Annotated in this window: 49 protein-coding genes, 1 tRNA gene and 1 pseudogene; 30 read left to right on the top strand and 21 right to left on the bottom strand. The window is 56.0% G+C overall.

The features are described from left to right. Positions 1-96 precede the first annotated feature (96 nt). The 9 genes from BMZ24_RS17450 to BMZ24_RS17410 all read left to right on the top strand — a co-directional run bounded on the left by BMZ24_RS17450 (position 97) and on the right by BMZ24_RS17410 (position 8,971). Positions 97-1,167, top strand: a complete 1,071-nt coding sequence (locus tag BMZ24_RS17450; protein WP_161949220.1) for an MBL fold metallo-hydrolase — start codon at positions 97-99, stop codon at positions 1,165-1,167. A gap of 172 nt (positions 1,168-1,339) precedes the next feature. Continuing rightward, positions 1,340-2,512, top strand: a complete 1,173-nt coding sequence (locus BMZ24_RS17445) for an ABC transporter substrate-binding protein (RefSeq protein WP_092194055.1) — start codon at positions 1,340-1,342, stop codon at positions 2,510-2,512. A gap of 45 nt (positions 2,513-2,557) precedes the next feature. Next, positions 2,558-3,508, top strand: coding sequence for a branched-chain amino acid ABC transporter permease (locus tag BMZ24_RS17440; RefSeq protein WP_092194053.1), 951 nt, complete (start codon positions 2,558-2,560; stop codon positions 3,506-3,508). A gap of 1 nt (position 3,509) precedes the next feature. Next, positions 3,510-4,400, top strand: coding sequence for a branched-chain amino acid ABC transporter permease (locus BMZ24_RS17435; protein WP_161949219.1), 891 nt, complete (start codon positions 3,510-3,512; stop codon positions 4,398-4,400). Next, a complete protein-coding gene (locus BMZ24_RS17430) occupies positions 4,400-5,176 on the top strand; it encodes an ABC transporter ATP-binding protein (RefSeq protein ID WP_092194051.1) in 777 nt (258 codons plus the stop codon). The genes BMZ24_RS17435 and BMZ24_RS17430 overlap by 1 nt, the downstream gene beginning before the upstream one ends. Further along, positions 5,163-5,873 (top strand): ABC transporter ATP-binding protein, encoded by a 711-nt coding sequence (locus BMZ24_RS17425; protein ID WP_092194049.1) that lies wholly within the window; start codon positions 5,163-5,165, stop codon positions 5,871-5,873. Before BMZ24_RS17430 ends, BMZ24_RS17425 begins: the two co-directional genes overlap by 14 nt. Positions 5,874-6,079: 206 nt before the next feature. Next, the gene (locus tag BMZ24_RS17420; RefSeq protein WP_092194047.1) at positions 6,080-6,814 is read left to right on the top strand and encodes a (Fe-S)-binding protein; all 735 of its coding nucleotides are present in this window, start codon (positions 6,080-6,082) and stop codon (positions 6,812-6,814) included. Between the two features lies 1 nt (position 6,815). Continuing rightward, the gene (locus tag BMZ24_RS17415) at positions 6,816-8,261 is read left to right on the top strand and encodes a LutB/LldF family L-lactate oxidation iron-sulfur protein (RefSeq protein ID WP_092194045.1); all 1,446 of its coding nucleotides are present in this window, start codon (positions 6,816-6,818) and stop codon (positions 8,259-8,261) included. Beyond that, the gene (locus BMZ24_RS17410; protein ID WP_092194043.1) at positions 8,258-8,971 is read left to right on the top strand and encodes a LutC/YkgG family protein; all 714 of its coding nucleotides are present in this window, start codon (positions 8,258-8,260) and stop codon (positions 8,969-8,971) included. Before BMZ24_RS17415 ends, BMZ24_RS17410 begins: the two co-directional genes overlap by 4 nt. A 307-nt stretch (positions 8,972-9,278) precedes the next feature. Here the strand turns inward: BMZ24_RS17410 and BMZ24_RS17405 are convergent, their stop codons facing one another. After that, positions 9,279-9,839 carry a hypothetical protein gene (locus BMZ24_RS17405; protein ID WP_092194041.1) on the bottom strand — a complete coding sequence of 187 codons (561 nt, stop codon included), beginning with the start codon at positions 9,837-9,839 and terminating at the stop codon, positions 9,279-9,281. Between the two features lie 322 nt (positions 9,840-10,161). On the opposite strand from BMZ24_RS17405, the gene BMZ24_RS17400 reads away from it, so the two are divergent. Then, complete coding sequence (locus tag BMZ24_RS17400) at positions 10,162-10,587, top strand: acyl-CoA thioesterase (protein ID WP_092194039.1); 426 nt, start codon at positions 10,162-10,164, stop codon at positions 10,585-10,587. A 51-nt stretch (positions 10,588-10,638) separates the two neighbouring features. On the opposite strand, the gene BMZ24_RS17395 is transcribed toward BMZ24_RS17400, so the two are convergent. After that, complete coding sequence (locus BMZ24_RS17395; protein ID WP_092194038.1) at positions 10,639-13,773, bottom strand: MASE3 domain-containing protein; 3,135 nt, start codon at positions 13,771-13,773, stop codon at positions 10,639-10,641. A 219-nt stretch (positions 13,774-13,992) separates the two neighbouring features. Here BMZ24_RS17395 and BMZ24_RS17390 point away from each other — a divergent pair, with 219 nt between their 5' ends. Then, on the top strand, positions 13,993-15,609 hold the full coding sequence (locus BMZ24_RS17390; RefSeq protein WP_161949218.1) for a bifunctional aminoglycoside phosphotransferase/ATP-binding protein: 1,617 nt from the start codon (positions 13,993-13,995) through the stop codon (positions 15,607-15,609). Positions 15,610-15,650: 41 nt separating this feature from the next. Here the strand turns inward: BMZ24_RS17390 and BMZ24_RS17385 are convergent, their stop codons facing one another. The 3 genes from BMZ24_RS17385 to pspA form a co-directional block, all read right to left on the bottom strand. After that, on the bottom strand, positions 15,651-16,091 hold the full coding sequence (locus BMZ24_RS17385) for a PspC domain-containing protein (RefSeq protein ID WP_092194034.1): 441 nt from the start codon (positions 16,089-16,091) through the stop codon (positions 15,651-15,653). Further along, positions 16,088-16,318 carry an envelope stress response membrane protein PspB gene (locus BMZ24_RS17380; protein ID WP_092194033.1) on the bottom strand — a complete coding sequence of 77 codons (231 nt, stop codon included), beginning with the start codon at positions 16,316-16,318 and terminating at the stop codon, positions 16,088-16,090. The genes BMZ24_RS17385 and BMZ24_RS17380 overlap by 4 nt, the downstream gene beginning before the upstream one ends. Before the next feature lie 74 nt (positions 16,319-16,392). Continuing rightward, positions 16,393-17,052 carry a phage shock protein PspA gene (pspA, locus tag BMZ24_RS17375; RefSeq protein ID WP_092194032.1) on the bottom strand — a complete coding sequence of 220 codons (660 nt, stop codon included), beginning with the start codon at positions 17,050-17,052 and terminating at the stop codon, positions 16,393-16,395. Positions 17,053-17,259: 207 nt separating this feature from the next. Here pspA and pspF point away from each other — a divergent pair, with 207 nt between their 5' ends. Then, a complete protein-coding gene (gene pspF, locus BMZ24_RS17370) occupies positions 17,260-18,261 on the top strand; it encodes a phage shock protein operon transcriptional activator (RefSeq protein WP_244150405.1) in 1,002 nt (333 codons plus the stop codon). Positions 18,262-18,353: 92 nt separating this feature from the next. On the opposite strand, the gene ylqF is transcribed toward pspF, so the two are convergent. The 6 genes from ylqF to BMZ24_RS17340 all read right to left on the bottom strand — a co-directional run bounded on the left by ylqF (position 18,354) and on the right by BMZ24_RS17340 (position 24,543). After that, positions 18,354-19,193 carry a ribosome biogenesis GTPase YlqF gene (gene ylqF / locus BMZ24_RS17365; RefSeq protein ID WP_092194030.1) on the bottom strand — a complete coding sequence of 280 codons (840 nt, stop codon included), beginning with the start codon at positions 19,191-19,193 and terminating at the stop codon, positions 18,354-18,356. Then, positions 19,194-21,275, bottom strand: a complete 2,082-nt coding sequence (locus tag BMZ24_RS17360; protein WP_092194029.1) for a M3 family metallopeptidase — start codon at positions 21,273-21,275, stop codon at positions 19,194-19,196. Positions 21,276-21,532: 257 nt separating this feature from the next. After that, the gene (locus BMZ24_RS17355; protein WP_092194028.1) at positions 21,533-22,195 is read right to left on the bottom strand and encodes a hypothetical protein; all 663 of its coding nucleotides are present in this window, start codon (positions 22,193-22,195) and stop codon (positions 21,533-21,535) included. Between the two features lie 66 nt (positions 22,196-22,261). Then, entirely contained in the window at positions 22,262-23,275 is a 1,014-nt protein-coding gene (locus BMZ24_RS17350) for a tryptophan--tRNA ligase (protein ID WP_092194027.1), read from the bottom strand. A gap of 9 nt (positions 23,276-23,284) precedes the next feature. Beyond that, positions 23,285-23,935 (bottom strand): site-2 protease family protein, encoded by a 651-nt coding sequence (locus BMZ24_RS17345; RefSeq protein WP_092194026.1) that lies wholly within the window; start codon positions 23,933-23,935, stop codon positions 23,285-23,287. A 41-nt stretch (positions 23,936-23,976) separates the two neighbouring features. Then, a complete protein-coding gene (locus BMZ24_RS17340; RefSeq protein WP_092194025.1) occupies positions 23,977-24,543 on the bottom strand; it encodes a UbiX family flavin prenyltransferase in 567 nt (188 codons plus the stop codon). 95 nt (positions 24,544-24,638) lie between these two features. Here BMZ24_RS17340 and BMZ24_RS17335 point away from each other — a divergent pair. The 3 genes and pseudogenes from BMZ24_RS17335 to BMZ24_RS17325 all read left to right on the top strand — a co-directional run bounded on the left by BMZ24_RS17335 (position 24,639) and on the right by BMZ24_RS17325 (position 26,050). Continuing rightward, a tRNA-Arg gene (locus BMZ24_RS17335) sits at positions 24,639-24,715 on the top strand. An 876-nt stretch (positions 24,716-25,591) separates the two neighbouring features. After that, a pseudogene (locus BMZ24_RS20540) lies at positions 25,592-25,660 on the top strand (DUF4113 domain-containing protein); the annotation flags it as partial. Between the two features lie 45 nt (positions 25,661-25,705). Next, the gene (locus BMZ24_RS17325; RefSeq protein WP_092194024.1) at positions 25,706-26,050 is read left to right on the top strand and encodes a thermonuclease family protein; all 345 of its coding nucleotides are present in this window, start codon (positions 25,706-25,708) and stop codon (positions 26,048-26,050) included. A gap of 468 nt (positions 26,051-26,518) precedes the next feature. Here the strand turns inward: BMZ24_RS17325 and BMZ24_RS20535 are convergent, their stop codons facing one another. From BMZ24_RS20535 to BMZ24_RS17310, 3 genes are all read right to left on the bottom strand, one after another. After that, a complete protein-coding gene (locus tag BMZ24_RS20535) occupies positions 26,519-26,782 on the bottom strand; it encodes an SOS response-associated peptidase family protein (protein WP_092194023.1) in 264 nt (87 codons plus the stop codon). Continuing rightward, positions 26,782-27,075 carry an SOS response-associated peptidase family protein gene (locus BMZ24_RS20530; RefSeq protein WP_092194022.1) on the bottom strand — a complete coding sequence of 98 codons (294 nt, stop codon included), beginning with the start codon at positions 27,073-27,075 and terminating at the stop codon, positions 26,782-26,784. The genes BMZ24_RS20535 and BMZ24_RS20530 overlap by 1 nt, the downstream gene beginning before the upstream one ends. A 126-nt stretch (positions 27,076-27,201) precedes the next feature. Next, the gene (locus tag BMZ24_RS17310; RefSeq protein ID WP_092194021.1) at positions 27,202-27,603 is read right to left on the bottom strand and encodes a Ros/MucR family transcriptional regulator; all 402 of its coding nucleotides are present in this window, start codon (positions 27,601-27,603) and stop codon (positions 27,202-27,204) included. 1,067 nt (positions 27,604-28,670) lie between these two features. On the opposite strand from BMZ24_RS17310, the gene BMZ24_RS17305 reads away from it, so the two are divergent. From BMZ24_RS17305 to BMZ24_RS17280, 7 genes are all read left to right on the top strand, one after another. Next, positions 28,671-29,063: a plasmid mobilization protein gene (locus tag BMZ24_RS17305; RefSeq protein WP_092194020.1), complete on the top strand. Its 393-nt coding sequence runs from the start codon at positions 28,671-28,673 to the stop codon at positions 29,061-29,063. 7 nt (positions 29,064-29,070) lie between these two features. Continuing rightward, positions 29,071-30,558 (top strand): relaxase/mobilization nuclease domain-containing protein, encoded by a 1,488-nt coding sequence (locus BMZ24_RS19575; RefSeq protein WP_143077950.1) that lies wholly within the window; start codon positions 29,071-29,073, stop codon positions 30,556-30,558. A 47-nt stretch (positions 30,559-30,605) separates the two neighbouring features. After that, entirely contained in the window at positions 30,606-30,800 is a 195-nt protein-coding gene (locus BMZ24_RS17300; RefSeq protein ID WP_092194019.1) for a helix-turn-helix domain-containing protein, read from the top strand. A gap of 179 nt (positions 30,801-30,979) precedes the next feature. Beyond that, positions 30,980-32,287 (top strand): hypothetical protein, encoded by a 1,308-nt coding sequence (locus BMZ24_RS17295; RefSeq protein ID WP_092194018.1) that lies wholly within the window; start codon positions 30,980-30,982, stop codon positions 32,285-32,287. After that, the gene (locus BMZ24_RS17290) at positions 32,280-33,023 is read left to right on the top strand and encodes a condensin complex protein MksE (protein ID WP_092194017.1); all 744 of its coding nucleotides are present in this window, start codon (positions 32,280-32,282) and stop codon (positions 33,021-33,023) included. The genes BMZ24_RS17295 and BMZ24_RS17290 overlap by 8 nt, the downstream gene beginning before the upstream one ends. Beyond that, the gene (locus BMZ24_RS17285) at positions 33,020-36,643 is read left to right on the top strand and encodes an ATP-binding protein (protein ID WP_092194016.1); all 3,624 of its coding nucleotides are present in this window, start codon (positions 33,020-33,022) and stop codon (positions 36,641-36,643) included. The genes BMZ24_RS17290 and BMZ24_RS17285 overlap by 4 nt, the downstream gene beginning before the upstream one ends. Beyond that, positions 36,640-37,632: a Wadjet anti-phage system protein JetD domain-containing protein gene (locus BMZ24_RS17280; protein ID WP_143077949.1), complete on the top strand. Its 993-nt coding sequence runs from the start codon at positions 36,640-36,642 to the stop codon at positions 37,630-37,632. Before BMZ24_RS17285 ends, BMZ24_RS17280 begins: the two co-directional genes overlap by 4 nt. A 68-nt stretch (positions 37,633-37,700) precedes the next feature. Here BMZ24_RS17280 and BMZ24_RS17275 read toward each other — a convergent pair whose 3' ends face one another. After that, positions 37,701-38,933 (bottom strand): hypothetical protein, encoded by a 1,233-nt coding sequence (locus BMZ24_RS17275; protein WP_092194014.1) that lies wholly within the window; start codon positions 38,931-38,933, stop codon positions 37,701-37,703. Between the two features lie 191 nt (positions 38,934-39,124). On the opposite strand from BMZ24_RS17275, the gene BMZ24_RS17270 reads away from it, so the two are divergent. Further along, on the top strand, positions 39,125-39,511 hold the full coding sequence (locus tag BMZ24_RS17270; protein WP_092194013.1) for a helix-turn-helix domain-containing protein: 387 nt from the start codon (positions 39,125-39,127) through the stop codon (positions 39,509-39,511). A 488-nt stretch (positions 39,512-39,999) separates the two neighbouring features. On the opposite strand, the gene BMZ24_RS17265 is transcribed toward BMZ24_RS17270, so the two are convergent. Then, positions 40,000-40,974, bottom strand: a complete 975-nt coding sequence (locus tag BMZ24_RS17265) for a helix-turn-helix transcriptional regulator (protein WP_161949217.1) — start codon at positions 40,972-40,974, stop codon at positions 40,000-40,002. A 219-nt stretch (positions 40,975-41,193) separates the two neighbouring features. Here BMZ24_RS17265 and BMZ24_RS17260 point away from each other — a divergent pair, with 219 nt between their 5' ends. From BMZ24_RS17260 to BMZ24_RS17250, 3 genes are read left to right on the top strand one after another with little or no spacing between them, the layout of a single operon-like run. Beyond that, positions 41,194-43,836: a PD-(D/E)XK nuclease family protein gene (locus tag BMZ24_RS17260; protein ID WP_092194011.1), complete on the top strand. Its 2,643-nt coding sequence runs from the start codon at positions 41,194-41,196 to the stop codon at positions 43,834-43,836. After that, entirely contained in the window at positions 43,833-46,982 is a 3,150-nt protein-coding gene (locus BMZ24_RS17255; RefSeq protein WP_161949216.1) for a UvrD-helicase domain-containing protein, read from the top strand. Before BMZ24_RS17260 ends, BMZ24_RS17255 begins: the two co-directional genes overlap by 4 nt. Before the next feature lie 27 nt (positions 46,983-47,009). Continuing rightward, complete coding sequence (locus BMZ24_RS17250; RefSeq protein ID WP_092194009.1) at positions 47,010-47,246, top strand: hypothetical protein; 237 nt, start codon at positions 47,010-47,012, stop codon at positions 47,244-47,246. Between the two features lie 148 nt (positions 47,247-47,394). On the opposite strand, the gene BMZ24_RS17245 is transcribed toward BMZ24_RS17250, so the two are convergent. The 5 genes from BMZ24_RS17245 to BMZ24_RS17225 all read right to left on the bottom strand — a co-directional run bounded on the left by BMZ24_RS17245 (position 47,395) and on the right by BMZ24_RS17225 (position 51,995). Next, the gene (locus BMZ24_RS17245; protein WP_092194008.1) at positions 47,395-47,937 is read right to left on the bottom strand and encodes a YqiA/YcfP family alpha/beta fold hydrolase; all 543 of its coding nucleotides are present in this window, start codon (positions 47,935-47,937) and stop codon (positions 47,395-47,397) included. Between the two features lie 24 nt (positions 47,938-47,961). Next, positions 47,962-48,705 (bottom strand): LEM-3-like GIY-YIG domain-containing protein, encoded by a 744-nt coding sequence (locus BMZ24_RS17240; RefSeq protein WP_092194007.1) that lies wholly within the window; start codon positions 48,703-48,705, stop codon positions 47,962-47,964. Positions 48,706-48,819: 114 nt separating this feature from the next. Continuing rightward, a complete protein-coding gene (locus BMZ24_RS17235; RefSeq protein WP_092194006.1) occupies positions 48,820-49,950 on the bottom strand; it encodes an ADP-ribosylglycohydrolase family protein in 1,131 nt (376 codons plus the stop codon). Positions 49,951-50,502: 552 nt separating this feature from the next. After that, positions 50,503-51,405 (bottom strand): nucleotidyl transferase AbiEii/AbiGii toxin family protein, encoded by a 903-nt coding sequence (locus tag BMZ24_RS17230; protein ID WP_092194005.1) that lies wholly within the window; start codon positions 51,403-51,405, stop codon positions 50,503-50,505. Then, positions 51,402-51,995: a type IV toxin-antitoxin system AbiEi family antitoxin domain-containing protein gene (locus tag BMZ24_RS17225; protein ID WP_092194004.1), complete on the bottom strand. Its 594-nt coding sequence runs from the start codon at positions 51,993-51,995 to the stop codon at positions 51,402-51,404. The genes BMZ24_RS17230 and BMZ24_RS17225 overlap by 4 nt, the downstream gene beginning before the upstream one ends. A 358-nt stretch (positions 51,996-52,353) precedes the next feature. Between BMZ24_RS17225 and BMZ24_RS17220 the strand changes: the two genes are divergently transcribed. The 4 genes from BMZ24_RS17220 to BMZ24_RS17205 form a co-directional block, all read left to right on the top strand. Next, positions 52,354-54,549: an AAA family ATPase gene (locus tag BMZ24_RS17220; protein WP_092194003.1), complete on the top strand. Its 2,196-nt coding sequence runs from the start codon at positions 52,354-52,356 to the stop codon at positions 54,547-54,549. Positions 54,550-54,558: 9 nt separating this feature from the next. Next, the gene (locus tag BMZ24_RS17215) at positions 54,559-55,734 is read left to right on the top strand and encodes a PcfJ domain-containing protein (RefSeq protein WP_092194002.1); all 1,176 of its coding nucleotides are present in this window, start codon (positions 54,559-54,561) and stop codon (positions 55,732-55,734) included. Between the two features lie 171 nt (positions 55,735-55,905). Then, complete coding sequence (locus BMZ24_RS17210; protein WP_092194001.1) at positions 55,906-56,478, top strand: hypothetical protein; 573 nt, start codon at positions 55,906-55,908, stop codon at positions 56,476-56,478. Between the two features lie 138 nt (positions 56,479-56,616). Continuing rightward, positions 56,617-57,547: hypothetical protein (locus BMZ24_RS17205; protein ID WP_208599880.1), on the top strand; the 931-nt coding region annotated here is incomplete at its 3' end.

Raw genomic sequence — 57,547 nt, 5'->3', positions numbered from 1 at the left:
CGGAAATGGTTGGCTGGAGGAAGAGATGGGCGGAACAACCCTGGTTCGGGATGCGTCCCTGCAGCGTTCCAACTTCATGCTTTTTCAAGGATAAAAATGAGTTTTTCAGCAAGCAGCGCTTCGCGCACGCAGCGTCATGGCCGCAACATGTTTCTCCTATTTGTAGTGCTGCTCCTGTGCGCTTGCGGCAATGGGTATTATCGCGGCCCGGTTTCGGAGCATTTCGACGGGAGCAAATTCGACAATCCCTGGGAGCCGATGCCCAATCGGTTCGGGGATTTTCTGAAGTGGCGCCTGACCGCCGAGCGAGGCTACTGGCCGGAGCATGTGCCGGTTGAACCGACGCTGCCTCCTGCGCGGGTCATGGGGGAGGAGTTGCGGGTGACCTATGTCGGCCACGCCACGGTGCTCCTGCAGACCCAGGGGGTGAACATCCTGACCGATCCGATCTGGTCCGAGCGGGCCAGTCCGCTGGGCTTCGCGGGCCCAAGGCGTGTGGCCGCGCCCGGGGTGAGGTTTGAGGACCTGCCGCCCATTGACCTGGTGCTGATCAGCCACAACCACTACGACCATCTGGACCTGCCGACCCTTGAACGCCTGCACCGGGCCTTCAATCCGCTCGTGCTCACCCCGCTTGGCAATGATGCCATCATAAGGTCCGCCATCCCGGACATGCGGCTTTCGAGCCTGGATTGGGGCCAGGACTTCGTGTTCGGCAAGGAGATGCGATTCGTGCTTGAGCCCATGCAGCACTGGTCGGCCCGGGGGCTTTTCGATCGCCTCGACGCCCTGTGGGGGGCTTTTGTCATCGATGCACCGGGCGGCGCCATCTATTTTCTGGCCGATGCGGGGTATGCACGGCACTTGTCCGAGGATTTCGTGGCCAAGTACGGCACGCCGCGCCTGAGTCTGCTGCCGGTCGGGGCCTACGAACCGCAATGGTTCATGCGTTACGCCCATATGAATCCTGCCGAGGCGGTCCAGACCTTCCTCGACCTGGGACAGGGGCCTGTCATGGGCACCCAGCACGAGGTCTTCCCCATGGCTGACGAAGCCTATGCGGCCCCTCGCCGGGAGATTTTGGAGGCCTTGCAGTCCAGGGGCATAGACGAATCGCTCTTCATGCTTCCAAAAGTAGGGGAGTGGTTCACGGTCCCACCGCGCTGAAATTTTGCACCGTGCGAGGGCTCACCGGATATATTTTGAAACTTTTTTTCATACTTATTTCTCTGTAGGTTATTTTCAGCTTGCACCTACTGACCTTCCTTGATAATTCGATCGATCTTTAATCGATTGGCTCGATTTTCTTTCAGCAAATCGCATTCTTACGGAGGATTTCATGCGCATATTCGTTTTGCTTGCAGCAAGTCTGCTTTTCGCCCAGGCCGCCTTTGCCGAACCGGTCGGCAGCCCCATTCCCGTAGGTATCGCCGTGGGACAGACCACCAACGTGGCCCTGTTCGGCGAGGAGCAGGTCAACGGCGCCAAGGTGGCTGAAAGGATGATCAACGAAAAGGGCGGAGTGGGCGGAACTCCCATAAAGCTCGTGTTCCAGGATACCGGCGGAGACGAAGCCGGGGCCATCAACGCCTTCCAGAACCTGATCTCCCGCGACAAGGTCGTAGCCATCATCGGACCGACCCTGTCCCAGCAGGCCTTTGCCGCCAACCCCATCGCGAACCAGGCCAAGGTGCCCGTTGTCGGCCCCTCCAACACGGCCAAGGGCGTGGCCCAGATCGGCGAATATGTGTCCCGCATTTCCGCCCCCATGACCCTGGTCGCACCCAACGCCCTGAAGCGCGCCCTCGCGGTCAACCCGAATATCAAGAACGTGGCCGTGGTCTATGCCCAGGATGACGCGTTCAACGTCTCCGAGACCGGCATTTTCCAGGAAGCCATCAAGGGCATGGGCCTGAATATCGCCCTCGTCCAGAAGACCAGCGTCAAGGACACGGACTTCACCACCCAGGTCACGGCCATCCTCGGCGCGGGTGTGGACATGGTGGTCATGAGCTGCCTGGCGGCCGACGGCGGCAACATGGTCAAGCAGTTGCGCCAGTTCGGCTACGAGGGCCTCATCGTCGGCGGCAACGGTTTCAACTCTCCGAACATGTACCCGGTCTGCGGCAAGGAATGCACCGGCGTCATCGTGGCCCAGGCTTACAGCCCCAAGGCCGACAACGCCGAAAACAACGCCTTTGTCCCCGTGTTCAAGGAAATGTTCAAGAAGGATCCGGCCCAGTTCTCGGCCCAGGCCTACACCAGCGTGAAGGTCGTGGTGGATGCCTTGAACGAAGTGGAGCAGAGCACCGGCAAAAAGGTCGCGGACATGGACACGGCCGAACTGCGCACCGCCCTCAATGCGGCCATCATCTCCAGTTCCTATGAAACGCCACTTGGCGAGATCGTCCTCGACGCCGACGGCGAGATCACCCAGAAGACGTTCTATGTATCCCAGATCAAGATCGCCGAAGACGGCAAGACCGGGATCATGGAGCTCTTGCCCGAATAACGCATCCTGCCGGGGGAGCGGCGCTTCCCCGGCTTTTGGCATATCATGAACATCGTCTATTTTCTGCAAAACATCCTGAACGGCCTTTCCATCGGCTCGGTCTACGCCATCTTCGCCCTTGGCTACACGCTGGTCTTTTCCATTCTGGGAATCATCAACTTCGCCCACGGCGCGGTCTTCACCCTTGGTGCATACTGCACCTACGCCCTGGCCGTCGGTGATTTCGGCCTGAACGGACTTCTGGCCGGCATGAGCCTGCCATTCAGCCTGCCTTTTCCCCTGGCGCTTCTGGGCGGCTCCATCATGGCCGGTTGCGTGGGCGTTCTGGTCGAGCGCCTGGCTTTTCGCCCGCTGCGGGCCAAGGGGGCCGATCCGCTCCTGGCGCTGGTCAGCAGCCTTGGCGTTGCGCTCATTCTGGTCAATTGCCTGCAATTTCTTGTCGGCGCGGAAATCTATTCCTTCCCGTCAGGCATTTTCGGATCATTGCCCATGGCCATGATCTTCAAGATGGACGGCAAGATCCTGGCCGTGCGCACCGTGCAGCTGATCATCCTGGGCGTCAGCCTGGCCATGCTGCTGGTGATGGCCTGGTTCATGAACCGGACCCGCATGGGCAAGGCCCTGCAGGCCACGGCCGAGAATCCCGAAACCGCCAGTCTGCTCGGCATCAACGTCGATCGCTACATCCTGTCCACATTTTTCATCTCCGGCGCCCTGGGCGGCCTGGCGGGCACGCTCATCGGGGCGAGCTTCGGCCTGGCCGGACCGTATTTCGGCGTCAGCTACGGCCTCAAGGGCCTGGCGGTCATCGTGCTGGGCGGTCTCGGCAGCATTCCCGGGGCGGTTCTCGGCGGACTTGTCATTGGTCTGGGCGAGGCGTTTCTGCCCCCGGACTATTCGTCCATGAAAGAGGCCGTGGCCTTTGTCATGCTTTTCGTCATTCTTCTGGCCCGCCCCCAGGGGCTTCTGGGCCAGCAAACCATCCAGAAGGTTTAGGATGGGCATGTTTCTCGACAACTACGGTTTTTTGATGGTGGCCATCATCCAGCAGGCGCTCCTCGGGATGAGCCTGTGGTATCCGCTCATGGCCGGACAGCTCTCCCTGGCCAGCATCGGCTTCTATTCACTGGGCGGCTACATCGCGGCCATCATGGGCACGAGCCCGCTTTTCGCGGCCTGGAGGGAAACCCTGGGCGCGGCCCTCTATCCGGTGGAATGGCTCATCGCCATGCTGGCCAGCTGCCTGCTCGGGCTGCTGGTCGGCATCCCGGCCCTGCGCCTGCGCGGCATCTATCTGGCACTGGCGACCATCGCCTTCGTGCAGGTGCTCAATGTCGTGGTGCTGGTCCTGGACGTGACCGGCGGAGCGGTAGGCCTTTTCGGCATCCCGCAGCCCTTCGAGAAGCGCATCGGCTACCTGTGGTTCTTCGGTCCACTCCTGATCGTCATGCTCATCTTTTCGTGGCGGCTGACCCGCACCGTGGCCGGGCGGTCCTTCATGGCCATCCGGGAGGACGAACTGGCCGCACAGGCCATGGGCATCTCCACCACCTTTGAGAAGGTCCGCGCCTTTGTCATCGGCTGCGGACTGGCCGGTGTCGTCGGAGCCATGAGCGCGCCGTTTCTCAATACCTGGAACGCCCGCCAGAGCAGCTTTGACGCCTCCGTGGCCTGTCTGGCCTATGTGCTCATCGGCGGCGCGCGCTCCATCTGGGGGCCGCTCCTGGGTGCGATCCTGCTTGTCGCGCTGCCCGAGGTGCTGCGTCCGCTCAAGGACGCGCGTCTGATCATGAACGGCATCGTCCTGGTCGTGGCCTGCATCTATCTGCCCCAGGGCATCGCCGGGCTGCTGGCTTCCCTGCGCCGCAAAGCATCGGGGGTGGTCTGATGAACGCCATTTTGAGCCTGGAAGGCGTATCGCGCTCATTCGGCGGACTCATGGCCGTCGGCGATGTCGGCTTCTCAGTACAGCCCGGTGAAATCTTCGGCCTGATCGGTCCCAACGGCGCGGGCAAGACCACGCTCTTCAACCTGATTTCCGGACTCACGCCTGTTTCGGCAGGCCGAATCAGTTTTCTGGGCAAGGACATCCTCGGTATCGCGCCGCACAAGGTCGCTGGCATGGGCATGGCCAGAACCTTCCAGAACATCCGCCTGTTCAGCGGCATGAGCGTGCTCGACAATGTGCGCGCACCCATGCAGACCTTTGCCCGGACCGGTCTTCTGTCGGACCTGCTCGGCCTTCCGGCCAGCCGCGCCCAGGAAAGGCGCATCCGGGACAAGGCCCTGGAGCTGCTCGGGCTTGTCGGGCTTGAATCCAAGGCCCAGGATTTGGCGTCATCCCTGCCCTACGGCGAGCGCAGGCGTCTTGAGATCGCCCGCGCCCTGGCCCTGCGCCCCAAACTGCTGCTTCTGGACGAACCGGCCGCGGGCCTGAATCTGGCCGAAAAGGCGGAATTGAGCGCCTTCATCCGCGATCTGCGCACCCGCTTCGATCTGACCGTGCTCATCATCGAGCACCACGTGCCGCTGGTCATGGGCCTTTGCGATCGCCTGGCCGTGCTCAACTTCGGCCGCCTCATCTGCCAGGGCAAGCCGGATGAAGTGCGCAACGATCAATGCGTCATCGACGCCTACCTCGGAGACAGCCATGCCGTTGCTTGAACTTGATCAGGTCTGCGTGAACTACGGCGCGGTCAAGGCCGTGCGAGACGTCAGCCTCTACGTCGAGCATGGCGAGGTGGTCACTCTCATCGGCGCCAACGGAGCGGGCAAGAGCACCATCCTGCGCGCCGTGTCCGGCCTGGCCCGCATCGCGTCCGGCGCGCTGCGTTTCTCGGGAACCGACATCGCCAAAACCCGGCCGGACGCCATTGTCCGCGCCGGGCTGGCGCATTGCCCCGAAGGACGCCAGGTCCTGGCCAGGCAGAGCATCGAGGACAACCTCCTGCTTGGCGCCTACATCCGCAAGGACAAGGACGGCATCGCCCGTGATCTGGAAAAGTCCTACACCATGTTTCCGCGTCTTCGGGAGCGTCGCCGCCAGCCGGCCGGGACCCTTTCCGGCGGCGAACAGCAGATGCTGGCCATCGCCCGCGCCCTCATGAGCTCGCCGCGCATGCTCCTGCTCGATGAACCGTCCCTGGGACTCGCGCCGCTGGTGGTGGAGGAGATTTTCGCCATTCTCGACTCCCTGAGCGCCCAGGGCATGACCATCCTTCTTGTGGAACAGAACGCGCGGCTGGCCCTGGCGCATTCCCATCGCGGCTACGTGCTCGAATCCGGACAGATCGCGGCCACCGGCGAAGCCCGGGCGCTGCTTGACGACGACCGTGTCCTGGCTGCGTATCTGGGGGCCTGACGCGGGAGGAGAAGAGAGAAGAGACGGGGCGCTGCCCCGGGCCCCGCAAGGGGCTCGCCCCTTGACCCGTGCAAGGGGGGGCTTGCGCAGCAGCTTTTGCGCTGCTTTTGTTCCGTTTTTCCCGGTAGTGGCTATTTTTGTTTGTTACTGAAGCTCCAACGATCTGTATTTAATGAATGGCGCAGCAGCGCTTTTGAGGTGTTTGAATGACCAAACCAAAAAGGGTGACCCTGTTCATCCAGTGCATAGTGGATTCCTGTTTCCCCGCCGTGGGCGAAGCCATGGTCAAGGTGCTTGAGCGCCAGGGGCTTGCCCTTGACTACCCCGCGAACCAGACGTGTTGCGGACAGCCTGCCTTCAACGGCGGATATCGCGACGAGGCGGCGCGGCTGGCGAGCCATTATCTGGACGTGTTCGAGGACGCCGAGGCCATCGTCTGCCCGTCGGGCTCGTGCGTGCACATGGTCCGTCACCACTACATGGAGCTTTTCGCCAAGGACCCGCGCCAGCTGGACCGGGCCAGGCGGGTGGCGGCCAAGACCTTCGAGTTCACCGAATTTCTGGTCGATGTGCTGGGCGTGACCGATGTCGGCGCAACCTGGAATGGGCAGGTCACCTACCACGACTCCTGCCATCTCCTGCGCGGGCTCGGGGTCAAGGATCAGCCCCGGGCCCTGCTTTCCGGGGTGCGCGGACTGACTCTCGTCGAGATGACCCGCTCCGATGAATGCTGCGGGTTCGGAGGCACCTTTTCGGCCAAGTATCCGGAAATTTCCGAGGCCCTGCTCGAAACCAAGCTGGCCAACATCCAGGCCACCGGCACGGGCGCCGTGGTCGGGTGCGACATGGGCTGCCTCATGCACATGCAGGGCATGATCCGACGTCGCGAGCTGCCCATCAGCGTGCATCACATCGCCGAAATCCTGGCCGGGGAGGAGTAGAATGCTGAACCAGGACCCTCTGAAATACAGGGAATTGGCCGCCAAGGCCGTCGAGGACAAGCAATTGCACAGAGCCCTCGCCAAAATGCGCGACAAGGTCGGACGCAACGCGGTGAACCTCTACAGCCAGCTTTCGCCCGGGCATGACCCGCGTCAGGACGCCAAGGCCGTGCGCCGCAAGATCGTGGACAACCTTGATGTCGTGCTCGAAACCCTGAGCGCGAACATCCGTGCACGGGGCGGGCATGTCCATCTGGCCGAGACCGGGGAGGACGCCGTGGAATACTGCCTGGGCGTTGCCAGGCGGTTTCAGGTCGCCCGCGTGGTCAAGGGCAAGTCCATGCTCAGCGAGGAAATCCACCTCAACGACGCTTTGGAAGCCGCCGGCATCGAGACAGTGGAGACGGATCTTGGCGAGTACATCGTGCAGCTCAAGGGCGAAGCGCCGTCGCACATCATCGCCCCGGCCATCCATTACACCCGCGAACAGGTCGGCGAACTCTTCGCCGAAAAACTGGACCAGCCCTACACCGACGATCCGCCGACCCTGACCGCCATGGCGCGCAAGGCTCTGCGCGAAAAGATGCTCACCGCCGACATGGGCATCTCCGGCGGCAACACCGCCTGTGCCGAGACCGGACACGTGACCATCGTTTCCAACGAAGGCAACATCCGCATGGCCACGACCATGCCCAGGGTTCACGTGGTGCTGCTTGGCATCGAGAAGATCGCGGCCACCCTTGAAGATCACGACATCCTGCTGCGCATGCTGACCCGTGCGGCGGCGGGGCAGAAGATCTCCACCTACGTCAGTTATGTGGGCGGGCCGCGCCTGCCCGATGAGCCGGACGGGCCGGAGGAGTTTCATCTGGTTCTGGTGGACAACGGCCGCAGCCGCATTCTGGCCGATCCGGACTTTCGCGAGGTGCTGCACTGCGTGCGCTGCGGCGGTTGCCTCAATGTCTGCCCGGTCTACATGGCCATTGGCGGGCACAGTTACGGCTCGCCGTATTGCGGACCCATCGGTGCGGTCTTCACGCCGCTGACCCGGGGCATCAACACGTGCCACCATCTTTGCCAGGGGGAAACCCTGTGCGGCGCCTGCAAGCAGGTCTGCCCGGTGGACAACGATCTGCCGCGCATGCTCTCGCTGCTGCGCTCCAAGCTGGCTGACGGCGACAGACGCTGGGACGTGCGCCGTCAGAGCCTGCCGACAAAGCTGGTGTTCGGGATCTGGTCGGTGCTCATGCGGCATCGGCGCATGTACGACGCGCTGAGTGCAATGGCCAGATTCGGCCAGAGACTGCTGCCCCGCAAGAACGGCTGGATCAGACGCCTGCCCGGGCCACTGGGCGGCTGGACCAGGGGCCGCGATTTTCCGCCGCTGGCGCAGGAGAGTTTCGCCGATCGTTGGGCGCGTCGTGACAAGACAGGGAGGGGGGCATGAGTCGTATCATCGAACGGGTCAGGCAGGCGCTTGAAGTGCAGGCCAATGACGGTCGGGACAGGCTGGTCTTCGCCAAGAGCGAGGAATTCATCAATTGCGCGCACGCCACTGCCACGGACGAAGAGCGGGGCGGGTGGATGGAAAGCATCCGCCGAGAGGCCCAGGCGCTCAACCTTCAGGTGCACGAATGCCCGGATTTGGATGCCTGCGGCGAGGCCATCGCGGCCCTGGCCCGCGAGCGCGATCCGGAATGGGGCACCTTGAAGCGGATCGTGCGCTGGAGCGACCCGCTCCTTGACGAGCTGGGCCTTGAAGCGCGCCTGGGCGAGGACATCCCCGTCACGACAGTGCCCATGGCCGACTCCTTTGACGAATCCGAGCGCGCGGAGTTCCGGCGCGAGGTCATCGCTTCGTATATCGGCATCACCACCGCCGACTACCTGCTGGCCGACACGGCCTCGCTGGTGCTCCTGGGCGGACGGGGCCGAGCACGCTCGGTGTCTTTGGTGCCGTCCATTCATGTCGCGGTGGTGCCGGGGAGCCGCATGCTCGGCTCCTATCGGCAGATGCTCTCCCGCCTGAACGGTCAGACCTTGCCGTCCAACGTGAACATCATCACCGGCCCGAGCAAGACCGCCGACATCGAGGCCACCCTGGTGCACGGGGCGCACGGCCCGCGCGAGATGCATCTTTTCGTGGTCGCGTCCTGACGTCGGCGCGTGCCGCAGGTGTTTTTACGCGAAAGCGCCAAGCTGACTTCGTGTCGGCTTGGCGCTTTTCTTTACGGGGGACGCGGGGACAAGATTCTTGGTTTTTTTTGCAGTGTCGCCCGTTAACGTCATAGCCCACGGAAAGCATATCAGATCCGCCTGCAAAAAGTTGTGGATGAACCTGATTGTCATTCCCGCGAAGGCGGGCCATGTCGGGCAATAGCACGAAATCCATTCTTTTCAGAGAGTTAAAAAGGCATGGATCCCCTTCTTCAAGGGAATGACGACTTCTTGCAGTGACGTCATATCAACCTGCTGCGGCAAATCCATTCAGGAATTCGATGATCTCATGCTCCGTTTCGCTTCTGAGCATACTTTTATAGATGAAACAGTGCGCTATTATCGTGCTCATGTTCTCGGAAAATCCATAGCTCAGGATCGAAACTTCTCTCCTGTTGATCATGCCTTCTATTTTATTGAATATCACTACGGAATTATTTACGTTTATGAATTCGGATTCAATCAGCTTCGCATCTTTCATTTTATAGTGTTCGACAAGTTTCTTGTAAATTTCAGTCATTTGTATGTTTTCGTCATATAAAAATATATGCGCGTTGGTAAATCTTCTGGCGGAAAAATCAATTTTTGAAACTGATTCATTTTTTACGGACCACAATCTGTTGTCATAATAGAATGATGCTCCTGATTTTCCAATGAAGACTTTATCCGCTGCGTTCACTGATTTTTTTCTCGTTTCCAGATGCCCATATTCGGACGCAATCTCTTTTTTCTTGTGCACGCCTTTGTTTGTCGGCGCACAGGATGCCAGGGCTACGACCAAAAGCATGGCGATCAGGTATTTTTGCATGAAAATCTCCATTTTTACACAACCTGTACCGGTGATGCCTGTACCCCAGGCTGTCGTGCCCCGGTCGGGCGCAGGCTGTCGTGATTTGATGAGTCCGTGATTTTCGGGCGGTGCGCCATTTCGTCATGGCTCCTGACGGGCAGGTGCATGGCTGATTTGGCATATTGCAAATAACCTCGAAATACATGACAGTCCATAAGACAGTCCGAAGATTTTGCAAAACCGGGAAGCGATGGCGGACGACGGTCGGCCTGTCGCAATCCGTTTGGACATCAACACGGCGGCGACCGCGCTGCAAGCCTGACCCGTAAAGGAGAATGCGATGACGTTGGATGAGAACGCCGGACGGCAGCCCCGTGGATTGCTGGTCCTTCGAACCCTGGCCATGCCCAAGGACACCAACCCCAGCGGCGACATTTTCGGCGGCTGGATTCTGGCCCAGATGGACGTGGCCGGAGGGCTCATGGCCTCGGAGATCTCCATGGGACGGACCGTCACGGTCAGCGTCGAGAAGATGAGCTTCGACAAGCCCGTGCGCATGGGCGACACGATCTGCGTGCATGCGGAGCTTCTGCGAGTGGGCAATTCGTCCATGGACATCAAGCTTGAGGTCTGGGCGAGGCAGCTTGTCGGGGCATACGAGGCCCAGCGCCAGCTGGTGACCGAAGGGGTGTTCCGCTATGTGGCCGTGGATGAAAACCGGCGTCCGCGCAGGGTTCCCGACAATCCGAGTTTTTTCACCAGATGAAGCTGCGCCGGCTCGGCAGGACTGCTGTCCGACCGGGCCCTTGACCGAGCTTCAGTCTTTGTTGACGCTTTGTTTTATCACTTCCATCAGCTCCCTGATGCTGAAGGGTTTGGCCACGTATCCATCCATGCCCTTGTCCAGCAGCTTTTCCTTGTCTCCGTCCATGGCATAGGCGGTCATGGCGATGATGGGCACCGGTTTTTTGCCCGTTGCCCTCTCCGAGGCGCGGATGCGTCTGGTGGCCTCGATTCCGTCCATGCCCGGCATCTGAATGTCCATCAAGATGAGGTCGAAATCCTGCTCCAGGATGCGGTCCAGCACCTCATGCCCGTCATGGGCGATGAAGACCTCGTGACCATTTTTGGTCAGCAGGTTGCGGACGGCGAAAAGGTTCACCTCGTCATCTTCGGCCACAAGAATTTTTCTCTCCCGCAGCGCGACCCCCGTTTTGTCCGGAGCCTCCCGTGCCGGCAATTCCAGCGCCTTGTCCAGGGTGACGCAGAAATATATGCTCGTGCCTACATCAACCTCGCTTGAAATGGCCATGTTGCCGCCCATGAGTCCAACCAGACGTTTGCAGATGGACAGGCCGAGGCCCGCGCCCTGGTATTGTCTGGTGTAGCCCTGGGTCACCTGGCTGAAGGGTTCGAAGAGCTGGGCCAGCGCTTCATCGGGAATGCCGCACCCTGTGTCCGAAATTTCGAAGAATATGCGCAGCTGATTTTCGTTGCGGGCAGGCAGGGGATAGGCCTCCACGCTGACGAATCCATGCTGCGTGAACTTGAATGCGTTGCCGATCAGGTTCGTGAGCACCTGTTGCAGACGAACAGGATCGCCGATGACGTTTTGCGGCAGCGTGTCGTCGAAATGGTGTCTGAGCTCGATGCCGGACTGCAGGGCGATGGGCGCGAAGAGATCGACGGATTGATTCAATTTTTCACGCAGGTCGAAGACTTCGGGCCGAATGGGCATCTTGCCCGCCTCGACCCTGGAGAGGTCGAGGATGTCGGAAAGCAGGCTGGTCAGGCGGGAAGTCGATTGCACGGCCATGGCGCTGTATTCGTGCTGCTCTTGATTCATGCTGGTTGTCTGCAGGAGTTGCAGCATGCCCATGATGCCGTTCAGCGGAGTGCGTATTTCGTGGCTCATGTTGGCCAGAAATTCGCTCTTGGCCTTGTTTGCCGCTTCGGCGGCCTCCTTGGCGTTCAGCGCGGCGTATTCAGCGTTCTTTCGCGCTGTCACATCCACATGCGTACCCACCATGCGTACGGGGTTCCCCTGTTCGTTTCGTTCGACCACCCGGCCGCGCGCCATGATCCACAACCAATGCCCGGATTTGGCCTTCATGCGGAATTCGATCTCGAAAACCTGTCCGCTGGTGACATGTCGGCTTACCTGATCTTCGACATCCTGGACGTCATCGGGATGAATGAGGCTGCGCCATGAACTGTAGCTCGCCTCGAACTCTCCGGGTTCATAGCCGAGCATGGCGTAATAGTGTGGACTGAAATATGTGCTGCCCGATACGCAGTCCCAATCCCAGATTCCGTCGTTCGTGACTTCAAGGGCCAGGGCGAGCCGTTCTTCGCTCTGGCGCATGGCTTCCTCGGCCATCTTGCGGGCGGTGATGTCTTCGCGCATGAGGATGCCGCCGGAGAAGACCCCGTCCTTGAACAGGGGGATGGCCTTGACGCTTTGCCAGGCAGATCCGCCGGCGGCGAGGCGGGGGATGAAAAGGCTCGGCAGGTTGAGCGGTCGGCCGCCAAGCACATCTTCAAGGTCGGGGCCGATCCCGGCGGAGACCAGGCCGGGCAGTTCATGCAGGGCCCGGCCCAGAAAAAAATCTTTATCCAGAAGATTCCTGGCGAAACCTTCGATATGAAACTGGTTGACGTAATTGATTTTTCCTTCCCGATCGAAAGTCATGATCGAGAGCGGCAGGTTGTCCACCAGGGACTGGTACAGATTTCTGCTTTCGACCAGCACCTCCTGGGCGTGTTTCCGTTCGGTCAGATCGACGCCGAGGCTGGTCACGTCCGTGGGCATCCCTGCCGAATCGAAGGTCAGCACGTTGGCCCAGGCGATGGCATGGCGCGCACCAAACTTGTCGAGTATTTCATTTTCGTGCGTGGAGTAGGCCAGGTTTTGCCCGCCGGCCATGGCCGAAACGAAAAATTCGCGGGTCGGTTTGCGGACCTCCTCGGGAATGAACATTTCAAACCAGTCCCGACCCAGGACCTCGTTGTTTTCCCAGCCGGTAAGTTTGAGAAAATATTCATTGGCAAAGATGATATGTCCATCGGGGTCGAGGGATATGCCGATTTGCGGCGTGTGGAGCAGAATGTTGCGCCATTTTTTTTCCGAACGCGCCAGTGCTTCGCGTTCCTGGGCAAGTTGCCTGAAAAGGGTACGATAGGGGCGTTTCAAGGCGAAACGGACCAGAGCCAGATAGATCAGGAAAAAGGACACTATTTTTAGAAAATGGCCCACTACATTGGAGAGGCCGTACACGCTTACGTACAGGGTGAAAGCCAGTTCGCCCATGATGCTGAGGGCCATGGAAATGATCAGCAGATGAAAGATTCCGGGTTCGAGCCTGTCACGCTTTCGCCAAAGATTGAGCATGGCTACCGCCAGCACGGCGCAGATGGCATATTCCGCGACGATCTTGAACGTCGTCAGTCCCTGCCCTTCGACGTGGCAGACCGGAAAAATCTCCCAGGCGAAGATGCTCAGGAACAAGGTCGCTGTGACGCCGGAGAAACCTACGAGCACCGCCCAAAGAGAAAAGCCGCGCCCCAGTATCAGGCTGTAGGCAAAGAGACTGGCCGCTTCCAGCCCACGGGCTGCTATCCAGAGCTGTGTGGCCGGGTTTGTGTCATCCGAGGCCTTGATGATGTTCATTCCACTGTAGGTCAGGGTGTGGGTCAGGTCGACCAGGGCGATGAAGAAATAGGCAATGCCCAGGAACAGGAGGGCTTCGTTGCGCAGGAAGGCGCGCGTGTTCCAGACCAGCAGAAAAACGCTCCAGCCCACGGCCACGGCAAAGAGTTCGGCCATGGTGTGGAAAAGAAGAAAATTATGGCGGCTGATGAAAAAAAGGACGGCCAGCAGAAAGATCCACAGTGTGACGTGGCGCAGGGTGCGCGAAATGTCATTGGGGGCGGGTTGGTCGTCTGAAGGCATTCGAGCTCCGTTTTTCGTAATGTCCACGTATGCGGTAGTATCAGTTCGATGGGATATGTGGATAGTCGCGTGTTTGGATCAGTATCAACTAATTTCAGGACAGACCACCCCGAAGAATTCTTGCCTTGTCATTCGCGAGGAAGTGCTTGCGGGCGCGACATGACACGAGGCGGCGGATCTGCTAGAGTCCATTACAACTTTGCCGGGAGAACGCATATCATGAATTCCGCCGTACAATTCGAGGACATTTGCCGGGTCATGTCCGAACCTGCTTTTTATCCGCACTCCGTATCCGGTGTCGAACGCCGGGAGACCCACATCTCCGTCGTGTTTCTGGCCGGAGAGTGGGTGTATAAGCTCAAAAAACACAAAGACTTGGGATTTCTTGATTTTCGTGATCCCGCCAGGCGTCTGCATTTTTGCATGCAGGAGGTGAAGCTCAACCAACGCTTGAGCTTTGGTGTGTACCAGGAGGTGCTGGGCATTCACCACGGTGAGAAAGGGCTGTGTCTTGGTCCCTTGGAAGGAGCGCTGGAATATGCCGTCAAGATGGCGCGATTGCCGGACGAGGCAAGCCTTGAGGCCTTGTTGCGTGACGGGAAGGCAACCCAGGAGAACATTTCAAGCCTGGGCGAAACCCTGGCCGGTTTTCACAAAAGCGCTGAGCGTGGACAGGGCATCGACACATACGGGGATCTCGAACATATCCGATTCAACATGGAGGAGAATTTCACGCAGCTCCTTCCGTTCGCGCGGGTCCTTCTCGACTCACGAAAATGGGATTTTTGCCGGCAGGTCTGCCGCTCGTTTGCGGACAATCATGTCGACCTGTTCATGCACAGGGTGCGTGAAGGCAGGATCACCGACGGGCACGGAGACCTGCGGGCCGAGCATGTCTATTTTCATCACGGGGTGCAGGTCATCGACTGTATCGAGTTCAATGAACGTTTCAGATACGGCGATTGCGCCCTTGATCTGGCTTTCCTGATCATGGATCTGGACCGTTTGGGGTATGCGGACACTGCCCGGCGACTGCTGCAAGCCTACGCAACGGCGGCCCGCGACCCGGAGATTTATGCGCTGGTGGATTTCTATGCGGCGTACCGCGCCTTTGTGCGGCTCAAGGTCGCCTGTTTTTCCCTTGAGCACGTCAAATCCAGGGAACCCCTGCAGAAGGAAATCCGGCGGTATCTGCGGCAGGCCTATGGATACGCCTTGGCCTTTGGGCGGCCGGTGCTGTGGGTTTTCTTTGGCCTGGCGGCTTCGGGAAAATCGACGCTGGCGCGCCGGGTGGCCCAGGCGCTGTTCATGCCGTTGCTCGGTTCCGACAAGGTCAGGAAGCAGGCGGGGGATTTTTCCGAGGTCAAGGTGGAGGATTACAATGCTGGAGCGTACCGGCCCGTGCTGCGCAGTCGCGTTTACGCGCGGCTTTTCAATCTGGCCCAGGATGAGCTGAAAATGGGGCGATCGGTGATCCTGGACGCCACGTTTTCCAAGGCGCAGTGGCGTGAGTCGGCCATCCGTCTGGCGCAGGACCACAAGGCGGGTCTTGTCTTCGTGCATTGCGTCTGTGAGCCTCGAACCATAAGGGCCCGGCTGGCGCAGCGCGGGCATGAGGCCGGGGAGTCCGATGCGCGGCTTGTCCATTTCGAGGACATGATCAAAAATTTCGAACCATTCAGTCACGAAGTCCCGGACGCCTATCTGCAGGTCGATACCGAGCGGACCCCGGAGGAGTCTTTTTACGAGATCCTGGCGAAAGGGCATGCCCTGAAGCATGCCCAGGTCCAGTGTCTGCTCGGCGAATTGAACGGGGAGGCGGATTCACGGGAGTGATATCACGGCATGAGGCGGCCGCGCGGGACTCCTGGTCAATGTCAATTGCGCATGCGGCGCTCCCATTCGAAATCGCGGCTGGTGACCACGTCTTCCATGCGCCGCAGCCGTCGGTCCAGATTCTCGAACTTGCGCTTGATCCGCTCCAAGGCCCCGGCCCGGGAGTTGGTGTAGGAGTTGTAGAACTCCTGGTCGGCGGGGCTGTCGAAGGGCACGACCGGCTCCATCTTCATGACCATGGCCGCGATGAGGTACAAAAGCCCCACCGGCCAGATGCCCGTGACCAGAAACAGAAGAATGACGATGGCGCGCAAGGCTCCGACGGAGAAATCGAAGTATCGGGCCAGTCCCTTGCAAACGCCCAGAAATACACCGTCGCGGGCGCGGTAGATTCCACGCTGCTCTTCCACGGGCCTCCTCCAGCGCGAACCACGGCTTCCGCCGCCATGCATGCGGCCATTGCCGCGTCCGAAAGCTCTCACGATCTTTTCTCCTTGCCGTCCTTTTCCAGAAGAATCGTTTCCAGTGCCTCGATGCGCTCTTCCATGCGGGACATGCCGTTATAGATCTCCTGAATCATCTGCGCTTCCCGGGCCACGTTCACATCGCCGGACTTGGTGAACATCTTGATGAACCCGAAGATGACCGCGCCGACCAGCAGGATTCCGGCGCTCATGAGCACGAAGATAAAACCGAAAAAATGTTCCATGCAATCTTCTCCTTGCGTGTTTATAAGCGCATAGCCGAGGCTTTGGCGGCCGCCAAACAAATTTTCAGCCGGTGCTATTTGTCAGAGGAGGAGCGCATGGACGCGAGTTGTGCTTCCACTTCGTCTCCGCCTTCGAGCAGAGCGAACTCCTGTTCCAGGTTCCGGTTCTGTCGCGGCGCGCCCAGTTCAGCCTCGGCTTCCATGCGTTCGATGCGCTGCTCGAACTGGTCAAAGCGCATCATGACGTCGGCCGACTGAACCCGCGAGACATTGGAGCGGACCTTGATGCGCTGGTCGGCCCGCACATGGCGCTTGGCCAGGCTGCGCTGGCGTTCCTTGGCGGACTCCAGCTTGACGTCGAGCTGCTCGATGTCTTCGCGCGCCTGCTCGATCATGACCGCAAAGCGATCCCGCTCCCGTTCCAGCCCTTCGCTCAGTCGCTGCGCGGCCAGTTTTTCCAGCAGCGCCTCCCGGGCCAGGTCCTCGCGTCCCTTGTCCAGCGCAAGCTTGGCCCTGTCTTCCCACAGCTCCAGACGGGCCAGGGCCTGGGACTGCTCCCTGGCGATGCGCTTCTGATCGGCCATGAGTCCGGCACAGGCGGCCTTGAGCTCCACCGAGGTCTCCTCCATCTCCTGAATCATCAGGCGGATCATTTTTTCCGGTTCCTCGGCCTTGTCCAGCATGGAATTGATGTTGGAGCTGATGATGTCCTTGAATCTGGTAAATACGCCCATGAGTTCCTCCACGAGTGACGATGTTCTTGATCGCCTTGTCTTGAGCAGAGATCATGCCAGTGTTTTGTTGTGTCGTACCATGCCGAAATGTAACGTTTTTTGAATAAATGCTATTTGCCTTCGTGGTCTGTCGTTGCGTAATTTGGTTAATTTCGCTATTTTTTGGCAATGGTAACCACATATCCGTCATCTTCCCCGATATCATCCATGGAAGCCATCGGCCAGTCCGACGCATTCCTGCTTTTTCAGGAGCAACTCTCGCGGGTGGCGCGCATCGACAGGCCGGTGCTGATCATCGGCGAGCGCGGCACCGGCAAGGAACTGGCCGCCGCGCGCCTGCATTATCTTTCACGGCGCTGGCAGGGCCCGCTGGTCACGGTCAACTGCGCGGCCCTGGCCGGTTCGCTTCTGGATACGGAGCTTTTCGGGCACGAGGTCGGGGCCTTCACCGGCGCCACCGTTCGCCGCAAGGGACGGTTCGAGAATGCGGATACGGGCACCCTTGTCCTGGACGAGATCGCGAACCTGTCGCCGGAGGCGCAGGAAAAGATTTTGCGCGTGGTCGAGTACGGATCGTTCGACCGCGTGGGCGGGAGTCGGCCGGTTACGGTCAACGTGCGCATCGTGGGCGCGACGAACGTGGACCTGCCACGGCGGGCCAGGGCCGGGGCGTTCAAGGAGGATTTGCTGGATCGCCTGAGCTTCGAGGTGCTGACCGTGCCTCCGCTGCGCATGCGCGAGGGGGATGTGCAGCTGCTGACCCGGCATTTCGCCGCGCGCATGGCCATCGGCATGGGGCTGGGCGAGGCGCCGGGATTCTCCGCCCGGGCCATGTCCATGCTGCTGGCCCACGACTGGCCGGGCAATGTGCGCGAACTCAAGAACGTGGTCGAACGCGCGGTGTACCGGACTGGATCGGGAACGGTTCGGGAGGTGGTCTTCGATCCGTTTGCATCCCCTTACCGTCCAGTGGAACAGGCGGTAGCGGCTGCCGAGGTTCCGCGGCCACCAGATGTCCGTCCGCGTTCCGCGCAGCCTGACCTGCAAGTCCCGCTGGCCACGGCCGTGCGCGATCTGGAAGAGGCGTACCTGACGGCGGCCCTGGAGCAGGGCCGCCACAACCAGAAAAAGGCGGCGGCCCTGCTGGGCCTCACCTACCATCAGTTTCGCGGGCTTTATCGCAGGCTGCGCGCGGATCTGGACGGCTGACGTCTGACGCGTGTCCGCCGGTTGAAATGCAAGAGGCCGGGCCCGTCCCATGATGGACGAGCCCGGCCTTTGGCTTTTTTTGGAAGCGGAGCTTACGCCGCCTTGGGCGCCGGAGGCTTTTGCAGGCTGATGCGGCCGATCTGTCCGGCGCGCAGTTCGTTCAGCAGGATGCCCGCCGCCTTGGTCACGTCCACCTCGCCGCCCTTGATCAGGCACCCGCGCTTCCTGCCGAGCGCTTCCAGCAGATCGATCCCGTTCTGCGGCAGATCGGTGATCTTGTAGCGTTCCTTGAGCAGTCCTGGATATTCGCGCAGGAGATAGTCGCCGACGCGGGCCGCGACCTCGGCGTTGTCCATGGCCGTTTCTCGCACCGCGCCGCTGCCGGCCAGCATGTAGGAGGCCGTGACGCTTTCGATCTTGGGCCAGAGCACGCCGGGGGTGTCGTACAGGGTCAGCTCGTCGTTGACATGGACCCGCTTCTGCTTGGTGGTGATGGCGGCCTGGTTGGCGGCCCGGGCGACCTTGCGGCCGACCAGGGTGTTCATGAGCGTGGATTTGCCCACGTTGGGGATGCCGACGATGAGGCAGTTGACGGGCTGCATGAGAAAATTGCGCTCCTTGACCATGCCCGGCAGGGTCCCGAGAATGCGCTTGGCGTCCTTGGGGCTGGTGGCGCTGATTTCCATGGGCACGGTGCCGCACTCGCGGAAGAAGTCCATCCAGGAAGCGGTCACGGCCGGGTCGGCCAGATCGCTCTTGTTCAGGACCTTCAGGCACGGCCTTGGCCCGCGCAGTTCGCGCAGGAGGGGATTTTCGCTGTATCCGGGCAGGCGCGCATCGAGCACTTCGATGACCACATCGACCTTGGCCATGACCAGGGCAATCTGTTTTCTGGCCCGGTGCATGTGGCCGGGAAACCATTGAATCGACATCTAGTTATCCTTGTTTGCAGGCAAAAGGCCTTCCTGGAGCAGGAGGGCCCTTGGGTCGGGTTCGCGACCGCGAAAGAGACGAAAGATGTCCATGGGGTGGCGACTGCCGCCCAGAGCCAGGATCGTGTTCCTGAAGCGTCGGCCCAGATCCCCGTTGCGGGCCGGATCCGGACCGGCGTCCGCGAATACGCCGAAAGCGTCGGCGCTCAGGACCTCGGCCCATTTGTAACTGTAATACCCGGCCGCGTAACCGCCGGCAAAGATGTGCGAGAAGGAGCACAGGAAGCGGTCTTCCGGCAGCGGCGGCAGGGGCAGGATCTCACGGGCGATGCGCTGGGCGGTCTCCGTGGGATCGAGCTGGTCCGGATCGGCCGTGTGCAGGGCTAGATCCGTCAGGGCAAAGGAGACCTGGCGCAGGGCATTGGAACCGGCGCGGAAGGTGCGGGTCTCAAGGAGCTTGTCCAGAAGCTCGGCGGCCATGGGCTCGCCTGTCCGGTAGTGGCGGGCCAGCTTGGTCAGGGTGGGGAGGTGATAGCACCAGTTTTCCATGAACTGGCTCGGCAGTTCCACGGCGTCCCACTCGATGTTGGAGATTCCGGCCACGAAGCCATGCTCCACCGTGGTCAGCATGTGCTGGAGGGCGTGGCCGAACTCGTGGAAGAGCGTGGTCACTTCCTGAAAGCTCATCAGCGATGGCGCGTCGTCCAAGGCCGGACGCTGGTTGCAGTTCACGTAGGCGACGGGCAGGCGCACGGCATGACCGCGAGGCGCGCAGACGGTGCTGCGCCCATGAAGTTCGTCCATCCACGCGCCGCCGCGTTTTTCCTCGGGGCGGGCGTAAGGGTCCAGATAAAAGCCCGCGATCTCCCGGCCGTCGCTGTCCTTGACCCGGTAATAGGTCACGTCCGCATGCCAGGTCGGCACTTCGTCACCGCTTTCGATCCTGACCCCGAAGAGGCTCTCGATTAGCTCGAAGAGCCCCTGCAGGATGGCCGGCAGCGGGAAATAGGGCCGGATCAGCTCGTCGCGCAGGCCAAAGCGCCGCTCCTTGAGCCTTTCGGCCCAGTACATGACGTCCCAGGGCTGGATATCCTCGGACTGGCCTCCGGAGCGGGCCAGATCGCCAAGATCGATGAGGTCGTTCAGGGCCGGGTCCGTGGCCGCATCCTGGATTGTGCGCAGCAGGGCTTCGATGCTGGCCACGCCAGGAGCCATCTTGCGCTCAAGGCTCACTTCCGCGAAATTTTCAAAGCCGAGCAGCGCAGCCAGCTCGGCGCGCAGCTTCAATATGCGCCGGATATGAGGCAGGTTGTCGGTATCCCCGGCGGCTGCGCGGGTGATGTATGCCCGGTAGACCTCCTCGCGCAGATCGCGTCTGGCGGCGTGCTGCATGAAGGACAGGAACGAAGGCAGATCAAGGGTGATGCACCAGGGGCCGTTTTCCGCCGTGGCCTCGGCCTGTCCGCGTGTCCGGGCCATGTTCGCGGCCAGGCGCAGGGAGTCTTCGGGGAGCCCGGCAACCTCATCCTTTTGCGTCAGGGTCAGGGCATAGGCCTGGGTGGCGTCAAGGACGTTGTTGGTGAAGCGGGTGGACAGTTCGGCCAGCTCCTGGCTTATGGCATTGAAGCGCTCGCGGTCATCGGGGGCGAGCCCCACGCCCTGCAGGATCGCGTCGCGGACCAAGAGGCTGATGGTGCGCTGCAGGGCCTGGCTGAATGTCGGGAAATCCGGGCTCTCGCGCAGGGCGAGAAGCGCGTCATGTATGGGACGGCTCTGGCCCAGGCGGTTGTGGAATTCCACGACCAGGGGCTGAGTCTGCGCATAGGCCTCGCGCATTTCGGGGGAGTTCCTGACGTTGTGCAGGTGCGTGGCCACGCCCCATGCGCGTGCGACCCTGTCGGTCAGGCGCTCCAGGGGGGTGAGCAGCCCGTGCCAGGTTCGGGGCGCGCTTTGTTCGAGGGTTTCAAGTTCGGCGCTACTTCTGGCTATGACTTCCTGCATGGCCGGCACGACATGATCGGCGGTGATGGAGGGGAAATTGGGGAAAAGCTCCCAGTTGAGCAGGGGATTTGGCTCGTGCATGGCAGTCCTTGGCATGGATCGTTACTAATGATGGCTTTGGGTGATGGCCTTGAGTGTATAAAAAACGGGAGGAGCGGACAAGGAGGGAAGCCTCCGCGGGGTTCGCTACGGTCTTGAGATGAAAAAGCACGGTTGCATGGGCCGGTGCCGTGCGCGAAAAACATCGCGGCGAGACGCAAGCACAGCCCGAAATTCAAGGCGCGGAAAGGCCTTGTGAGACGGGCGTTACGCGAAGGCCGCGATGCTGTTCCGGCGGACTAGTTCTGGGCGTTGAGCTCGGTCTGCACCTGCTGGATCAGCTCCTTGGCCTTCATCAGCTTTTCCTGCTGTTCCGGCGACTGCAGCTGCGTGGACATGTAGGATGTCTTTTGCGTCATTTCCTGCAGGATCGAGCTCATGAGCGCCGCGCGCGTCTTGGAGGGCAATGTCTCAAGCTCCGCGACCTTGGATTCCATGGTTCCGACCTTGGTGTCCAGGCTGGACACGGTGGTCTTGATCACGGCGAGGTCCTGGACCTGCATGGTCAGCTGCTTGATGTTCTGATTGAGGTTGAAATAGAAGCCAAGCAGCAGGATCACCGCCGCAAGAGAGGCGAAAAGCGCGATCTTGCTCATGTCGCGGCGCGGGGGCTGAGCCGAGGGGATGGCCTCGGGGGCGGCGCTATCGGCTTCGGGAGCCGGGGCGGCTTGGGGGATCTCGACCTTTGCAGGCGATTTAAGAGCCGCTTCGACCTCGTCGTGGCCGAGGGATTTTTCCCGGGTCAGGCTCTGGGCCAGGTTCGCATAATCCATAAAGGAAATTGCTTCCGGTTTCTTTACCTTGACGACTTCGGTCAGCTCGACCTTTTTGGTCTTGCGGGCCGAATCGGTGTCCTTCTTGGTCTTGCGTTCCAGTTGCACGACTTTTTTGGCGGCGCCCATCGTATCCTCCCTCGCTCGAATAAAAAAAATCAATAAACAAAAATCGGTCCGAAGACCAGTCCGTACTTAGGCGCCCAGCGTCTTGATCCCAACGGAGGCGCGGATGCGATCCAGGAAGGGGCGGCTGTAGGCGCGGGCCTTTTCAGCGCCTTCCTTCAGTACCTTTTCGATATATTCGGGGTTTTGCATCAACTCCGCATACTTATCGCGCGGCTCGGCAAGCTGGGCGTTGACGACCTCGAACAGGTCCTGCTTGACGTAGCCCCAGCCGATGCCTGCCGCGAAACGGGCGCGCATGTCGGCCACCTGCTCGGGCGTTGCGAAGGCGCGGAACATTTCGAAAAGCGCGCATCCTTCGGTCTCCTTGGGCTCCTCGGGGGCCTGGGAGTTGGTGGTGATCTTCATGATCAGCTTGCGCAGGTTCTTTTCCGGGGCGAAGAGCGGGATGTAGTTGTTGTAGCTCTTGCTCATCTTGCGGCCGTCCAGGCCGGTCAGCACGGCCGTGGACTCGTCCACGCGGGCCTCGGGCAGGACGAAGTGCTCGCCGAAATGGTGGTTGAAGCGCTGCGCGATGTCGCGGGTCATCTCCAGATGCTGGGTCTGGTCCTTGCCCACGGGCACGATGTTGGCGTTGAACATGAGGATGTCCGCGGCCATGAGGATGGGGTAGGAGTACAGCCCCATGGTGATGCCCTTGTCCGGGTCCGGGCTGCCGTTGTCCTCGTTCTCCTGCACCGCGGCCTTGTAGGCGTGGGCCCGGTTCATGAGGCCCTTGGCCGTCATGCAGGTCAGTATCCAGGTCAGCTCGGGAATTTCGGGGATATCGGACTGGCAGTAGAAGACGCTCTTGTTCGTATCAAGGCCAAGGGCCAGCCAGGTGGCGGCGACTTCCAGACGGGACTGATGAATCCGGGCCGGATCGTGGCATTTGATCAGCGAATGAAAATCGGCCAGAAAATAGTAGGAGTTGACGTTTTCGTCACGGCTGGCCTCGATGGCCGGGCGGATGGCGCCGACGTAATTGCCAAGGTGCGGCGTGCCGGAAGTGGTGATTCCGGTCAGGACGGTCATTTTCTTCATGCTTGAAACCTATAGGAGTGGTTTGATGATCATGTTTTGCACAAAGGCGGAGACCGGGGACAGGATCATGCCGAGTCCTCCGGTGAAAGCCAGCAGAAGCAGAATGATGAATCCGTAGCGTTCGAGCTGCATGAACCGCGCGGCCATGGGGCCGGGCAGCAGGCAGGCCAGGATCTTGCTGCCGTCAAGCGGGGGAATGGGCAGCAGGTTGAACGTGCCGAGGATGGCGTTGATGAAGACGCCGGCCACGGCGATGTTGATCATGGGCCGCAGGATGTATGCGGAGTCGGTGGCGCCCGGATTCTGGGAATAGATGACGAGGAGCTTGAGCAGCACGGCGAAGAAGGCCATCACCGCGAAGTTGGCCATGGGCCCGGCCAGGGACACGTACAGGATGCCGCGCCGGTAATCCTTGTAATAGGCCGGGTTGATGGGCACGGGCTTGGCCCAGCCGATGAGTTGGGTCAGAAGCAGGACCAGGGTGCCCATGGGGTCGAGATGCTTCAGCGGGTTGAGGGTCAGCCTTCCGGCCAGCTTGGCCGTTGGGTCGCCCATGAGGTAGGAAACATACCCGTGCGCGACTTCGTGGCAGGTGATGCCAAGAAAAAAGGGCAGGGCGATTATGGAAAAGTGATGAAGTGTCTGGCTGATGTCGAACATGGAGCTTCGGCTATCATCAAGCGCCCCGGCGGGCAACTCTTTTAGCTCCAGCGGGTGTAGAGCTCATGGGGCATGCCGAGCTGTTCGAGGATGCGGCCCACAAACTGGCTGACCAGTTGTTCGATGGATTCCGGGCGATGGTAGAACCCGGGGCAGGGAGGCATGATCACGGCCCCGGCCCTGTGGGCGCGGAGCATGTTCTTCAGATGGATCTCGCTCAGCGGCGTTTCGCGTGGCACCAGGATAAGGGGACGGCGCTCCTTGAGGGTCACGTCGGCGGCGCGATGCAGCAGATTGGTGCCGACCCCGCTTGCGATGGCAGCGAGGCTGGCCATGGAGCACGGACAGACGATCATGCCCGCATGCGTCCAGGAACCGCTGGCAGGCGCGGCCGCGATATTGGCGGGATCATGCAGGAAATGAAAACTGGATTCGAGTTCGAGCGGATCGGAGCCGAGTTCGTATCGAAAGACCTGTCGCGCCCCGTCCGAGATGATCCCATGCAGCTCCACCCCTGGAGCCTCGCGCAGGGCGCGGGCCAGTAACCGGGCATACTCCATGCCGCTGGCCCCGGAAATGGCCAGAATGATGCGTCGTGTAACTGTCATGAATCACCTCGAAAATTTAAGCTTGGCCCAACCGGCTATCCCAGACACGAATACTTGACAAGCGAGGGACGTCTGCATAGGTAAGCATTCCTCGTGCGCAATTAGCTCAGTTGGATAGAGCGTTAGCCTCCGGAGCTAAAGGCCGCAAGTTCGATTCTTGCATTGCGCACCAAAGAAATCAAGGGCTTATCGGATACACACCGGTAAGCCCTTTTTCTTTCCCCGCACCATTCCCCGCACGCAAATCCGCTCCCCGCACGGCTTAGGGAGAATTCCCCTGCAGGCCATATTTTTTCGCACGCTTCCCCGCACGCAACCTCGCGCCCAGCATGACATAGGGGGAAATCGCTTGCAGGCCATTTTTTCGAACCTTTCCCCGCACGCTTCCCCGCACCGCCGTTGGACCTGTAATATGTGGGTGCACCTACTCCGCCCGTTTTGGGCATGCCACCTTCATTGCTTTGATCCTGCCAAGCGTCAAGATTGTCCAAGGATTGTGGGCTGACCATGGAAAGAATTGCAGGTGCTGCCATCCTTGTTTTTGGGGGCACCTCCAGGAGAGGCGAAAAGTTGGCGGCAATGCCCAATCCAAATATTTGGGTGCACCGATGGCCGCAGTCAGGATTTTTGCATGCCCGGTCAAGGGGGGCTTCAATTGATCGGGGGTCGGGATGAGGGCTGCAAATTTTCTCAGCCAGTATACACAGTCCCTCTCTTAAGTTGAGACTGCTTGTCAGATCAATGGGTCAACGGGCTCGCAGGTATGGTTGGACAAGGCGTTTAGAATTCATGCAAGGACATGCCGTGCATCGCCTTCGAGGAGGTTCAGCCCCCGGCAAAAAGCCTTGTCTGTTCCGGTTTCTTCGGGACACGGATTGTCGAACTGGAAAGCCTGGAGGAAGCCTTGTCCGCGTCTGTCCAACGCGCCGCCCAAAAGCTCTGTGCGCCAAGAGGCAGTTGGCCGGGTGGTATAGGTGTTCGCCACGACCAGCCGCTTCCATCCCGGTCCTTAGTACACCGGTAGCGGGATGTTGGGCCTTGGACGTGGAACATGAGGCAGGAGCGGAAATCGCCCCGTTACACGACGTGCTGGGCTGAATTGCCACAGGTGGAATAACTGCAACCAAGGACGACGGATCCGGAAATGAATTGTCAGAGGTGGATGGGTACGATCGCGGTCGGGGCTGCTCTTGTTCTTCAGTTCGTCCTGCTCCAGGCCGGAGCAGGGTGGGCATGGACCGGCAAGGTTGTCGTTATCGCCGACGGCGACACGATCACCGTCCTGCGTGACGGGCGCGAGCAGGTGAAAATCCGGCTTTACGGCATTGACGCGCCCGAGTCCGGACAGGCGTTCGGCAAGGCCTCGAAGCGGAACCTGTCGGCCATGGTGCACGGGCGATCGGTGCAGGTCGAAGTCATGGATACGGACACCAAGACTTCCGAAATCGATTTTTCCTTTTTGGAAGTTTTCCAGGAAGGATACCCTGGCCAGATAGGCCTACGATAATCGACACCCTTATGTTTGCCGAATTTGTGGGTTCATATGCTCGTTCCGACACAACAGCTCAGGATTTTCTCACTCACTGTCTGGGTGGGAATCGGGTGGGACTTATGTTCCAAAATATGCTTTTGTCTGGAAAAATCAGAATCGTTGAATAAAAAATATGGCAACAATTTTAAGTTGTTGCCATAAAGTGAGGAGGTTGCGAAGTCGGGTGTTGGGTCTTCGTAATCAGTAGGTCGAGAATTCGATTTGCGCTGAGCGTATATCTGTTCAGCCCAGATGGTCCAAGGTCCGGCTGTGAATCAGCCTGGAACTATTGCTTGGCGCAGAAAGGTCAGGCTTTGAGGGGCACGAGCAGTTCCGGGAAGTCGTTGCGTGTGTTGTTGACCCTAGTGCTCACGGGGTAGCTGTCGAAGTCGTTCCGTGAGTCGGCGATGATCTCTTGGACGTCCGGCCCGGGTGTGTTTGGGTTCAGTCAGTTATCGAAGTGTTCGGGCTTGAGGACCACGGGCATGCGGTCATGGATATGATCGATGCCTGGCGCTGCTGCCTTGGAGAGCAGGGCGCAGGAAAGCACCTGAGGCCGTCCTGTCCTTTCCAGACGGCCCAAAGCCCGGCGAAGGCGATGCCTTCCGCATTCGGTGCGCAGATGAAGTAGGGCTGCTTTACCTGTCGGTCCGAGTTGCTCCTGACCAACTCCTTTTCATTCCGCTCATACCATCCGCGTGCTGGCATCAGGCAGCGCAACCCGCGCAGGCTGTGGCGCCCCAGGTCGGCTTCTCCGCCGTCTCTTCTGACCGGGCATTGAAGGTCAGGGATGGCGGCCCCTCCTTCTTCCACCAATGGGGTATGAGCCCCCAGCGCGCTCCGTTCAGTTTAACGAGGCATTCCTCAGCTTTTACGACGAAAGGGACACGGGTAGTTGGAATCACGTTGAGGCGCGGTTGGAGCCAGTGCCAATTCCAGCGCTCAATTTTCAGGATTTCTGAAACCGCCGCTTCGTCTAGGAGAGAAAATCGTCCACACATGTCTATCTCGCTCGCTTGGGGGCAACGAAAGTTAGCCCAAACGGGCACTCTGGGACTGATATTGAAATTGGCCGGATCCCTCGCAGAGGAGACCGGCCTGAAATACTCAACTTCTTGCAGCGTTCACTATTCAGCCTTCGTGGTTTTTTTGCGTCTCTCCCACAGCTTCATGTCCTTCATCGTTTTCCGGCGGTCACGGGCCAGAGATTTTGCAACCAGGGGAGTACCCTTTTTGTAGCCGTATTTTTCCTTGTACTGTTCGGGAGTGAGTCTGTGGGTTATAAGGTGGCGCTTTGTCAAAACTTTGAATGACTTTCCACATTCGCAGCAAATGACGCTCTTTTCGCGAATCGCGTTTTTAGGGTCAATAGCGGGTCCCGTTTCGGCAACGGGTGCGGCACCTTCAGTAATGCCACGAATGCTGCCAGCCAAGGCTTTGATCATGGATGTGATCTCGTCCTCGTTCATGTTGCGTACAGATGCTTGGGCTTTTACGATCTCGATTGCTTGTTTGAGATAATCTTCCATGTTTTCTCCTTAAGGATCTATGGGAATTTGATTGTTAGCTCTTAGCACAAATTGTGCCTGTGCTAATTTTGAGGTGCTATGGACGAAGTAACATGCAAATATCGAGAAGGTAAAAAACATTGGATTTTACAATCACTGGCTAAAAATTGAGTTTGTTTACTGTGCCTCCTCGTAAATAACGCGCTGGACGCTGGATAGACTACATCCGTGATGCTCTGCAATCTTCCGAAGTGGGACACCTTACTCTCGCAATGTGTGCCCTTGGTCTGGTCGACACTCATTTTCCTGGCACCCTTGCCATAGGCATATTTTCCGACACCCTAGCTTTCTCGATATCATCACACTGACAACCTGTCAGGAATTCGCGCGAATATTCTTCCATCATTGTCAGGCATTTGATCCTCTGGCCTTTTGTGCTGGAAGCGCAGATAAAGTCGTACGCCCATATTATGGCTTCCATCGTTTGTTGCGGTCGTGGACAGGAGGTCGCAGCTCGTTTCGGTGCGCACTTCCTAGACACCTGCACGTGTTTTCTTTCGGGAGCAATTGTTCCGCGAGCGGGCGACAACAGCTGGCCGGATCAGAAAGGAAGTTCTCGGTCGTGCCCTGCGGGGTTTCTCGAGAAGCCAGATTTTCTCAAGGGGCAATGTGCGCGAAAAAAAGTTTTATTCGACAACTAGCTTTAATGATGGAGAAAATAGCAGCGCTAAGCTCTATTTTTGAGAATTTGAGTAGGGTAGATTAAAAGTTTTGCTTGCATTTTTTTTTGAGCGGGCTATAGTGCGAATTTCCGTGGCGATGATTTTCCTGTAAAAATGGTGAAGCCTATGTAGACATTATATTATAAATTTTATTTGTCTGATATGATATGTGTTTTTAAACATATGTATTGTCTGTATTTGTATTCTGTCAAATATCATATTTGACATATAGATTTGTATTGTCATTTTTCAATTAGAAATGAATTGAACAGTTATTTTAATTCTTATTAAATTTTTATTATTTGAGCAAGAATTATTTTTTTTGATGTCATAATTTTTATCAAGACAGAAGAAAGGAGAATAGTGATGACTGTACATGTTCCGACGCGGTGTAGACGTGAAAAGCGGACTGAAGAAATTTCCTTCAAAGTCAGCAGCAATGAAAAAGCTTTGATTGCAGCTGCTGCAAAATCAAAGAATACGAAAATTGCGACTTTGATTAGAAAAATTCTTTTTGAATACGGGATTGAAGTGGAGGTCCCGAAGGAAGAACCCAAATCTTCCAAACGGCCTGCTCCGAAAGTAAGCCGTGAGTTGATGATTGAAGTTGCGAAAATGAGCAACAGATTGAGCCAACTTGCCAACTGGGTCACCAAATACAAAACTGAGGAAGATATTGTGCCTGTGATGTTCACGCTCGTTGCATTCGACCAAACGCTTTGCGAGTTGGTTCACGGACTTCCAGCGTACAAAAAGTAGAAAAACTATGCTTATAAAGTATTTGAATAAAGGCCGTGGGGATGCGCAGAAAGCGGTTGATTATCTTATGGGTGATTATGACTGGACTGGTGAGAAGAGAAAACAAGTTTCTGTTTTGTACGGTTCGCCAAACCTTGTCGCTAAAGTTGCAAATTCGCTGACGAACCCGAATGTTTACACCAGCGGTGTAGTCGCTTGGGCCGTAACTGACAGGCCAACGGAGCAGCAAATACTTGAAGCAATGTATCTGTGGCGACTTCTTGCGTTCGCAGGAATGGAAATAAATAGGTTTTGTCATTGTGAAATTTTGCATCGTGACTGGGGTGGCGGTGTTCACGTTCATATGCTCATCGCACGCTTAGACTTGGAAACAGGTAAATGTTTCAATCCAGCTCCTCCCCGTTGGGAACGGAAATTTGGGACTATGCAGGATCTGCTCAATCATAAGTATGGTTGGGCGGATCCTAATGATCCCATGCGGGCCAGACTTTTACAGCCAGGACCACGCATTTATGTCGATAAGTCTCGGCAGCGAGAAGTTTTTGAATTTGAACCAGACCAGAGAGGCATAATTCACGACATAGTGATCAATGGTATTAAGGAAGGTGAAGTGACTAATCGTTCATCAATGGTCGGTTATATCGAAAGTTTTGATTATAAAATTGTACGGACAGGTTACGATTATATCAGTATTAAAAATTCAGATGGGGGTTATAATATTCGACTCAAGGGATCTTTGTACTTAAAAGATCGAGAATTTTACAGAATAATTGAAGAAGAGTGGCGTACTGATGCTGATTTAGTTCGTTATCCGGACGAAAGAGCCGCTAATGAAGCGTTTGAAAGATTCGATGGTGTTTGTGAAAAGCGTTCAAATTATAATATGAAACGATTTTCTGTAAAAAATAAAGATTATTCTAATTTAACACAGGAAATTATTGACTCGGAGTGGATCGAAAACTGTTCCCGTAATTTTTTGTCAAAAAGATCTAAGGATTCTTATGTTGGTAGAGCTGATGCGTACCTAAATACACTATTTTATAAATATGTAGAAATTCATACAATTGTAAAAAAATACAACAAAAAAGAAATTAGGTTAAATGACAAGCCTCAAATTTCAAATTGCAGTAAAAGCGATTATTCAAATAATTGTTGCTTAGATGATTATTTTAATCATGTTTTTGAAAAATATAAAGAATCATTCAACTATATAGAAATGTGTAGTTGTAATTTTATAAACGAATTCCAGGCAATAATGAGTAAAATTATATATTATATTTACGATAATAATATAAAAAATAAAATTTTATCTGACGTAATATTTGATTTTTATAAGATTAATAGTGAGTTATATATTAATTTTATAAACATTGAAAATAAATATGTAGAAAATTTTGAAATGTCTATTTCAAATGAATATGATTTTAATATTTGCAATGATATTCCGGAATGTCAAAGCCAAAGAAATAAAAGTCAGTTGAGTCTGAAGATGTAGTTTGTGCCAGACTGAATAACACAGTAACTAATTAAGAGGTAAAAAGAATGATTAGTAACGAAGTAAAGCTTTTCTGTGAAAAAGAAGCGGCTGATTTTTTATCGATTAGTGTCAAAACTCTTCAGCAGTGGAGATATCTGAAAAAGCCTCCTGTATATATAAAATTTGGTAGAAATGTCCGCTATAATTATCATGATTTGGTAAAATATATGGAAGCGTGTACAGTCGAACCAATGCACTGAGTTTTTGCAAAAATATATCACTATTGTTGCTTTTAACTTTTGAATTAGTTTGAACTCATTGTGAAAATTTAAAGTCTGTCATGCAGCGATAATAAGGAAATCTCAATTCTTGTAATATGGCTTCCATCAGGATGAGACGTTCTGGACCATGAGCGGCAATCCGTATATCTCCTGTCGGCATGCAGCAGCAGGACATCATCTTTAAACTGAGTAGCCTCGCCAACCGCTTTCCGCGCGGCCTCGAGCTTTCCAAGCAGGACCTGCTTTTCGTCGGCTGGCTGTATTTTCGAGAGATGGCCACAGAGGCGGCGAGGATCTCGGACCGTGAGCTGCGGCAGCAGCTTTCCCATGCCGCGGTTCAGCTCGGCATGGAGGATGACGTCTCCCAGCCGGCGCAGGTCATTGACCGTCTGGTGCGCTTCAGGATGGTGCGCACGTCGGTGACGGATTCGCGGGCGCAGGAGTACTGTCTGACTCGGCTTGGGCGCAGTCTGGCCCGGGACCTCTTGGAAGATGCCGACTTTGGTAGCGAGGATTTGTGCACACTCCTGAATCAGGCGCATTCTTCGCTGCGCCAGGAGATGACGCAGGGCGATCCTGCGGAGCTTGCCAAGTGGCTGACCCATTTCTTTCATGGCACCATTCGAGAAAAGATCGAGTACAAGCTCCTGTCCATAGAAGAGGGGCTTCTCGATCAGGAGCAGACCGCCAAGCGCCTGGGCAGCGGGCAGGACGAGCTGGCCTTTGAAGAGGCCCTGACCGCGGTGCGCAGGGGGCGCGAGTATCTGGACGAGCTGCTTGATGCGGTCCAGGACGGCTCTGCCTACATGCCGCTCATGGCTGCGCTCTCGGAATGTCACGACCGTTTTTCCCAGCCGGAGTTGCGCACCGCTATTGGGCGGGCGCTGGATTTTCTGGAGGGGATGCGCCACCGCATTGAGCGCATGCTGGCAAACCTCATTCGGTTCGTGCGGCAGTGCGTCTCCTATCAATCTTTCGTCGGCTCCCTGTCCCGCCGCGACGCCCTGGGGCGGCTGCAGCTCGACCTGCTGCGCCTGGCCCTGCGCGAACCCTTAAGCATGCCCGTGGTCGGGCAGAACCGCCCGTGCGCCATCAGCCTAGAATTCAGCGCCTCCCAGAATCAGGCCCCTGTCACCCTCGACCCGGCGGCGCTGGAGGCCCTGTCCGCCTTCGTGCCGGAGCCGGTCAGGAACATCCAGGCGCCGTGGCGCGGCGATTTTCTTGATGAAGCGCACAGGCAGTGGGGTTCCACCCCTTTCTCGCCCAGGCCTCTTGCCGCGTGGATCCGAAGCCTCCTGGCCGCGCATGCAGTCGATCCCGATGCCGAAATTCTGGCCCTGTGGTACCTCCTAAATGACATGTCGGGCTGGAAGCCGGCCGTCCTGGTCCGTGCCGCCGATGCCCCGTGGGAGTCTCTTGGGCCAACTCTTATGCAACCCGTCATCCTGGACACGCCCCATGTCTGACGCCCCAATTCAAAACAACATGCCCGACGAGGGCGACGGCAATGTTCTGTTCGCCTCCCCGGCCCTGTCCCGGCGCATCATCCACAGCCTGCAGCGCGGCGAGCATATCGATCCCTTCATGGGGCCAGAGTTCCGCTTTCTGGACCGCAACCAGTCGGACTGGGAGGATTTCTTTGCCTTCCTGGGATACAGGCTGTGCCGCAGCGACCTGGGCGGGGAGAGCTTCTTCTACCTCAAACCCGATTCGGGGATGGTCAAGGCCGAACGCCTCAGCCGCGGGGCGACCTTCCTGGGCATCTTTCTGGCCTGGCACTTCGTGACCGAAGGCGTGGACGGCCAGGAGTCTGTGCCTGCCGCCGACTTGGCGGGGCGGATTCTCTCGAACTTCGATTTCAACATGCTGGTCCCGGTCTTCCTGCCCGTGCGCGGGCGAGGCCGACAGCGGGCCGAGACGGAGCAGAACCGCGACAGGATGATCGACGCCATCCGCACTTTTCTGAACGAGCTGGCCCGTTACCGATTCGTAGAGCTCCGTCCATCGGTGCGGGCGGAGTGGCGGGATCTTCTGGTCTACCGCCTGCCGGGCCTGCAGCGTTTTCTGGAAGTGAGCCGCAACGCCCTCCTGCATCAAGGCAGCGAGGCGACCGACCTGCTTGGCGTGGTCAAAACCCTGTGGGCCGGGTTCGAGACCGAACCGGAAAACGATGACAGCGACGACGCGGCGGAGGATGAATGAACCTGCCCTTTTTCAGCCCTGATCCGATCTGGGCCCGGGAGCTGCTCCTAGTTGGGTATCAGCTCTTCCCTTGCAGCTTGATTCCCCTGCACGGACGCCTGACAGTCTTGTCCGGCAATAACGGCGTGGGTAAGACCACGCTCCTCGACGCCATCCAGACCGTGATCCTCTGCCACCAGCAGTACATATCCATGAATGTGGCATCGGGCCAGAACGACCGCTCCATCATCGGCCAGTTGCGCCAACGCGTAGCCTGGGCGGCCATCGGCATCACCGGGCACGAAGAGGTCACGGCCATGGGCGTGCGCCTGGCCGTGCGCCCCAGCGGCGAGCAAATCGACCTCTCGCCCTTCGTGCTGCGCCGCGTGCCGCTTCAAGAAGGCCTGTTCCTCGACCCCGAGACGAGCATCATTACTCCTGATTTCCAGGTCCTGTCGCGCAGGATCCTGCAGGCCGATCCCACAGCCGACTACCTGCCTTTTGAGCGAGTGGATGATTACCACTCTTTCCTGCACGAGCAGGGTATCCTTCCCATCCCGCTCATGCGGTCCGGCAAGAAGAAGAGTTTTGCCAGGCTGTGGCGGCAGATCACGCAGCCGCGTCTGACTGACTTGAAGGTTTTTCTGCAGGACATGCTCTGCCCACCACCGTCAGGAATGAAGATGACTTTCAGCGACGTTGAAAAGCTGATGCACGACCGTCGCGGTGTGGAGGAGCGGCTCAAGCGGTTGGTTTGTTTCAGGGAGACGCGGCTCAAGCTTGAGGAACTGCGCCTTTCTTTGGACAGCGCGCGTCGCGAAAGCCTGGCCGCCGACATTGTGGTGTCCTCGGGGCGTGTCCAAGGCCTGCGGCAACAGGAGAGCGGGCTTCGGGCGGAACAGGAAAAGGCCCAAGAGGAACTTGTAGCGCAACAGTTGGCCTTGACCAAACTGGAGGAGCAGGAATCCGGGATTTCCGACCAACGCGACCTGCTGCAGAAACAGCAGTCCTCGCTGGACGCCCAGCTGCGCAGGCACAAGGAATACGTGGCCGCAGGCAAAGAGCTGGCCCAGGCGGACAAGCGTCTTCAGGCCATTTTCTCCGAGCAGACAAGTATTACCGAGAAATACCGTATAGTGTCGGAGGAGATCACCTCCGGCATTACCAAGCGGACAGAGCTTTTGGTTGAACGGGAGAAGATGGCCGGCAAGGAAGTCCAGCTGGCCAAGGACGTAAAGGTCTGGCGGAGCTACGAGGCCGATCTGGCCAGGGGTGCGGAAATTTTGGGTCGCAAGGTCTCCTCCGCCTTTGATGTCATCGAGGCCTGGAACGAATGGGACGAGCCTTTTCAGGAGCTGCGTTTTCTACCCAGGTTGAAGGAGCAACTTGCTGAGCTGCGCCGCCGCTTGAAGCGCCATGAAGAGGCTTTGCTGCTTTGGAATGGTTTGGTGGGCGCGAACGTCGTGACCGATCCTCCCAAGCGCGAGGACGTTGAATCCAATCTGCGCTCCACCAAGGATGAGATCATTCGCCTCAGCCTCAAGGAGGAGAAGCTTGCCGCTGAGCGCGGCCGCATTCAGCAGTTGCGCGACACTCTGGCTCAGGGCCGTCCGCCCCTGCCGCCCGAGGCGCAGCGTATGGTCGACCAGGGCTTGGCCGATCCCGTTGCCATGGATTTTGATCAGCTCGACGTCCAGGAGGCCGCGGCGTGGCAGACGCGCCTTGGCCCCTTCGCCCTGGCCATCCGTCCTAGGGAGGGCGCCGAGCTTCTGGATAGGCTGGAAGGGGCGGACAGGGTTTTCGTGGTCACCTCAGAGGCCGGGGAAGAGGACTGGGCAAGCCGCGCTGCCGCTGTCGGCGGGCGGGGCGCTCTGGCCTGGTACGAGCCGCAGGGCCCGGTCTGGCTGTCCAGCCGCGCGCGGGCGGAGCAGCTCATTACCCTGGCGCGGGATCTGGAGGAATGTGACGCCGCTATGGCCCGCCTTAAGACCGACATGGCTTCCCAGCGGGCCCTGGAAGAGCGCCTCGCCACGGTGCTCGGGGCCTGGGACGCCCTGTGCGACCGGGAGAGTGCGGTGCTTGAGGAGGCCCTGGCCAAGCGGGTCCGCGTAGTGTCCGAAGGCCAGGCCCGGACCAAGGCCTGCCATGACTGCGTCGAGAAGCTGAAGAGCCGCATCCAGGCTTTCGAACTGGCGGAAAGCCCGGTACAGCTCGAATCCGTGCGTGCCAGGATAGCGGAGCTTGAGCGAGACGTGAAAGCCCTGGAAGAGGGCTTGGCGCGGCTGCGTTCCAGTCAGGAAGAACTTAAGAAGCGGCAGGCCGAGCTTGAGCGGGAGCGGCGGGAATCCGAGAATTCAAGGTCCATGGCCCAATCCAAGCGTGAAACCCTGGAGAAGGATGAGCCCCTCGATGTCCTGGAGGGTCGCGTCGATTTTACGCAGGCCGAGCTCATGGCGCGGCGGGTGGCGGAGCTGACCAAGGAGCTGGCTTCCATCAAGGGGAAGATTCGCGCCGGAGCTGAACAGTTGGGAAAGCTGCGGGCCGATGTGCAGAACCGGTCTACCACCCTGAACGACATGTCCGGCAAGCTTCGCCATGCTATCCAGGAAATGGAGCAGGCCACTGTCCATTGGAGCCGGTACTATCCGGCCGAAGATCCCGCCGCCCTCCACGGAGACTGGACCGAGGCCAGGCGGGACAAGGCCCGGCACGCCTGGGCCGAAGCCAGGGTGGCCCTGTCCGGACAACTGGAGCTTGTCTGCCGGGAATACGGCCAGGAACTGACCATGCCCCGGGACAGGGAGCCCGATCAGCTGGTGGGCGATGTGCTGACCATGCTGCTGCCTCCCGATGTGGAACTTGATCGCGAGGAAGATAAGCTCAAGGCCTTGCGCGACGAACTGGCGAAGATCGAAGGCAAGCTGCGCGGGTACGTGGAAGCGATCCGCAACAATGTGGACGCCGATATCCGCGCCCTGACCCGCAAGCTGCAAAGGATCAACGACATCCTCTCCAACCTGGGATTTGGCAAGGTGCGCAAAGTGTACCTGGAGAAAGTGCATGAGCCCGCCTACGAAGGGCTCAAACATCTGCGGGGCACCGGTCAGCTGTCGTTGTTTTCATCTGGAACGGCGGTGGGCTTGCGTGAATTCCTGGACCAGATCCGGGAGATCATCGCCCGCCATGCCAAGGGCGCGCAGCTCGAAGACGACCAGATCACGGATTACCGTACCTATGTCCGTCTGCGCTGGGCCATCGAGGACGACGAAGGCCGCGAGCGCCGCAGCGGTTTTTCCAGTGGCGAGGGTCTGGGCATCAACCTGGCCATCTGTCTGAGCCTGCTTTTTTACGAAGGCTCGGACTCGGGCCAGCATCGCGGCAGCGGCATCCTGCTGATGGCCCTGGACGAGGCCGAGCGTCTTGACGAGCGGGCCATGAACACCGTGCGTGACCTGTTGGACAGGGTGGAGTGCCAGCTGGTGCTGGCATTGCCCAGAATGCTCAATATATCCGACTCGCTGACCCATATCCTCACAGCGCTGCCTCAGGGCGTGACCCATGTGGGCGTCTACGTCCCGCAGGCAGCGGAAACGGTTGCCGCAGTAAGCGAAGATCCCGGACATGTCGGGGAGGTTGAGTGAAGGATCTTACTGCCCGGTGCCTTGCCTGGCGTGGTCTGCTGGAGCGGGGTAGAGCGGGCTGGAGCGCCGAGTTCGCCATGCTCGAGCGGGCGGGAATCGTGCGGCGCGAGAAGAACTCCGCCACGCTGGTCGATGCGCAAGAACTGCGACGCCTGCTGGCTACGCCGGAGTTTTCGGACGTCATCGCCAAGCTGGACTCAGCCGAATCACTGGCCACGGCCATGGGACTGGGAGTCCGGATCGTTGATCGGGCGGCAGACTGTCTGTGCCTGCTCATGGCCTTGGAAAAGACCGATCAGACCGTGGGCATGGTCTGGCGGCAGCAACTCAGTGCCGAACTCTTCGGAGATTCCAAACACATCGGCTCCGTCTCCATCCTGTCCCGAATCTACGAGGACTGGCTCGCCCTTAAGCCCAGCCGGGGAGAGTTGCGGCTCAAAGCCTTTTCAACGCTTCCGCACATAGCAGGAGGCCCGGATCTTTCCGATGTCACGAAATATCAGGGTCAGGCCGTCCTGATGTCCGCCCATGCCAGCCCGGAGCAGTACGACCTGTCGCGCCTTCATTTCATAATGACCTGCGAAAATCTCTCTCCCTTTCTGGAACTCATCCTTCCTACAGGACTCCTCATCTACACGGGGGGCTATGCCTCCAGAGGGGTGGTCGCCTGGCTTAGATCGGCTCCGGTTTCATGTCGCTGGTTTCACTTCGGAGACTTCGATCCAGACGGACTGGCCATATTTGACAGGCTTTCAGCCGTATCGGGGCGGGACGGGAAGTTCTTTCCGAATCGAGAAACACTGGAACTCCTTAAGGCCGGCCTGCCTGCATGGCAGGGCGCCAGATTGTTCAGCGAGGGCGCGTTGCGCGGCGACCAGTTGAAGGGTCTGGCAAGGTGGGGTGCGGGTCATAAACTGCAGGCTGAGCAGGAGCAGGTGCTTTATCAGCTCAGGAAGCGCGGGGTAAACTTGGACGAAATGCTTTTCTGAAACGAAACTGCGCAGCTGAGTGCAGTTTTTAATATACACACAGCTGCGCGGTGCTGATTTTGAATTAATTAGAATCCTGCTGCGCTGTTCTTGCTGTCTTCAAAAAATTCATTCGCGCTTCGGATTGTTTTTTTCACAGAATCAAGGATGTTGAAAATTTCATTCAAAGCAGGGATTTCAAAAGGACTGATTCTGAAATCTCTTTCAATCTTCGGCAGCTTAACATCGTCGATGTCTTTTTCCAGCACGACATCAAGTTCTTCGGTCTTGAAGATTCTTTTGACATTTTCAAAGCTAACGCCGGTTCCGTCGTAGGCGCCGATGACAAGAATGTATCTCACATTTTGTGAGGTTTTCTGCTTGATGTGTGTCTCATTCATTTCCCTACGGTTCGAGATCTGGTTTAAAACCGCATGATAGTCATCGCCAATGCTTGGTTTGAGCTCGACATAATACAATTCATTGGTTTTTTTCGGGTTTACATATCTCCATTCTCCAAGCAAGAAGTCCGGGTAATTAATCCGTTCGTTATTGCAGGTTGGGTATCTGTACAAAGCACGCTCAAAGAACTTTTCGACACGCGATGAGAATTTCGGGCTAATTTCTTCATGGTTTTTGATTTCAATGGTTACATCATTGAACTTTTTTTCGAAAGAAGTCTTGCAAGGGCTGACCTGATTGAACTGTGACTCAGCCAAGTACGATCTGAATTCTTCAAAAAACGTATAGAACAATTCAAAGTCCCGGATAGTGTTCCTGTAAATCTCTTCAGGATCGTTGACGATCAGAATTGCAAAATTTTTGAACACATATTCTTCGTGTTCTCTTCCATCCATATACTTCTTAAAAGGTGATACGGGAACCGCGAAGGATTTTTGTCTGTGCAACTCCCAGTTTTTTGAAATTGTAGATATTTCGATTGCCATTTTTTTGATTTTAGAAATCCTGTTGTTCATGCGTTCACATACCGTCTTGACGATGGACATTTTGTCAGCGAAGTATTCATTGATATTATGTACATAGTATTCTTTGTCGTGATTGAAGATTTTCGGATTGACCAAGTAGAACAATCTTAGGCTCACTTCTTCAGTCATATATTCAGCCTGCATTCTGCTGTGGCTTGGCGTTTTGAGATCACGTCCATGTTCTTTGAATGCCAGGTCGCACAGTTCAGGGTACTGATCACGGATGCTGGCTTGGCCAACCAGCCAGGCGCAATAGGACTTGTCGGCCAAAAGGACTTTGAGGGGCTGTCCCTCGTACTTTCCAAAGGGGACCAAGTTTTTGTTGTTCTTGCTCATAAGAAATCTCCTGTTTGTTTTTGGTTAAAAAAGTTGACTTATGAGATGGGTATATATAGCTCTAGGCTAGTTTTGTCAATATATATTTAAAATAAATTGCGTTTAATCGAAATATTTATCATAATATCATTAAATTATTTAGATTTTTCCTAAATTGATTTAGGAAAAAGATGAAAAATTTGGAGGACTAGATGAGTCGTGCGGGAATGGATTTGGAGTTCGAAGACGTTTTCAGGCGGATATCCGAGCAGACGGATCTCAAAACTTCGACGAACCTTGCAGAGTTTTTGGGGATATCGAGTGCTTCAGTGTCGAAGCAAAAAACCGGGAACACGTTCCCGGCAGCGTGGGCTATTTTGATTGCAAAACAATATAATCTGGATCTAAACTATATTGTTTTCGGAGAAAAATATGCGGATAAGATGAGAAAAGATGATGAGGATATGAATATTCTAATTAAAAATTACATAGATAAAAAATATGATTTTGAATTAAAAGATGGTGACTATTTTTTGAAAGCCCTTTCTGGAGAAATTGAGTTTATGATTGGTAGGTTTTTGGATCATGCTAAAAAGTAATACTTGTTTTTTGAAGCATATCCTCATGGCAGAAGTGGAGCCTCGAACAGCTTTTGAGTTCGATGTCGAGAGGGTGCCCGGTTTATTTCTAGCCACGACATTGATGATTCTTTTTATGATGGAATATGTCGAGTTATTCAGTCGCTTCCGCTAAGAATTTTCTAGCTGATTCCGACGCCTTTGAGACCGGAATCAGTGGTCAATTTGAGCCGCAATGAAGACTAAAAACAACATTTGATGCCTTTTTTTTAAATTTTGTCCGACATACCTTAGTCACGATGCTTGTCCGACACGCCAATCTTGGGGAAGTCACCCTTGTAACATTCCAAATCCCCATATAGCCAGTCCTGCCAAAATCCTATGGTATTTCTGCATGCGTACGTCCAAGAATAGCCACGGACTGGGAACGATAAAACTCGAGCATTTTTGGCCCCTCCAAAAGTTGGGTCACACGAAGCGCGATTGACCTGATATACATGCTGCCCCTGTCATTGTTTTTTATACCGCTGCGCCATTTTTCTGATGGTCTTGATAGCCTCGTCCCTGAGCCACTGCGGCTCGATGATCTCAAAGTTCCCTCCCCAGCGCAGGGCCCACCACAAGACCTCTTCCGGTTCCGCCACATCGACCTCAAATAAGAGGCTCCCGTCACTGTTTTCGGTGAGCTTTTGCGATGCGTGGCGGGATTCTTCGCGGATGAACGGTGCAATTTCCGCTGCGAACCAGACTTTGACGTGCTCGGGTTCCTGGTCCGAGGCGTAGATCCCGAAGACATTGGTCCGTCTGCGGGCGAAATCGTATTCGCGCAGATTCGAGAATGTCAGCCCACCATCTTGTACGCCGCGTATCCGGCATACCTTGAAGCAGCGGATCTCCTTGCGCTCGATGCAGTAGCCGTCCATGTACAGAAACCCATCCACAACGAACACCTGATAGGGCTCGACCTCGTAATCCTCGGCTGGTTGGCCTGGTTTGCAGTAGCTGATGCGGATGCGCCGGCGGTTGATGGTGGCGTTGAGCAGGTCGTCGACGATCCGCTCCTGCCGCGAATGCCCTTTATGGGCGAGATCCTGTTCGAGCAGTGCCTTGCAGACGTCGCAGAAGGATTTTTCTTGTCCGGCCATGAGTTTCGCTGCCGCTGCCCGGGCGTGCTTGGCGAGAAAGGATTCTTGCAATTCCCCTAACTGGCTCAGCGCCAGGATGATGGCCAGGCGTTCGTCGAGGCTCAGGTCCGGAATTGGCAGGAACGCATCCTTTGTGAGGTCCTGCCGTTTTTTTGCCTTGTCATATTCGAAGCTGACCCCCAGCTTCTTCATGAATTCCCGGTCTCGATTGTAGGTCGACTTGCCAATGCCCAGCTCCTCCTGGAGTGCCTTGGAGGACATTTCCGGTTTCGTCTTGACGAGTTGGTAGAGGAGCAGGATGCGTTGCAGTTGCTGGAGCTTCTGGGAATCGTTGGCCATGCTGATCTCGAAGGTTGGGGTGCTCTGATAATGGCGGCTGTGCGCATCAATTTTGCGATCGTCCCGTACGCACGGGACCATATCGTCGATCAAGGGTAGCCTGTCCGGTGATCTTACGCTAAGAAACAGCACGTTTGCAGATCGTATAGGAAACATGCTGAAATTCTTCGACTATGTTTGGTAGTCGCCGTAATCTAGATTCCTTTTGAGGGCAACATAATGCGCATTCGTTTTGGCCAGGACTTGGATGGAGAACACGGGACGCTCAGAGTCGACGAGCTTGATGCCAAGACCACCGGCCCTCTTGGACTGCTCGGCATTCTGGAAGTGCAGCTTGGCTTGCCCCATAGGGAGGTTCCGGCCATCGAACGCGTCATGGCGTATCGGGAATGCCTCAAACGATGCGACCATCCCGATCGTTTTTATCATAAGACATTCGCGGTGGATGATCTGGAAACGGCAAGGACCCTTTTGGACTGGCGGGACCAATGGCACCTTCACGGATGGAGCGGCGTGTTTTCCAAAGAGGCCCCTGCGCGCCTGTCAGATATGCAGGACGTGGAGGCCGAGGCCTCCGGACGCGTGCCCATGTCTGAAGGTCAGCGCTTGGCCCGCGTCGCTGCAAGGATGCGCAAGCGCAAACCTCGAATTTCCGTCCTGGAACTCTGCGAGCCGTTGGAATGGCATCCCTGGGCCTGGCAAGAGGTTCTGCGGCAATTGCCGCTCAGCATGCAGTCGCCAAGGCCTTCGGCATCGCCTGATTGCCTTCTTGGCAAGCTTCAAGCCGCCTTTGCCGCACAGGCGAGCGGTGATCTTCCCCCCAAGCTCCATTGGGTGGATGACGGCAGCCTTGCCATCGTAAGAGGCGAAACCCCTGTATCTGCTGGATACTGGCTGAGCACGCTTCTAAGCCGGTCGCCCAGGGAAACGCTTCTGGTTGTCCCCCAGCCAGATGCTCTCGCCGATACATTGCCGGTGTATGACCTGCCCCGTCCGAACTTTCAGGAACTCAGCGCCTTTCGTCCTGCGCTTCAGTTTTTGCCCCTTGTCCTTTCTCAGTTATGGACACCCGTGGATATCCACGGCCTGATCAAGTTCATGGCGCATCCGATGTGTCCCATTCCGCGTGAAATCAGCACAAAGCTCGCGGAAACCGTGGCCGCATATCCAGGCATTGGGGGAGAGCCATGGCAGGAAACCGTGAGCAAGCTCCAATCCCGTTGGGAAGAAAAAGGCCTCGAATGGGAGCGCGCAGCCGAAAAGATCCGCTTTTGGCTGGAGCATGAGCGTTATCCTTTGGGCGAGACGGCTCCCATTGCTTACATCGCTGAACGCGTTGCAGCGGTCGCCGACCATTTCCGCGTGCGACTGGGTGATCCGGATCCTGTGCGGCGAGCTGTTTTTCAGGGCGGGCACGCTCAAGCTGTCGCATGCCACACCGCTTTGCTGGCTCTGATCGAACAGGGAGAGACCGGGATCGGGATAAGCAAGCTTCAAGTGCTGGTGAACCAATGCACCTCCAAGGGCGCTGGGAATCCTTTCAGGTTTGCCGAGGCCGGATCGTGCCGGAAGATCTCAAGTCCAGGGGCGGCGGTGGATCCCGCTGAGCGAGTGGTGTGGTGGCAACTGCAAGCCCCGGCATTGCCAAAACCCTACCCCTGGTCGTCTGTCGAACTTGCCTCGCTTTTCGCCGCAGGCGTGCGCTTGCCCGGAGTGACCGAAGAACTGCGCAAAGAGGCCTTGAATTGGCAAAAATCGATTCTGGCGGCGCAAGGCCAGGCCGTCCTGGTGCTGCCGCCGGCCGGTCAGGAAGTGCATCCTCTGTGGCTCATGATCGAGTCTCTCTTTGAAGACGATCACAAGCCGCAGGTTGCGGATCTGGAAACGATATTTGAGCGCCCAGGCCCAGATTGCCGTCAAATAGAGACGAAACCGCTTCCCGCAAAGAGACGCTGGTGGCGGATGCCGCAGGACGCCAAACTGAGCCCGCGAGAGAAGGAGTCCTTCTCCAGCCTCGAAGCGTTTCTTTTCAATCCGTATCAATGGGTTTTGCGCTATCACGCCAAGCTGGAGCCCGGGAAGAGCATCGTAGCGGGGGACTCGTTTCTGCTATTTGGCAATCTCTCCCATTCGCTGGTGGAGCGGTACTTCAGGCGGCCCGAAGCACTCAGGTTCGATGACGAGGCGCTTCGGGCGTGGTTTGCACCGGCTTTTGACCGTCTTATCGAAACCGAGGGCGCGCTGCTCCTCATGCCGGGCCGCAAGACGGAGTTGCAGAATTTTCGCGCGGAACTGCTTCGGGCCATGCTCGCCTTGCAGGCGCAATTGCGAGCGGCAGGCGTCGTCAAGGTCGAGCCTGAAGTGGAGCTTGCAGGCGTATTTGTCGGCGGGCATTTGACGGGTTTTGCCGACCTGCTCGTGACTCGCGCGGATGGGCGGCGGGCCATCATCGATATGAAATGGGCCGGCGGGAAGAAGTATCCGGACAAGCTGGCCAAGAATCGGCATCTGCAGCTGACTCTCTACGGCGAACTGGTCAGGCAGCAGTATGGGGTTTGGCCGGACCTGAGCTACTTCATCATCAGCCAGGCCAAGCTCATCGCTCCGGATCAAAGCTTTTTCCCCAACGCGCAGCGCATCATGAGGGATGACGACGTCAAGGACGAGGGTGCCCCGGAGCTCTGGAACCGCTTCTTGGTGACCTGGAATTGGCGGCGAGAGCTCCTTGATCAGGGTCTCATCGAGGTGGCCGTGGATGATACGGAGGTGGCGGTTGCCCCTGCCGACGGCATGTCACTGGAAATCCTCAATCAGAATTACAACGAGTATCTGGCCCTGGCGGGATGGGAGGAAGAACTGTGAGCACGCTTCACTTTATCAGCGCCGGGGCAGGCAGTGGCAAGACATATACCCTGACCAAGATTCTCGGGGATGAATTGCAGAAGGGCAGTGTCCAGCCTGGTGGGGTCATCGCCACGACGTTCACGGTCAAGGCCGCGACGGAGCTCCGGGAGCGCGTGCGGCAGCATCTCCTGGGGAATGGTCTTTTTGATCTGGCCAATGCCATGGGTCAGGCCCGCATTGGAACGGTCAACGGGGTGTGCGGAGAGCTACTTGAGCGGTTCGCCTTTGAAAACGGCCTTGCCCCGACACTGCAGGTTGTCGATGAGGATCAGGCCAAGGTGTTGATGCAGAAGACCGTTGATGATGTTTTGTCCGGTGAAACCGTCGACGAGATGATTGGACTTTCGTGGCGGCTTGGCATCGAGGATTGGAGAGCCGACCTGCGCAAACTGGTCATGGAAGTTCGGGCGAACCGGATCGACCCATCCACGCTGCCCGCCATGGCGATTCGTAATGCCGAGTCGCTGCTTGATAAGTTCGCAAAGCCCTATGCCGAGGACTTGTCGGCCCAGCTCATGGCTGCCATCGAGACTGCTCTTGAGGATTTGAGACCTTTTCTTGCCATGGAAAAGGTCACAAATAAGACTAAAAAATATTACCAGGATGTGCTCAATTTCCGACGTGCGCTGCGTAGTTCCAGGGCTCCCTGGTCCGAGTGGATCAAGATTTCAAAGAACAATCCCGGTAAAAAAGCGATGACCCCGGCGATCGAAGAGGCAGCGAAGCTTGCGGGCATGTGTACAGCACATCCGATGCTGCATGCTGACATTCGCAGCTATCTGAAGACTCTTTTCGAAACCTGTGCGTCCATAATTGAAAACTATCAGGCCAGGAAAAAAGAACTTGGCGTCGTGGATTTCACGGACCAGGAAGCTCTTTTTCTGGAGATGCTGGATAACCCCGATGTCGTGGCGGTTTTGTCTGACGAACTCGATCTGCTTCTGGTGGACGAATTCCAGGACACAAGCCCCATGCAATTGGCGCTTTTTCTCAAACTCTCCACGCTCGCCAAGCAGTGTTATTTCGTCGGTGACATCAAACAGGCCATTTACGGCTTTCGAGGCAGTTCGCCGGAGCTCATGCAGCGGTTGCTTGCGGCCTTCCCGGAGATCGGTGGCGATGTGAGGATTCTCGATAAATCCTGGCGCTCAAGGCCACCTCTGGTGCACTTGGTCAACGCCGTGTTCAAACATGCCTTTGAGGAATCTTTAAAGGAATCCGAGGTTGTTCTCACGCCTCAACGCAAAGAGGTGACTAACAGCCCCGCGTTTGCAAACTGGGTCCTGGAAGGGGCCAATGTGGGTGAACGTTTTGAGGCCTTGGCTGGCGGTGTGCGCGCGCTTGTCGACTCGGCAATGAGCGTGCCTGACAGAGGTTCCGCCGTTCGCCCTGTCCGTTACGGGGATATCGCCATCCTGACCCGCACCAATGACGGCGTTGACGCGGTGGCCAGTAGTCTGCGCTGTGCAGGCATTCCCGTGGCGACGGCCAGCGCCGGGCTCCTGAAGACGCCCGAGGCGGCATTGGCACTGGCCTGTCTGCGCCGCGTCAGCGACAAGAGCGATACCCTCGCGACCGCCGAAATTATCTCTCTTGCCGAATGTGCGGAACCCGAAGAATGGCTGACGAATCGCCTGCACTATATTCAGCAGAAGCAGGAACCCAAGGCCTGGCTTGAAGAGGGTCCGGAAGCGCACCATCTTATGGTTAAGATCGCGGCGCTTAGAGACCGACTTGAGGTACTTACCCCGCACGAAATGCTGCGTTTGCTGATCACGGAGTGCGACCTGCCAGCCTTGGTCATGCAATGGTGCGGCAACGCAGAAATGGCCCGGCTTCGTCTGGCCAACCTTGAGGCGCTGATCAATCTCGCCGAACAGTATCAGCTTACTTGCCGCTCATTGCGCGAGACAGTCACCATAGCCGGTTTTCTTGCCTGGCTGGATGAGGTGAAGGAGGCTGAAACCGATGCATTGGCTACTCCTGCGCTGGATGCGGTGACGGTCATGACCTGCCACAAAGCCAAGGGGCTGGAGTGGCCCGTGGTCATCTTGGCCGAACTTGAAAAAAACATCCGCAGCGGCGTGTGGTCGATATTCACGTTTTCCGAAGGCGATTTCCGGGCCGACAATCCTCTTGCCGGGCGCAGCATCCATTACTGGCCCTGGCCATTCGGCAAGCAATCCACCGGCATTGACGTTCTGGAAACGATCGAGGCCTCGGAGGAATACAAGAAGAGCCTGGCCGCAGCAATGGAGGAAGGCAAGCGCCTGCTCTATGTCGCAATGACCCGTCCCAGGGACATGCTGGTTCTGGCACACAATCCCAAGGCCCGCTCAACAAATCCTTGGCTCCGGACCCTTGGCGCGGACTGGATGACTCCCGGGGAGAAGCCGGAAACTCCGCTTGTTCTGCCAGATGGGACGAGCATTCCGTCCGAAGCGCGTCTTTTGGTCGCAGAGGAACCTGCGGAGCAAGAGGATGGCCAAAAAACGCTTTTCTGGTTCCAGCCTGCCAACGGTCGCAGCGAGTATCCGCCCCTTTTTGTCTCGCCTTCAGGCGTTGAAGGCCGTGAAACAACAATAGTCTGCCAGGAGAACATAGGGACCCCCATGCACGTTAAGCCCGACCAACTTGATTGGAACGTGGCTGGAGACGCTTTGCACGCCTGCCTGGCCGCGAGTTTTACGGATGTCTCTGCCCCGCTGGAGCAAGAGGAGATTCAAGTTATTCTGGCCGGCTTCGGAGTTGGCGATGCGCTATCCGCCAGCGAGGTCAAAGCACAGACTGCCGCGTTACACGATTGGGTTAGATCGCGCTGGCCACAGGGGATAGTACGCGCTGAGGTGCCTGTCTCGTGCGGCAATGGTGACGGGCAGATTTTACAGGGATGGATTGATCTTCTCGTTGAAACACCTGATGGATACGTCATCATTGACCACAAGTCCTCTATGGGGTCGGCAGGTCGGTTGCAGGAGATCGCCGAAGCATACTCAGGGCAACTGGATGCCTATGCCAGCGCTGTTAAGGTTGCTACGGGCAAAGGGGTAGCGGAGAAGTGGTTATTTTTGCCTGTTATTGGGATGACTGTTTGTATTGAGTGATGAATTTTTAATTTTTTGGAGTAATAAATGAAGTTTCCTGAATACTTAGATTTGTTTTCTCGTGGCGGAAGTGTTGAGGTTGAGGTAAAATTTAAAAGTAAAAAAAATATTTCTAAAGTTCGAATGAACCCGTGTGAGATATCCAAAATTTTATCTGAAGATGGTGAGTTCTTGAATAAAATGGAGTTTGATGGATATTGTTTAGAGATTTATAAATATGAGATTGATCCAATCAATAAAAAATTAATGATAAAGGCACAGTGATATTTTTGCGCTACAAGTTAGTTAGTGCTGTATTTTTCATGTCGTAATCAGTTAGATATAATGATAAAATGCCTAAATTTTGTTTTACAAGATTTTGAGTTGCCAAACATTCCTGTCTGTCAAATCAAAATCTATATTGGATGATCTTTCAATCGCCTTGGTCAAAGTTTTTTACGTTGCGAATTTTTTTCAATGCGGTCGCGACTTCCCTGACAATCGGGGTCTTGTCCTTGAACCTGTGTCCGCCTGTCTCGAAAGCCCTGATCGTCGCCGTACTTTGGAAGCGTTTGATCACTTCCTGCGGGTTGATGAGGTCGTCGTCGAGGTTGACGACGACGGTGATCGGGATGGTTTTCGGCGGCATTGGAACTTCGATCGCGGGATAGTTGTAAAAATACGGGTTGAGCAGGACGCAGGACAGGCCAAGGCTGGCTGGCAGGGTGCAGGTCATGCGATAGGCCCAGTAGCCGCCTAGGGAAATGCCGACGATGAGCGCTCCTGGGTGAGGGGAGATGTACTCCTTCAAGTAGGCTTCAATTTCTCCGTGCGTGCGCTCCATGGGTTTGTAATCCGGGATGAGCACGTTGTACTCGTTGGAGAAATGTTCCCGGATTGCCTTGCCGCTGCCAGAGCCTTCCGGCGTGGACTGTTTGCCGTGCAGGAAAATGATGGTTTGTCTTTCATTATTCATATTAAGTTCCTTGATATATTTTGATTAGAAATTATATTTTATTGGATTTGATGCCCCTTTTTGTCTAAATTTTTCAGGTATTCTTTTACGCATATATAGTTGCTTTATGGAATCTTCAGCTTCTTTTCCAACGAACCCAAAACGTCCTTCTATGTCGACATTGAATTCTGGAAAATTAATTTTCTTTGCCTCCTTCCATTGCTCGATAACAAAAATTCCACAAATTACTCCTTGCTTGACTGCTAAAACATAATCAGCTTGTGCTGCTTTTTTAATATTTAATCTCCATGCAAATCGAACTGCGTCGTATATTTCGCTATTTATAATAGATTTATTAATTGTAATCATGAGAACATTATGTGCAATGTCGGCTTCCTCTGCTGCGTATTTGTTGATAATTTCTATGGAATTCATCGGCCCATAGTCATTGCTACTATGTCCACCTTGGATATTGGTTACGCCAGGGTAAGCGTCGATTAGGGCCGCCTCGACTTCTATTGACGTTTTTTCGTCCATGCCGTGTCTATGTATAACATGAATGACATGAAGGCCTGAATTTCGAATTTCTCTGATAGTTGATAATTTGTCACTTAAATCGTCTGATTCTTCTTTTTTAATTGCGCATTTCATGTGATTAAAAACTCTATTTCCCTTTCCTTTACCAATATAAAACGTTTCTCCATTTCTTGGATCGATTAGTCTATATACATAATATTTGATTTCATCAATCACCTCTGTTGGGAATTCGTCAATGACGTATTGGTTCATTTTAGCTCCATATTTGTGATAAAATGTAAATCTTTCATATGAAAGGATAAGTTTGATTTGATAATGTGATATGTTGATGAAATCAAGACACACAATACATCTAATAGGGCGCGTTCAGAGAAAATTGTCACATGTCCAGAATTGTTTTCTCGCCTCTTCGATTAGTGAAAACACCTTTCCATCATCGCTTGCTGCCATCCGTCCGGTCAGACCAGCAACCCACCTTGCCGGAATCCCTCGCTTGCCGTGCAGCGCACCGACAGCGGCCCCGACGATGGACGCAATGGTGTCATTGTCCATCGTGTCGTTGACGGCCCGGACGATTGCTTCTTCCGGATCATGGGCGTGGCGCATGAGGATGTAGAGGACGCTGGGCACTGTCTCCAGCAGATAGGCTCCGGAGTGCCAGATTTCGCAGGCCTCCATGACGCTCAGGTTTTCGCCGTATGCCCAGGCGAGCTTTTCGCTGACAAATTGATGCAACGGGCCATCGAATGAGTACTTCATGCATCCGCTTCTCGGAGAGTATCCGATGTTGCCTTGAAGATCGGTGGCCAGGGCTGCGTATCTTTTGGGCCACCAGGCAGGGTCGGGCGGCGTCTTCATGTCCAGCAGTTCCCAGAGCATGGCCGTGAAGGCCAGGCAGGAGGATGTGGACGCATGGTCATTGTGGGTCATCATGGCCGAGAGGGCAGTGTCCGTCCAGATGTCCGTGCCGCCGTGGCGCAGGTGCGGGATGAGTATGGGCGCGATTCGCATGAGCGCACCGTTGCCGGCTGAATGCGGCCCGCTTTCGTACCAGGGGCGGCCGGATTTGAATGCATCCAGAAAGCCCTTCATGGTTCGGCCGATGCCGTAAATTCTGCCGCTTTCCGCGAATTTGCGGGCCAGATGCTCCGGTATGAACTCGCCCTTGTCGTCGATCAGCTGCTCCAGAGTCCAGAACGTCAGCTGCGTGTCGTCGCTGGGATATCCCATTGCGCTGCCGGTCCGATCCCGGACCAGATAGTCGCGGATTTCACCATGGAGTTGATGTCTGACCAGGGGAAGCCTTGATTCCGAGGTGTTCCCGAGAGAGTCGCCAATGGCAGCGCCCAGGAGCATGCCCGCCACGCGGTCAAAGTCGAAATCTGGCCCTTTGGAGGCAAGCTCATGGTCGAAGATTGCGCCGCGCTCCAGCCGTATGGCTTTGGTCTCAAACAGTTGGCGGAGTATGGTGGCGTTGAGCTGCCGACTTTCGTTCATTCGTGATCTCCGGGACTTTCGGTTGCTGGATTCCTGGGTAGCGCAGGTATGGGCCGGATGGCTACAACGCGTAACCGGGTGGTCAATCTGATCAGGGCTTTCTGGCGAAATCTCATTTGATTCAACCCAACACGCATGGGCGTCCATGGCGATGGCGTGGAGGATCTCTTCGTAGCAGGCCGCCCCAAAACGGCGATCTGCTGCGTCAGCGCAAAAATCCAGACTGCGCATCTGCGCAATACACCGCGCGCCCTGAATTTTTTCGCTTCCTTGCATCTCACAGTTTTTGAACGGCCTGCGAATTTTGAATTTTTCAACAGCTGGATAGGGGATGTGGTGCTGTGCACTTTCGTTCATCGTGCTCCTCGCTTGTTGCGACGAAGGTTTGGATGTGCTTGACGCATTCCTTGTGCAGTTTGTCGTGTGGCGCGGCAATCATGGCGGGCTGGATGGTCCCGTGATGCTGGGAACATCCCGGCAAAGACTTGATGAGGGATGGTGGAAAGAGAGAGGGACTTGTTTAGCGCAGTGAAGGGGTGAAATGCGTGGGCTTCAGGACCATGGACCCGAGGCAGTCCATGTTTCGGGGGTTTCTGATTGTTTTGAGATCGAAGCAGCGATCGGCATTAGGAATATTGCAAGCGCTCTCGTGACTTCTTGAAACGAAACAGGGACATGCTCCTGCTCAAGTCTCTTGCGAAAGGCCATCCACTGGGTCTGTTTGACTTCGGCAAAGTCTCGGCTGAACGCTTCAATATCTCCAGGCAAGACAGTGTCCCGTTGTTTGAACGTCAACCTCATGGCCTCGGCCAGATTTTTCCCGATAAAGTCGAATTGTCTCGATAGTAGCCATATGTCGTAAAAGTCCTTCATTCGGCTATTCAGGGCGCCCAGAGACACCATGGCTTCAAATTTTTCGGCAATGGCGCTTTCTCGGCTGTAGCAAAGAAGTCGCGGGGCCGGGAAATCCAGCATTGTGGGCATTTCCGCCATCTCGGGGCCGGGATGGACGATATCGCCGAAGCCGATGTCAATTTGCATGTTGATGCGCGCCGTGCCCAGGCTCCCGAGAAATCGCACTCTGATTCCCTCATACTCGGCATCCTCGGTGATGCGCTCGGTCCGGAGCGAATCCGTGTCGAATGAAAGTCCGTCCATGCCCACATCCATCATCATGATATCCCGGACTTGACGGAGAATGAGCGCGTCCTCGCGGTTTGTCCTGCCAAGCATGTCGATATCCATGGTCGGCCTGAATTGGGGGGATCGCCAGACCCTGAGCATTAACGCCCCTTTGAGGACAAAGCGGTCCGCATGGGCAGAGCGGGAGAGGCGGTACAGAAAGCGCTCCATGGCATAGTACTGCAGGAGCTCATTGAAAGGCCTGTCGTCGTGGTGGGCGCGGTTCAAGAGGCGTTGTCTGACGGATGCCGAGATGTTCTTGCCGGATGTCACAGGGTTGCCTCCAGGTACGGCCGCATCACGTTCTGAACCCGACAGATTTTCGCATAGTCGAGCAGGGCTGCGAGCTTGAAGGGTTTCCGGGTTTTGTAGAGTTTGAGCGCCTCCAGCACCACGTCCATGCCGATCTTGTTCCGGAATTTGAAGCAGTCGGCGATGGTTTTTTCAGGGGAGTAGATGTTGACTGGCACTCCGTCGATCCGGTGCTCTTCGATGCCAGCCGTGTACGACGCACCAGAAAACCGGTGCACGAACAGCGGAGGATGGTTCAGCTCCGGCTTTCTTGCCTGAAGTGGAATGGCCACGGAGACTCCATGCGGAATCTGTGTGGTCATCTCGTGGAAGGCGAGGGCGGAAATCAGACAGATGACCGCGTTCGGGATGCGCAGTGCGACAGTCACCAGATCGGGGTTGCCGATGGGGGGCAGCTCCACGAGGCGGTACACCCCGCGGCTGAGCTGCTCGATCACGCCCCTGTCCCTGAGAGAGTAGAGCATGTAGCGGGAGATGCCGTGCGCGATGGCTTCGCTCATGCGCAGTTGGCCGCCGTTGGCTCGGAATATGTCTTCAGGGGGCTGCTTCATGGATTCTTCCAGACAAATTGTCGCTATTTGTTAATAAGTATGGACAATATGTCTTGTCGCGATTGGAAAATCAAGACCTTTCCGCGCATATGCGAAGTCATGCTTCTTCTCTGGGAGTAAATCTCGCAAATCGGCAAACTTGCAGCATCTTTTTGCGTGCAACACTTTGATATTTCGAATATTTTAGATTGTCTTCCCGGCGGGAAGTAAAAAAACGTGGGATCTTCCCAGCCTCGTGGGACGATCATCGTGTTCTCGATAGCCAGTGATCATGCGGGCTTGGTAATACTGATCTCAAGCGACCTGCTCCGGCAGGCCCAGGATTTCAGCCCCAACCGTAGACCATTGGAGAGACCACATGAGACGAATGTTCAGAAGAAGCAATGCCGGCTCCATCGATTCCACGCCCGAAAGTCGCTATGCGCGGATCAAGACGGCGGGGTGGCTCATGCGCCTTTTTGACAAGCGGATCGTCCTGAGCTCGGAACTTTTCGCGTGCACGGCGTGGTGTCTGGGTGGGCTTGATTTCTGCCTGCAGGGCCTCATCAAGGAGGCCGCGTCGTACACCCCCGTATCCAAGAACGAGGACGAGATGGCGACTCTCGAAGAGCTCAAGCGCGTCTCCCTCTATAATCTGGGCAATGCGCTGGAAGATTTTCTGCAGGAACATCCTCGCCATCATAAATCTGCCAGGGCCCTGCTTCAGGCAGAGTGCAGGGAGATGCATTCCTGTCGGATGAAGCGCCCCCGTTCGTTCGCCATGGCCGCCAAGCGGCTGGAAGAGCTGTTTGGGCTTGACCGAGAGAGCATTGAACTGTGCGAGTTCCTGTTTATCAACCGTTCCTTTGAACCGGTGGAAAGCTATTTTGAAGACAATTTGCAAGCCATGCGGTTTGGCGGCATCGATTTTCTGGCCCACATGCTCGGCCTCACGGTCTCGCGTTGTCGCGATATCCTGCGGGAACTGGTTTATCTGGGCATCGCTGAAGGCGATCGAAGGCACGTTGCCCTGGAAGACTCCATCCGGGATCTGTGGACCGAGAGCGACACGGCGCGTGTATCCCAATCTTTTTGCCGTCCTTTGGAAGGGGAGGCGCTGCCCCTCGAAAATTTCAGCATCCCCGCCGAGCAGGTGGAGCATGTCCGCGCCTTGCTTCAGCAACCAAGCGACCGCCCCATGCATATCCTTCTCTATGGCGCCCCAGGCACCGGCAAGACGACTTTCGCCCGAAGCCTGGCTGCGGCCGAAGGTATTCCGGCCTGGTCCGTGAGCCCGCCCCAGGGCGTGGATAACGACCGCCGCGCCCAACTCACCGCCGGGGCACGCATCGCCTCCCAGCATGACAAGGCGTTTCTGCTCGTGGACGAGGCAGAGCGCATCCTCGATTGCGACATGTTCTCTCGGGATAAAAACGTGGATAAGGCCTGGCTCAATACCTTTCTGGAAAAGCCCGGCCAGCGGGTGGTGTGGATCACGAACCACGTGCACCACCTGGAAGGGGCGGTGCGGCGGCGCTTTCATTTCAGTATTCATTTCGAGCCGCTGGGGAGAAAGGAGCGGAGCGCCATGTGGCGGCAGATCCTGGAGCGGCGCGGCGTGCTGAATCGCGTGAACGACGCCGAGCTGGCAGACCTGTCCCGCACCTACGATGTCCCGGCTTCGGTCATGGAAATGTCCGTGACCCAGGCTGCGGCGCTGAGCGGAAGAAAGCGGAGCGCCTTTGTCCCGGCGCTCAGGCGCGTGGTGGATTCTTATCAGACGCTGCTGCGTGATGGCGGCAAGCAGCGCAAGAAGATCGCGGTGGCGCCGCACTACGACCCCAAAGGCGTCAGCTTGGAGGGCTCCGTTGATACCCTGGTGAACAAGCTGTCTCGGGTGGATCGTATGCTGCGCAGCGGCGGCGAGCTGAACGCTGGCGCAGCTACGATGCTCTTTTACGGCCCTCCCGGCACCGGCAAGACCGCGCTCGCCCGGTATCTGGCAGACCGACTGGACCGGGAATGCAAGGTTGTTCGCGCCAGCGACCTGCTCGGGCCGTATGTTGGGATGACGGAAGCAAACATCGCGGAAGCCTTCCGGGATGCGGAGCGCGACGACGCAGTCCTTGTCATCGATGAGGCTGACAGTTTCCTCTTTCCAAGGGAAAAAGCAGCGCATTCCTGGGAGACCACCCAAGTCAACGAGTTCCTGACCGCCCTCGAAGAATGCCGGGGTTTCTGCATCTGCACCAGCAACCGTCGGGACAACATGGATCAGGCAGCCATGCGTCGGTTCAGTCACAAAATCGCATTCACATACTCCAAGCCGGAGCAGGTGAGGGCACTCTATGACGCACTTCTTGCTCCGTTGGCGCCTGAGCCGATGTCAAAAGAGCTGGAAACGGAACTCCTGGCTATGCGCCGCCTGACTCCGGGGGATTTTCATGCGGTTCGCTCACGAATGCTTTTTGATGGCGGAAAGGGTGTAAAACATCATGTGTTGCTTGAGGGGTTACGCCAAGAGCAGGAATTGAAGCTCGATATTACCGGGCGGGGAATGGGGTTTTTGAAATAGGGGTGCGCCATGATCATTGATCCCGAGTATTGCGAATTTGACCCAGCCTCGCAGCGACTGACCGTCACCTTGGGTCTGGCTCCTGAGGGAGGATTCCAGGTCCGGTTGCGTTCCTGGAGCGAGTGTGGGGGAGTGGAAATCAAGGAAGGGGGCCGCTGGACAAGAAACGACGACGCATTCGACTTCCCCATTGTTTCCGACGATGTCTGCGACCTTGAATCAACGCACCCTGTGCGAGCATACCACGACGTTCTGCCCGCAGACGTGACCAGTGTGTTGCGTCAGTTCAGTTCGCAGCAATGCAGGCTCTTGCATGTGATCGGTCAGTTTCCCGAAAGCGCGGAGATGGCTGACTCCGCGCCAATCCTCTTTTGGCTGGCCTCAAACATGCTCGGTCCGGCTCCGGCCAAGGCCGATGTCAGAAGACTTTATACCCGTCGCCGCGTTTCGATCCTGGATTCGTTTTGCGCGGCTTCAAGCAGATCACATCTGAAGTTTTTGTCGAAAATTCGAGAGTTCGGTTACGCGCTCAAAGATATTGAGCTGTTGCGCCGCATTCTTAATGATGGGGAGTTTTTAAAAAAAGTGCGTCATTATCGGCAGATCAACTGGCCCGTGCTGAAGGTGTTTTACACGCAACGGTACGTGATGGATCTTGGATGCGCCAAGGACTGCCTGGCGGCTGACAGTTGCCGGGATGCGTTTCGCTATTTGTACAAGGTCTGCCGTGATATTCGCGATATCCGCATGATGTGCAAAATGCTCGAATGCGAAAATCCAGAGCGGAAGGTTTTCGCCATGAAAAGTGCATTTCAAATTCGAGACCTGCACGATAAAATCGCCAGGGATTTAAGTAAAAAAGAAAGAGAAACTATTATTGCCCACTATGGCGAAAACTTCCCTCCGTCGCCCCTTAAAGAGACAAAGGATGTCGAGTACATAAGCAATGTCGGCGACTTACTTGAAGAAGGGCTGGCGATGCGGCATTGCGCTGGAGAATTTGTCTACCAGGCATTGCGAGGGGATATTTTTATTTATCGCGTCCACGCGCCGGAGAGGGCAACTATGGCGGTGCAGAGGTCTGCTGATGGGGCGTTTCGGATTGAGCAGGTGAAGTTGTATCGGAATGGGAAGGCTGCCAAAGAAACTTGCATTGCCTTGAACCGATGGTTCGAGAGTATTTGAATACAAAAAATATGCTGTGCTAGTCGATGGCTTAATTTTCTTGATAATGATGAAAAAAGCCCGTATTTTTTTTGTATGTAGATTTTTGTATGACAGCTTCTTTTTAAGCATTGATTGTTTGCTTCTGTCATACATTTTTTTTAATTCTATTATGTTTATAATGAGGTGATTATGGAAGAAAGATGTGTTGTTGCAAAGTATTTGCTTTCGCAATATTTTAAGGATGATATTGATGAAATGGCTGATGTTACAGGATATAGTAAGTCAGCTATAAGTGACTGGATTGATGGGTCTGTTGTTCCAAATCATCAGACGATTACTTTTATTTTAAATTCCATATTTACACCTGAGTTTACTGTTATAAATGAATTTTATGAAATTTATCCAGGTTCTCCGATTTTAACGCAGCTAAAAAAAATGTATAGAGGTCATGAGTCTCGTTCAGGAATATATGCATTTTATGATTCTATGGCTAATTTGGTTTATATAGGGAAAGCATCAAACTTGCTTAAAGAAACATATTCTGCATTAAATAGAGAATTTGAAATTAATTTCCCAGCGGGCATAAAAAATAAAAGTGTCCTGAGGCATCAAGTTGTTAGATATATATCTGCTTATGATGTAAAATTATTTGAATCTTTCGATTACCCGAAACACGTAGAGTCACTAATTTTGCGTGTATCAAAGCCAATAATGAATAAGCAGATAGGAATATTAGACAAGGCGTACTCGGAAAGTGTCTAATATAAAAAATTTAGTAATTTTATTAATAATTACTTTAATGTAATCAATGCGTTTTTTAGTCTTGATGGAGCCATTAGACAAAAACTTCAATCCAGCTCACTTGATATATCTGCTTCAATAAAAGGGGAGAAAGCATTGATGCTATATGCTTCTATAGAAAAAAAATTGCTTGAAATGCAAAAAATGCTGAATAGTGAAGGAAAGCTCCTCTCTAAAGAAAATCTTGCGGTCTGTTATGAAAAATTTAGAGAGAAGTTTTGTCCTGAAGCATTGCGTTTGTTAGACGGTGAAGCGCTGCTTGATTTTATGCATAGCCACGCTACCAAAGAGAGCTTGGTTTACTGGCTTGAATTTAAAGATGATAAGGAATTACCAGCTATTTTTGGCAGCATTGCTGGTGGCAGCGCACTCAAATTCGGTCTCTACAAAAGAAAAGAAACCGGAAAATGGTTGACAGGTCACCCCAGCAATCAGCGTGAATTGACTATAGAAGAAGCCATTGGCTTTGCCCGTAAACATCGAGACCAACTCATCAAAGGCGATGATCTTCTCAAACAGATGCCTGTCAGTCCGAGCTTTGACGATTACGTAAATCTTCAAAACAGCCTCGGCGAGGAAGCTCCAGATGTTAGTACACTTGCATGGGGTCATAAATATTTTTCTTTGCTGCACCCAAACATTCTTGATGACTTTCATTCCCCCGACTATCAGAGATACATGCTGACCAGAATGTTGCAAAAAACACCGTCTGACAAAGATGGTCGGTACATCGCTGCTTATACTTTTCAACAGATCGCAAAACATCTTGGAATGCACATCAACCATCTGACCTATTCTCTGAACGAACTGTACGGCAAGCCGTATTCATACTGGCGTGTAGGCACAACAGACGGAGAGGACTCGAATTATTGGTCAGAAATGAAACAGGGTAATTTCATATCTGTCGGGTGGGATAATTTGGGTGATCTTTCTTGGGTTAATTACAAATCTGAGGACAAAGAGGAGCTCAAAAAATTGATGTTGGAGAAATACCCCAAGCCAGCACACGTGTCCTCAAGACAATCTAATC

This window comes from Desulfomicrobium norvegicum (assembly GCF_900114595.1).
In the GTDB taxonomy this organism is placed as follows: Bacteria; Desulfobacterota; Desulfovibrionia; order Desulfovibrionales; family Desulfomicrobiaceae; genus Desulfomicrobium; species Desulfomicrobium macestii.
Note: the sequence above shows the minus strand (reverse complement) of the source record. Positions and strands in the feature narration are given on the sequence as shown.

Coding starts and splice junctions, on each gene's coding strand:
- BMZ24_RS17450 (WP_161949220.1), top strand. CDS start 97: ATGAGTTTTTCAGCAAGCAGCGCTTCGCGCACGCAGCGTCATGGCCGC.
- BMZ24_RS17445 (WP_092194055.1), top strand. CDS start 1,340: ATGCGCATATTCGTTTTGCTTGCAGCAAGTCTGCTTTTCGCCCAGGCC.
- BMZ24_RS17440 (WP_092194053.1), top strand. CDS start 2,558: ATGAACATCGTCTATTTTCTGCAAAACATCCTGAACGGCCTTTCCATC.
- BMZ24_RS17435 (WP_161949219.1), top strand. CDS start 3,510: ATGGGCATGTTTCTCGACAACTACGGTTTTTTGATGGTGGCCATCATC.
- BMZ24_RS17430 (WP_092194051.1), top strand. CDS start 4,400: ATGAACGCCATTTTGAGCCTGGAAGGCGTATCGCGCTCATTCGGCGGA.
- BMZ24_RS17425 (WP_092194049.1), top strand. CDS start 5,163: ATGCCGTTGCTTGAACTTGATCAGGTCTGCGTGAACTACGGCGCGGTC.
- BMZ24_RS17420 (WP_092194047.1), top strand. CDS start 6,080: ATGACCAAACCAAAAAGGGTGACCCTGTTCATCCAGTGCATAGTGGAT.
- BMZ24_RS17415 (WP_092194045.1), top strand. CDS start 6,816: ATGCTGAACCAGGACCCTCTGAAATACAGGGAATTGGCCGCCAAGGCC.
- BMZ24_RS17410 (WP_092194043.1), top strand. CDS start 8,258: ATGAGTCGTATCATCGAACGGGTCAGGCAGGCGCTTGAAGTGCAGGCC.
- BMZ24_RS17405 (WP_092194041.1), bottom strand. CDS start 9,839: ATGCAAAAATACCTGATCGCCATGCTTTTGGTCGTAGCCCTGGCATCC.
- BMZ24_RS17400 (WP_092194039.1), top strand. CDS start 10,162: ATGACGTTGGATGAGAACGCCGGACGGCAGCCCCGTGGATTGCTGGTC.
- BMZ24_RS17395 (WP_092194038.1), bottom strand. CDS start 13,773: ATGCCTTCAGACGACCAACCCGCCCCCAATGACATTTCGCGCACCCTG.
- BMZ24_RS17390 (WP_161949218.1), top strand. CDS start 13,993: ATGAATTCCGCCGTACAATTCGAGGACATTTGCCGGGTCATGTCCGAA.
- BMZ24_RS17380 (WP_092194033.1), bottom strand. CDS start 16,318: ATGGAACATTTTTTCGGTTTTATCTTCGTGCTCATGAGCGCCGGAATC.
- pspA (WP_092194032.1), bottom strand. CDS start 17,052: ATGGGCGTATTTACCAGATTCAAGGACATCATCAGCTCCAACATCAAT.
- pspF (WP_244150405.1), top strand. CDS start 17,260: ATGGAAGCCATCGGCCAGTCCGACGCATTCCTGCTTTTTCAGGAGCAA.
- ylqF (WP_092194030.1), bottom strand. CDS start 19,193: ATGTCGATTCAATGGTTTCCCGGCCACATGCACCGGGCCAGAAAACAG.
- BMZ24_RS17360 (WP_092194029.1), bottom strand. CDS start 21,275: ATGCACGAGCCAAATCCCCTGCTCAACTGGGAGCTTTTCCCCAATTTC.
- BMZ24_RS17355 (WP_092194028.1), bottom strand. CDS start 22,195: ATGGGCGCCGCCAAAAAAGTCGTGCAACTGGAACGCAAGACCAAGAAG.
- BMZ24_RS17350 (WP_092194027.1), bottom strand. CDS start 23,275: ATGAAGAAAATGACCGTCCTGACCGGAATCACCACTTCCGGCACGCCG.
- BMZ24_RS17345 (WP_092194026.1), bottom strand. CDS start 23,935: ATGTTCGACATCAGCCAGACACTTCATCACTTTTCCATAATCGCCCTG.
- BMZ24_RS17340 (WP_092194025.1), bottom strand. CDS start 24,543: ATGACAGTTACACGACGCATCATTCTGGCCATTTCCGGGGCCAGCGGC.
- BMZ24_RS17325 (WP_092194024.1), top strand. CDS start 25,706: ATGGGTACGATCGCGGTCGGGGCTGCTCTTGTTCTTCAGTTCGTCCTG.
- BMZ24_RS20535 (WP_092194023.1), bottom strand. CDS start 26,782: ATGCCAGCACGCGGATGGTATGAGCGGAATGAAAAGGAGTTGGTCAGG.
- BMZ24_RS20530 (WP_092194022.1), bottom strand. CDS start 27,075: ATGTGTGGACGATTTTCTCTCCTAGACGAAGCGGCGGTTTCAGAAATC.
- BMZ24_RS17310 (WP_092194021.1), bottom strand. CDS start 27,603: ATGGAAGATTATCTCAAACAAGCAATCGAGATCGTAAAAGCCCAAGCA.
- BMZ24_RS17305 (WP_092194020.1), top strand. CDS start 28,671: ATGACTGTACATGTTCCGACGCGGTGTAGACGTGAAAAGCGGACTGAA.
- BMZ24_RS19575 (WP_143077950.1), top strand. CDS start 29,071: ATGCTTATAAAGTATTTGAATAAAGGCCGTGGGGATGCGCAGAAAGCG.
- BMZ24_RS17300 (WP_092194019.1), top strand. CDS start 30,606: ATGATTAGTAACGAAGTAAAGCTTTTCTGTGAAAAAGAAGCGGCTGAT.
- BMZ24_RS17295 (WP_092194018.1), top strand. CDS start 30,980: ATGCAGCAGCAGGACATCATCTTTAAACTGAGTAGCCTCGCCAACCGC.
- BMZ24_RS17290 (WP_092194017.1), top strand. CDS start 32,280: ATGTCTGACGCCCCAATTCAAAACAACATGCCCGACGAGGGCGACGGC.
- BMZ24_RS17285 (WP_092194016.1), top strand. CDS start 33,020: ATGAACCTGCCCTTTTTCAGCCCTGATCCGATCTGGGCCCGGGAGCTG.
- BMZ24_RS17275 (WP_092194014.1), bottom strand. CDS start 38,933: ATGAGCAAGAACAACAAAAACTTGGTCCCCTTTGGAAAGTACGAGGGA.
- BMZ24_RS17270 (WP_092194013.1), top strand. CDS start 39,125: ATGAGTCGTGCGGGAATGGATTTGGAGTTCGAAGACGTTTTCAGGCGG.
- BMZ24_RS17265 (WP_161949217.1), bottom strand. CDS start 40,974: ATGGCCAACGATTCCCAGAAGCTCCAGCAACTGCAACGCATCCTGCTC.
- BMZ24_RS17260 (WP_092194011.1), top strand. CDS start 41,194: ATGCGCATTCGTTTTGGCCAGGACTTGGATGGAGAACACGGGACGCTC.
- BMZ24_RS17250 (WP_092194009.1), top strand. CDS start 47,010: ATGAAGTTTCCTGAATACTTAGATTTGTTTTCTCGTGGCGGAAGTGTT.
- BMZ24_RS17245 (WP_092194008.1), bottom strand. CDS start 47,937: ATGAATAATGAAAGACAAACCATCATTTTCCTGCACGGCAAACAGTCC.
- BMZ24_RS17240 (WP_092194007.1), bottom strand. CDS start 48,705: ATGAACCAATACGTCATTGACGAATTCCCAACAGAGGTGATTGATGAA.
- BMZ24_RS17235 (WP_092194006.1), bottom strand. CDS start 49,950: ATGAACGAAAGTCGGCAGCTCAACGCCACCATACTCCGCCAACTGTTT.
- BMZ24_RS17225 (WP_092194004.1), bottom strand. CDS start 51,995: ATGAAGCAGCCCCCTGAAGACATATTCCGAGCCAACGGCGGCCAACTG.
- BMZ24_RS17220 (WP_092194003.1), top strand. CDS start 52,354: ATGAGACGAATGTTCAGAAGAAGCAATGCCGGCTCCATCGATTCCACG.
- BMZ24_RS17215 (WP_092194002.1), top strand. CDS start 54,559: ATGATCATTGATCCCGAGTATTGCGAATTTGACCCAGCCTCGCAGCGA.
- BMZ24_RS17210 (WP_092194001.1), top strand. CDS start 55,906: ATGGAAGAAAGATGTGTTGTTGCAAAGTATTTGCTTTCGCAATATTTT.